General features: G+C 42.5%; 56 protein-coding genes, 1 tRNA gene, 1 pseudogene and 1 riboswitch. Of the genes and pseudogenes, 11 read left to right on the plus strand and 47 right to left on the minus strand.

Features of this window, described 5'->3' with window-relative positions; translation table 11 throughout:
- Both HMPREF1516_RS00715 and HMPREF1516_RS09695 read left to right on the plus strand, forming a co-directional pair.
- Positions 1–800: LPXTG cell wall anchor domain-containing protein (locus HMPREF1516_RS00715; RefSeq protein ID WP_033605584.1), on the plus strand; the 800-nt coding region annotated here is incomplete at its 5' end.
- 606 nt (positions 801–1,406) lie between these two features.
- A pseudogene (locus HMPREF1516_RS09695) lies at positions 1,407–1,955 on the plus strand (site-specific integrase); the annotation flags it as partial.
- A 106-nt stretch (positions 1,956–2,061) separates the two neighbouring features.
- On the opposite strand, the gene rpsI reads toward HMPREF1516_RS09695, so the two are convergent.
- From rpsI to HMPREF1516_RS00765, 9 genes are all read right to left on the minus strand, one after another.
- Positions 2,062–2,454, minus strand: a complete 393-nt coding sequence (gene rpsI / locus HMPREF1516_RS00725) for a 30S ribosomal protein S9 (protein ID WP_033585534.1) — start codon at positions 2,452–2,454, stop codon at positions 2,062–2,064.
- An 18-nt stretch (positions 2,455–2,472) separates the two neighbouring features.
- Entirely contained in the window at positions 2,473–2,919 is a 447-nt protein-coding gene (rplM, locus tag HMPREF1516_RS00730; RefSeq protein WP_001044624.1) for a 50S ribosomal protein L13, read from the minus strand.
- A gap of 210 nt (positions 2,920–3,129) precedes the next feature.
- Positions 3,130–4,329 (minus strand): ABC transporter permease, encoded by a 1,200-nt coding sequence (locus HMPREF1516_RS00735; protein WP_033585533.1) that lies wholly within the window; start codon positions 4,327–4,329, stop codon positions 3,130–3,132.
- Positions 4,326–5,219, minus strand: a complete 894-nt coding sequence (locus tag HMPREF1516_RS00740; protein WP_000895273.1) for an ABC transporter ATP-binding protein — start codon at positions 5,217–5,219, stop codon at positions 4,326–4,328. The genes HMPREF1516_RS00735 and HMPREF1516_RS00740 overlap by 4 nt, the downstream gene beginning before the upstream one ends.
- Before the next feature lie 249 nt (positions 5,220–5,468).
- Positions 5,469–7,874, minus strand: a complete 2,406-nt coding sequence (gene pheT, locus HMPREF1516_RS00745) for a phenylalanine--tRNA ligase subunit beta (RefSeq protein WP_033585531.1) — start codon at positions 7,872–7,874, stop codon at positions 5,469–5,471.
- A gap of 128 nt (positions 7,875–8,002) precedes the next feature.
- Complete coding sequence (pheS, locus tag HMPREF1516_RS00750) at positions 8,003–9,049, minus strand: phenylalanine--tRNA ligase subunit alpha (protein WP_000103747.1); 1,047 nt, start codon at positions 9,047–9,049, stop codon at positions 8,003–8,005.
- A gap of 379 nt (positions 9,050–9,428) precedes the next feature.
- Positions 9,429–10,079: a phosphatase PAP2 family protein gene (locus tag HMPREF1516_RS00755; RefSeq protein WP_002876867.1), complete on the minus strand. Its 651-nt coding sequence runs from the start codon at positions 10,077–10,079 to the stop codon at positions 9,429–9,431.
- On the minus strand, positions 10,069–10,632 hold the full coding sequence (locus tag HMPREF1516_RS00760) for an ECF transporter S component (protein WP_000185817.1): 564 nt from the start codon (positions 10,630–10,632) through the stop codon (positions 10,069–10,071). Before HMPREF1516_RS00760 ends, HMPREF1516_RS00755 begins: the two co-directional genes overlap by 11 nt.
- Positions 10,633–10,785: 153 nt before the next feature.
- Positions 10,786–11,003, minus strand: a riboswitch (FMN riboswitch).
- 40 nt (positions 11,004–11,043) lie between these two features.
- The gene (locus HMPREF1516_RS00765) at positions 11,044–11,547 is read right to left on the minus strand and encodes a tRNA (cytidine(34)-2'-O)-methyltransferase (protein WP_000181354.1); all 504 of its coding nucleotides are present in this window, start codon (positions 11,545–11,547) and stop codon (positions 11,044–11,046) included.
- Between the two features lie 402 nt (positions 11,548–11,949).
- Here HMPREF1516_RS00765 and trkA point away from each other — a divergent pair, with 402 nt between their 5' ends.
- Both trkA and HMPREF1516_RS00775 read left to right on the plus strand, forming a co-directional pair.
- The gene (gene trkA / locus HMPREF1516_RS00770) at positions 11,950–13,299 is read left to right on the plus strand and encodes a Trk system potassium transporter TrkA (RefSeq protein WP_000706803.1); all 1,350 of its coding nucleotides are present in this window, start codon (positions 11,950–11,952) and stop codon (positions 13,297–13,299) included.
- Between the two features lie 3 nt (positions 13,300–13,302).
- Positions 13,303–14,742, plus strand: a complete 1,440-nt coding sequence (locus HMPREF1516_RS00775) for a TrkH family potassium uptake protein (RefSeq protein ID WP_001043439.1) — start codon at positions 13,303–13,305, stop codon at positions 14,740–14,742.
- An 88-nt stretch (positions 14,743–14,830) separates the two neighbouring features.
- On the opposite strand, the gene HMPREF1516_RS00780 is transcribed toward HMPREF1516_RS00775, so the two are convergent.
- The 5 genes from HMPREF1516_RS00780 to HMPREF1516_RS00800 all read right to left on the minus strand — a co-directional run bounded on the left by HMPREF1516_RS00780 (position 14,831) and on the right by HMPREF1516_RS00800 (position 21,312).
- On the minus strand, positions 14,831–15,760 hold the full coding sequence (locus HMPREF1516_RS00780) for an ATP-binding cassette domain-containing protein (protein ID WP_001291314.1): 930 nt from the start codon (positions 15,758–15,760) through the stop codon (positions 14,831–14,833).
- A gap of 10 nt (positions 15,761–15,770) precedes the next feature.
- Positions 15,771–16,838: an ABC transporter ATP-binding protein gene (locus HMPREF1516_RS00785; RefSeq protein WP_000159803.1), complete on the minus strand. Its 1,068-nt coding sequence runs from the start codon at positions 16,836–16,838 to the stop codon at positions 15,771–15,773.
- Positions 16,839–16,846: 8 nt separating this feature from the next.
- Entirely contained in the window at positions 16,847–17,773 is a 927-nt protein-coding gene (gene oppC, locus HMPREF1516_RS00790; RefSeq protein ID WP_000103693.1) for an oligopeptide ABC transporter permease OppC, read from the minus strand.
- Positions 17,773–19,269 carry an ABC transporter permease gene (locus HMPREF1516_RS00795; RefSeq protein WP_000759887.1) on the minus strand — a complete coding sequence of 499 codons (1,497 nt, stop codon included), beginning with the start codon at positions 19,267–19,269 and terminating at the stop codon, positions 17,773–17,775. The genes oppC and HMPREF1516_RS00795 overlap by 1 nt, the downstream gene beginning before the upstream one ends.
- Positions 19,270–19,335: 66 nt before the next feature.
- Positions 19,336–21,312 (minus strand): peptide ABC transporter substrate-binding protein, encoded by a 1,977-nt coding sequence (locus HMPREF1516_RS00800; protein WP_033605585.1) that lies wholly within the window; start codon positions 21,310–21,312, stop codon positions 19,336–19,338.
- A gap of 306 nt (positions 21,313–21,618) precedes the next feature.
- On the opposite strand from HMPREF1516_RS00800, the gene HMPREF1516_RS00805 reads away from it, so the two are divergent.
- Positions 21,619–21,689, plus strand: a tRNA-Cys gene (locus tag HMPREF1516_RS00805).
- Between the two features lie 134 nt (positions 21,690–21,823).
- Here HMPREF1516_RS00805 and HMPREF1516_RS00810 read toward each other — a convergent pair.
- The 11 genes from HMPREF1516_RS00810 to HMPREF1516_RS00855 all read right to left on the minus strand — a co-directional run bounded on the left by HMPREF1516_RS00810 (position 21,824) and on the right by HMPREF1516_RS00855 (position 30,614).
- Complete coding sequence (locus HMPREF1516_RS00810; protein ID WP_000390009.1) at positions 21,824–23,155, minus strand: hemolysin family protein; 1,332 nt, start codon at positions 23,153–23,155, stop codon at positions 21,824–21,826.
- Between the two features lie 135 nt (positions 23,156–23,290).
- Positions 23,291–24,115 carry a DNA/RNA non-specific endonuclease gene (locus HMPREF1516_RS00815; protein WP_033605586.1) on the minus strand — a complete coding sequence of 275 codons (825 nt, stop codon included), beginning with the start codon at positions 24,113–24,115 and terminating at the stop codon, positions 23,291–23,293.
- Between the two features lie 40 nt (positions 24,116–24,155).
- Entirely contained in the window at positions 24,156–24,350 is a 195-nt protein-coding gene (locus tag HMPREF1516_RS00820) for a DNA-directed RNA polymerase subunit beta (protein WP_000739701.1), read from the minus strand.
- Positions 24,337–25,620, minus strand: coding sequence for a UDP-N-acetylglucosamine 1-carboxyvinyltransferase (gene murA / locus HMPREF1516_RS00825; protein ID WP_000411915.1), 1,284 nt, complete (start codon positions 25,618–25,620; stop codon positions 24,337–24,339). Before murA ends, HMPREF1516_RS00820 begins: the two co-directional genes overlap by 14 nt.
- Positions 25,621–25,643: 23 nt before the next feature.
- On the minus strand, positions 25,644–25,874 hold the full coding sequence (locus HMPREF1516_RS09705) for a DUF1146 family protein (protein ID WP_080619411.1): 231 nt from the start codon (positions 25,872–25,874) through the stop codon (positions 25,644–25,646).
- A gap of 55 nt (positions 25,875–25,929) precedes the next feature.
- The gene (locus HMPREF1516_RS00830; RefSeq protein ID WP_033605587.1) at positions 25,930–26,967 is read right to left on the minus strand and encodes a SepM family pheromone-processing serine protease; all 1,038 of its coding nucleotides are present in this window, start codon (positions 26,965–26,967) and stop codon (positions 25,930–25,932) included.
- Entirely contained in the window at positions 26,951–27,439 is a 489-nt protein-coding gene (gene coaD / locus HMPREF1516_RS00835; protein ID WP_033605588.1) for a pantetheine-phosphate adenylyltransferase, read from the minus strand. Before coaD ends, HMPREF1516_RS00830 begins: the two co-directional genes overlap by 17 nt.
- A complete protein-coding gene (gene rsmD, locus HMPREF1516_RS00840; RefSeq protein ID WP_000706949.1) occupies positions 27,429–27,968 on the minus strand; it encodes a 16S rRNA (guanine(966)-N(2))-methyltransferase RsmD in 540 nt (179 codons plus the stop codon). Before rsmD ends, coaD begins: the two co-directional genes overlap by 11 nt.
- 64 nt (positions 27,969–28,032) lie before the next feature.
- Entirely contained in the window at positions 28,033–29,025 is a 993-nt protein-coding gene (gene asnA, locus HMPREF1516_RS00845; protein ID WP_000747987.1) for an aspartate--ammonia ligase, read from the minus strand.
- A 109-nt stretch (positions 29,026–29,134) separates the two neighbouring features.
- Positions 29,135–29,818 (minus strand): Bax inhibitor-1/YccA family protein, encoded by a 684-nt coding sequence (locus tag HMPREF1516_RS00850; protein WP_001076874.1) that lies wholly within the window; start codon positions 29,816–29,818, stop codon positions 29,135–29,137.
- 55 nt (positions 29,819–29,873) lie between these two features.
- Positions 29,874–30,614, minus strand: a complete 741-nt coding sequence (locus HMPREF1516_RS00855) for a TrmH family RNA methyltransferase (RefSeq protein ID WP_033605589.1) — start codon at positions 30,612–30,614, stop codon at positions 29,874–29,876.
- A gap of 33 nt (positions 30,615–30,647) precedes the next feature.
- On the opposite strand from HMPREF1516_RS00855, the gene HMPREF1516_RS00860 reads away from it, so the two are divergent.
- A complete protein-coding gene (locus HMPREF1516_RS00860) occupies positions 30,648–30,926 on the plus strand; it encodes an acylphosphatase (protein ID WP_001174619.1) in 279 nt (92 codons plus the stop codon).
- 77 nt (positions 30,927–31,003) lie between these two features.
- The gene (gene yidC / locus HMPREF1516_RS00865) at positions 31,004–31,933 is read left to right on the plus strand and encodes a membrane protein insertase YidC (RefSeq protein WP_000835958.1); all 930 of its coding nucleotides are present in this window, start codon (positions 31,004–31,006) and stop codon (positions 31,931–31,933) included.
- Positions 31,934–32,003: 70 nt separating this feature from the next.
- Here yidC and pflA read toward each other — a convergent pair whose 3' ends face one another.
- The 13 genes from pflA to HMPREF1516_RS00930 form a co-directional block, all read right to left on the minus strand.
- The gene (gene pflA, locus HMPREF1516_RS00870; protein ID WP_001288284.1) at positions 32,004–32,798 is read right to left on the minus strand and encodes a pyruvate formate-lyase-activating protein; all 795 of its coding nucleotides are present in this window, start codon (positions 32,796–32,798) and stop codon (positions 32,004–32,006) included.
- Positions 32,799–32,919: 121 nt separating this feature from the next.
- Positions 32,920–34,176 (minus strand): diaminopimelate decarboxylase, encoded by a 1,257-nt coding sequence (locus tag HMPREF1516_RS00875; protein WP_033605590.1) that lies wholly within the window; start codon positions 34,174–34,176, stop codon positions 32,920–32,922.
- Between the two features lie 66 nt (positions 34,177–34,242).
- The gene (gene purR / locus HMPREF1516_RS00880) at positions 34,243–35,070 is read right to left on the minus strand and encodes a pur operon repressor (protein ID WP_002874197.1); all 828 of its coding nucleotides are present in this window, start codon (positions 35,068–35,070) and stop codon (positions 34,243–34,245) included.
- Between the two features lie 104 nt (positions 35,071–35,174).
- Positions 35,175–36,116, minus strand: a complete 942-nt coding sequence (locus HMPREF1516_RS00885) for a 3'-5' exoribonuclease YhaM family protein (RefSeq protein ID WP_000703211.1) — start codon at positions 36,114–36,116, stop codon at positions 35,175–35,177.
- Positions 36,106–37,362 (minus strand): DNA recombination protein RmuC, encoded by a 1,257-nt coding sequence (gene rmuC, locus HMPREF1516_RS00890; RefSeq protein ID WP_000450913.1) that lies wholly within the window; start codon positions 37,360–37,362, stop codon positions 36,106–36,108. The genes HMPREF1516_RS00885 and rmuC overlap by 11 nt, the downstream gene beginning before the upstream one ends.
- Position 37,363: 1 nt before the next feature.
- The gene (locus tag HMPREF1516_RS00895; protein ID WP_001001252.1) at positions 37,364–38,026 is read right to left on the minus strand and encodes a thiamine diphosphokinase; all 663 of its coding nucleotides are present in this window, start codon (positions 38,024–38,026) and stop codon (positions 37,364–37,366) included.
- Positions 37,989–38,645, minus strand: coding sequence for a ribulose-phosphate 3-epimerase (gene rpe, locus HMPREF1516_RS00900; protein ID WP_000084996.1), 657 nt, complete (start codon positions 38,643–38,645; stop codon positions 37,989–37,991). Before rpe ends, HMPREF1516_RS00895 begins: the two co-directional genes overlap by 38 nt.
- 10 nt (positions 38,646–38,655) lie before the next feature.
- Positions 38,656–39,534: a ribosome small subunit-dependent GTPase A gene (rsgA, locus tag HMPREF1516_RS00905; protein WP_001161998.1), complete on the minus strand. Its 879-nt coding sequence runs from the start codon at positions 39,532–39,534 to the stop codon at positions 38,656–38,658.
- Between the two features lies 1 nt (position 39,535).
- Positions 39,536–40,408: a 16S rRNA (adenine(1518)-N(6)/adenine(1519)-N(6))-dimethyltransferase RsmA gene (gene rsmA, locus HMPREF1516_RS00910; RefSeq protein WP_001216854.1), complete on the minus strand. Its 873-nt coding sequence runs from the start codon at positions 40,406–40,408 to the stop codon at positions 39,536–39,538.
- Positions 40,409–40,427: 19 nt separating this feature from the next.
- Positions 40,428–41,141: a hypothetical protein gene (locus HMPREF1516_RS00915; protein ID WP_000013638.1), complete on the minus strand. Its 714-nt coding sequence runs from the start codon at positions 41,139–41,141 to the stop codon at positions 40,428–40,430.
- Between the two features lie 191 nt (positions 41,142–41,332).
- On the minus strand, positions 41,333–41,668 hold the full coding sequence (locus HMPREF1516_RS00920) for a hypothetical protein (RefSeq protein ID WP_025169546.1): 336 nt from the start codon (positions 41,666–41,668) through the stop codon (positions 41,333–41,335).
- 93 nt (positions 41,669–41,761) lie between these two features.
- Complete coding sequence (gene rnmV / locus HMPREF1516_RS00925; protein ID WP_033605591.1) at positions 41,762–42,328, minus strand: ribonuclease M5; 567 nt, start codon at positions 42,326–42,328, stop codon at positions 41,762–41,764.
- Positions 42,328–43,101 carry a TatD family hydrolase gene (locus tag HMPREF1516_RS00930; protein ID WP_033605592.1) on the minus strand — a complete coding sequence of 258 codons (774 nt, stop codon included), beginning with the start codon at positions 43,099–43,101 and terminating at the stop codon, positions 42,328–42,330. The genes rnmV and HMPREF1516_RS00930 overlap by 1 nt, the downstream gene beginning before the upstream one ends.
- A 149-nt stretch (positions 43,102–43,250) precedes the next feature.
- On the opposite strand from HMPREF1516_RS00930, the gene HMPREF1516_RS00935 reads away from it, so the two are divergent.
- The gene (locus HMPREF1516_RS00935) at positions 43,251–45,095 is read left to right on the plus strand and encodes an APC family permease (protein WP_033605593.1); all 1,845 of its coding nucleotides are present in this window, start codon (positions 43,251–43,253) and stop codon (positions 45,093–45,095) included.
- 180 nt (positions 45,096–45,275) lie between these two features.
- Here the strand turns inward: HMPREF1516_RS00935 and rpmH are convergent, their stop codons facing one another.
- Both rpmH and HMPREF1516_RS00945 read right to left on the minus strand, forming a co-directional pair.
- Entirely contained in the window at positions 45,276–45,410 is a 135-nt protein-coding gene (rpmH, locus tag HMPREF1516_RS00940; RefSeq protein WP_000831902.1) for a 50S ribosomal protein L34, read from the minus strand.
- 144 nt (positions 45,411–45,554) lie between these two features.
- On the minus strand, positions 45,555–46,769 hold the full coding sequence (locus tag HMPREF1516_RS00945; RefSeq protein WP_033605594.1) for a pyridoxal phosphate-dependent aminotransferase: 1,215 nt from the start codon (positions 46,767–46,769) through the stop codon (positions 45,555–45,557).
- Between the two features lie 244 nt (positions 46,770–47,013).
- Between HMPREF1516_RS00945 and HMPREF1516_RS00950 the strand changes: the two genes are divergently transcribed.
- Positions 47,014–47,466 carry a universal stress protein gene (locus HMPREF1516_RS00950; protein ID WP_000079164.1) on the plus strand — a complete coding sequence of 151 codons (453 nt, stop codon included), beginning with the start codon at positions 47,014–47,016 and terminating at the stop codon, positions 47,464–47,466.
- A gap of 32 nt (positions 47,467–47,498) precedes the next feature.
- On the opposite strand, the gene HMPREF1516_RS00955 is transcribed toward HMPREF1516_RS00950, so the two are convergent.
- Entirely contained in the window at positions 47,499–48,893 is a 1,395-nt protein-coding gene (locus HMPREF1516_RS00955) for a Cof-type HAD-IIB family hydrolase (protein ID WP_033605595.1), read from the minus strand.
- Positions 48,894–48,958: 65 nt separating this feature from the next.
- Here HMPREF1516_RS00955 and HMPREF1516_RS00960 point away from each other — a divergent pair, with 65 nt between their 5' ends.
- On the plus strand, positions 48,959–49,921 hold the full coding sequence (locus HMPREF1516_RS00960; protein WP_007519608.1) for an asparaginase: 963 nt from the start codon (positions 48,959–48,961) through the stop codon (positions 49,919–49,921).
- Between the two features lie 53 nt (positions 49,922–49,974).
- Here HMPREF1516_RS00960 and ccpA read toward each other — a convergent pair whose 3' ends face one another.
- Positions 49,975–50,985, minus strand: a complete 1,011-nt coding sequence (ccpA, locus tag HMPREF1516_RS00965; protein WP_001090635.1) for a catabolite control protein A — start codon at positions 50,983–50,985, stop codon at positions 49,975–49,977.
- A gap of 203 nt (positions 50,986–51,188) precedes the next feature.
- Between ccpA and HMPREF1516_RS00970 the strand changes: the two genes are divergently transcribed.
- Positions 51,189–51,506 (plus strand): DUF960 domain-containing protein, encoded by a 318-nt coding sequence (locus tag HMPREF1516_RS00970; RefSeq protein WP_033605596.1) that lies wholly within the window; start codon positions 51,189–51,191, stop codon positions 51,504–51,506.
- Positions 51,507–51,556: 50 nt separating this feature from the next.
- Here the strand turns inward: HMPREF1516_RS00970 and HMPREF1516_RS00975 are convergent, their stop codons facing one another.
- Genes HMPREF1516_RS00975 through folP form a run of 5 tightly spaced genes read right to left on the minus strand, consistent with a single transcriptional unit; the run spans position 51,557 to position 56,531 of the window.
- Positions 51,557–52,840, minus strand: a complete 1,284-nt coding sequence (locus tag HMPREF1516_RS00975) for a membrane protein (protein WP_033605597.1) — start codon at positions 52,838–52,840, stop codon at positions 51,557–51,559.
- Positions 52,833–53,654: a 2-amino-4-hydroxy-6-hydroxymethyldihydropteridine diphosphokinase gene (folK, locus tag HMPREF1516_RS00980; RefSeq protein WP_007522440.1), complete on the minus strand. Its 822-nt coding sequence runs from the start codon at positions 53,652–53,654 to the stop codon at positions 52,833–52,835. Before folK ends, HMPREF1516_RS00975 begins: the two co-directional genes overlap by 8 nt.
- Positions 53,655–53,695: 41 nt before the next feature.
- The gene (gene folE / locus HMPREF1516_RS00985) at positions 53,696–54,250 is read right to left on the minus strand and encodes a GTP cyclohydrolase I FolE (protein WP_000380916.1); all 555 of its coding nucleotides are present in this window, start codon (positions 54,248–54,250) and stop codon (positions 53,696–53,698) included.
- Positions 54,251–54,253: 3 nt separating this feature from the next.
- Complete coding sequence (locus tag HMPREF1516_RS00990) at positions 54,254–55,555, minus strand: bifunctional folylpolyglutamate synthase/dihydrofolate synthase (RefSeq protein ID WP_033605598.1); 1,302 nt, start codon at positions 55,553–55,555, stop codon at positions 54,254–54,256.
- 1 nt (position 55,556) lies between these two features.
- Entirely contained in the window at positions 55,557–56,531 is a 975-nt protein-coding gene (gene folP, locus HMPREF1516_RS00995; RefSeq protein ID WP_025169548.1) for a dihydropteroate synthase, read from the minus strand.
- Between the last annotated feature and the right edge of the window lie 71 nt (positions 56,532–56,602).

Raw genomic sequence — 56,602 nt, forward strand, 5'->3', positions numbered from 1 at the left:
AAAAGCCTGCTCAACCTGAGAAACCTGCTCAACCTGAGAAACCTGCTCAGCCTGAAAAGCCAGCTCAACCTGAGAATCCAGTTCAACCTGAACAACCTGCTCAACCGGAAATTCCAGCTCAACCGGAAAAGCCGACTCAACCTGAGAATCCAGTTCAACCTGAACAACCTGCTCAACCTGAGAAACCTGACCAGCCTGAAAAGCCAGTTCAGCCTGAGAAACCTGCTCAGCCTGAAAATCCGACTCAACCGGAAACTCCAGCGCAACCTGAGAAACCAATTACTTCTTCAAGTCCTGAGGAAGGAGTTAAAGACCTTGTCTTTACACTTCCAAGCTTGGAAATCGTCAATAAGGTCGTACCGTTTAAGACGATTCGTCGCGAAAACCCACAATTAGACAAAGGAAAAGAGCAAGTTCTATCAGAAGGGAAAGACGGTCTCTTAGTCGAGTATGTTGAAGTGAACGGTAACAATCGCAAGGTTCTCCAAACAGAAGCAACTCCAGCACAAGATCGAGTGATTGAGGTAGGTAGCAAACAAAGCTCAGTTGGAACAGAAGCGCCACCAGTTGTGACTCTTCCTGAGTATATTCTCCCAAGAGAGACTGAAAAACCTGCTCCAGTCGTAACAGATAATTCACCAGCAAAAGATGAAAAAGCTCCTGTTACAACTACAGTCAAAGAAGACAAGGAAAGACAACTTCCAGCAACTGGGGAACAAGAAGCAACTGCCTTCCTCTACTTGGCAGCAATCACTTCTATCTTGTCTCTCCTTATCTTCCAAAAGAATTTCAAAGACTAATAACCCTCTTTGATTGATTCTTTCTAATTATTCAGTTCCCCCGTAGAGAAGACCATCTGGTCTTCTCTTTTTTTCACGATCAACCTTGTGTGAAAAAATCCATAAAGGATCCCAAAATTTAATTGAACTTTTTATAAATTCACAGTACTGAACGCCCATATTTTTCTAGCCTCCTACTTACATAGTTTCCTCTAAAACTTACTCGAGCCATCTCCATTCACAGAATTCACTTTCATCACTTAGCAGGATAAATGCTTCTCAAATCAATTGTTATCCCTTAACGATCTATTATTTCATTTCAGATGACAAGTCTCCATCAATACCCTATATTTTATAGGCTAGAATACTAAAAAAGTTCAAGGGCATACTTTATTATTTATAGAAAAAATTACTTATAAATATTATGTAAATTGATTCTTAATAACGTTTAAAAGCGTCACTGATTTCTCAAGATAAAAAAATAGTCCAGAACAGTTGTTCTGGACTATTTCCTTTCCAATTACTTCCTAAGAACTAACTGAAAATCATCTGGCTCTATAATTTCTGTAGTGGGTAAAACTACTGTAGAAATTATGGAGCCTATTTTGTTGTAGAAAAAAAAGTCATATATTCTATCTCACCTTTTTCTTAGGCGATAGAAAATCAGAATCCTATGCTCTTCAATGGAAACATATCGATTTTTCAAAATCACAGATTCAGCTAATTCAAGCTTTAGATAGATATGGACAAGTAAAATCAACTAAGGGAAATAAGAAGACTATTTTCTCTATTTCTAATGACTTACTTCAACTTCTTACCTCTTGGAAAGAGCAACAAAAATATGAACTAGCAAAGTTTGGCATCATCAGTAATCCAGAACAATTTGTTTTTACATATATCGATACAAAAGGAAACATCAACAAGCCTTTACATGCTGACTATCTAAACAATAAAATGAAAAGCATCAGAAAGCGACATAAAGAGCTGGCACATGCTACACCTCATAAACTGCGACATACAGGAGCAACGCTTGCTAAACAAGCAGGAATGAGCTTAGAAGCTATTTCTGAAGCACTAACACATAGCGATACAGGTACAACTCAGATTTATGTCAATACTTCTAATATAGTTCCTATGGCAGTTGGTGAATTTGCTTTAAAGTCTCTAAAACAATAAGGTAAAAATAAGGTGAACTTTGAGGTAAACTTTTAAAAAAAACACGAAAAAAGCACCCATAAGGTAAACTTTTGAGTGCTTTGAAACGTTGATATAATCGTATTGATTAACGTTTTGAGAATTGTGATGCTTTACGAGCTTTCTTAAGACCTGGTTTCTTACGTTCAACTTTACGTGAGTCACGTGTAAGAAGACCTGCGCGTTTCAATGAATCGCGGAAGTCTGGGTCTACTTGAAGAAGGGCACGAGCGATACCGTGACGGATAGCTCCTGCTTGACCAGCGTATCCACCACCTACAACGTTAACGAAAACGTCGTATGAACCTACAGTTGAAGTAACTACGAATGGTTGGTTGATAACAAGACGAAGGTCAGCGTGTGGGATGTACTCTTCAACATCTTTTTTGTTAACAGTGATTTTACCAGTTCCTGGAACAAGGCGAACGCGTGCAACAGCGTTTTTACGACGTCCAGTACCTGCATATTGTGCTTGTGACATACTTTATTGTTCCTTTCCTTAGATAAGTCCTGAAATATCAAGAACTTCTGGTTGTTGTGCAGCGTGAGTGTGCTCAGCTCCAACGAATACTTTCAATTTCATACCTTGAGCGCGGCCAAGAGTATTGTGTGGAAGCATACCTTTAACTGATTTTTCGATCAAACGTACTGCATTTTTAGAACGAAGTTCACCAGCAGAGATTTGTTTCAATCCACCTGGGTGGTTTGAGTGAGTGTAGTAGATCTTATCAGTTGCTTTTTTACCAGTCAATTTAACTTTTTCAGCATTGATAACGATTACGAAGTCACCTGTATCAGTGTGTGGTGTAAATGTTGGTTTGTTTTTTCCGCGAAGTACGCTAGCAACAACTGCTGAAAGGCGTCCAAGAGGTACATCAGTTGCGTCAACAACGTACCATTTGCGTTCTACTTGGCCTGGTTTAGCCATGAATGTAGTTTTGTTCATGATTTCTCCTATATGAATATCGTTTTTGTTTACAGGGCGGATGTTCCGGTCCGCGGGGTATTTGAAAGGTTCCGGGGCCTTACAAATGGGGTAAACAATACCGTCTACTATCATACCAAATTTCACTACTAAAAGTCAATAGATATGAAAAATATTTTTGCCGATTTCAGTGTTTAACATCTAGAAAAACCTCGCTTTTGCGAGGCTCTCCTATTTGTAAGCTAAGGCACGTTTAAAGGTTTTCCAGATTCCCAAATCATCCGTTTGAAGGACTAGGCTAGCATACATGCGTCCGATAAAGGCTGTTGCAGTGACTGCAAAAACAACCGTTATGGCTAGAGAAATCCAAGCTTCCAGACCACTTGCATACCCATTTATAGCTCTAAATGGCATAAAGAAAGTCGAAATGAAGGGAATGTAGGAACCAATTTTCAAAACCAAATTATCCCCTGCAGCACCTAGAGCGGTCACTCCAACGAATCCTGCGATAATCAAGATCATCAATGGTGACAAGGCTTTCCCTGAATCCTCAGGACGAGAAACCATAGAACCTAGAAAGGCTGCCAAAACAACATACATAAAGAGACTAACCAAGACAAACAATAAGGTATTGAGCGAGAAGGCATCTCCTAGATGATTTAAAATACCAGATTGAGCCAAGATTGGTAGGTCTTTAAAGAGCAGAATCGCAGCCAGACCACCCACGACGTAAATCCCAATATGAGTCAAAATCACAAGAAGCAGAGCCAGCATGCGAGCATAGAAATAATGACTAGCTCGGATACTAGAGAAGACCACTTCCATGATTTTGGTTCCTTTCTCGCTAGCCACTTCCTGAGCAGTAACACTAGCATAGGTAATCAAAATCATATAAAGGAAGAAACCAAGCCCTGCGGCCGCAATGGTTTGGACAATTTTTTTGTTTTCCTTAGATTCATCAATCTTCTCAGTAAAGTCAACGGTTTGACTCAGGCGCTTTTCCTGTTCTTGGGACAAATTAGCCGCCGAGCGATTGAGTTGGTATTGCAGTTCGTTGAGCTTATTTGTTACAGCCAGCTTGATGCCACTTTCAAGAGAAGTTTCACCGTGATAGACGGCCTTGAGGACGCTGTCCTCTTGGTCAATGGTTAGGTAACCCTTGATTTTCTCATCCTTGATAGCAGCCTGGGCACTGGCTTCATCCTTGTAATCAAAGTTGATACCATTGGTACCCTTGAGCCCTTCTTCCACAGATGGCACTGTTGTTACTACTGCTATCTTGCTATTCTTGGCCATAGAAGACCCTTGGAGGTAGCCAATTCCTGCAGATAAGGCTAAAAAGAGGAACGGCGAAATCACCATAAAGAAGAAACTCCACGACTTGACATGTCGAAGATAGGTTTCCTTCATTACAATCCACATATTTCTCATACTTCCACCCCTGATTCTAGTTTAAAGATTTCATCGATTGTTGGAGCTTGTTGGTCAAAGGTCGCGATGTACTGACCTTGAGTCAGGATTGGGAAGAGTTCCCTTCCAGCGCTCTCATCATCTAGGATTAATTTCCAACTACCTTGCTTGGTTAAACTCACCTGTTTGACATGAGGAAGTTTTTCCAATTCTTCCTTGCTTCGTTCACTTGAAACAAAGAGACGCGTTTTCCCGTATTGATTGCGAACATCCTGAACTGGTCCATGCAAGACCACACGCCCATCACGAATCATCAGGATATCATCGCAAAGCTCCTCAACATTGGTCATGACATGGTCAGAAAAGATAATGGTCGCACCGCGCTCTTTCTCTTTCAAGATGACCTGTTTGAGCAACTCGGTGTTGACTGGGTCCAAACCACTAAAAGGTTCATCCAAGATAATCAAATCTGGTTCATGGATTAGGGTGATAATCAGCTGAATTTTCTGCTGATTCCCTTTGGAGAGGCTCTTGATTTTGTCGGTCAATTTGCCCTTCACTTCCAATTTTTCCATCCATTGAGGGAGTTTTTCCTTGACCTCCTTAGCATCCATGCCTTTTAGAGTAGCCAAGTAGCGAACTTGCTCAAGGACTGTCAATTTGGGCATGAGGCTACGTTCCTCAGGCAGATAGCCAATCCGAGCGTAGGTTTCCTGACGAATCTCCTGCCCATCCAGACTGATTTCTCCTTGATACTCCAAAAATTTCAACATACTGTGGAAAATCGTTGTTTTCCCAGCACCATTTTTCCCGACCAGCCCCAGAATCCGTCCTGGACTTGCTTGAAAATCGACACCAAACAAGACTTGCTTGGAACCGAAACTTTTCTCTAGATTTCTTACTTCTAGCATTTTCCACCTCCGAAATATGTTGCACTTATTATACTCCTTTTTGATAGCATTTACAACGTTTTATGTCCATTTTATCGATATTATTTATAGTAAAAATCTACCAAATCCAAGGTTTTTAAGCGCTCCAGTAATAGGTTTAGTATAGCTCATTAAAAATTGGATAGGGTGTCTTTCTCCTCAACTGTTGCTTTTCTCTTTTGAACTGTCCTTTTGAAACTAAAAAACCACCCCGAAGGATGGATTGATGAGTTAACGTACTTCTGCATTGACTTTTTCTTCGAGTGATGCTTGGATTTTTTCCATGTAGCGTGCGACTTCCTCGTCCGTCAAGCTGTCTTCTGGATTTTGGAAGGTCAAGCTATAGGCCATTGACTTCATACCAAGTCCCAATTTTTCGCCTAAGAAGACGTCAAAGAGTTTGATATCTGTCAAACGTTTCACGCCTGCAGCTCGGATAGCATCTACAACTTCTTGGTGAGTGACTTCTGCCTTGAGAAGTAGAGCAATATCACGACTAACCGCTGGGAATTTGGTGATTTCCACAAATGGAGCCGCAGGTTGAAGCGCAGCTTCGATGGCTGAAAGGTTGAGCTCCGCTACATACGTTTCTGGAATATCATAAGTCTTAGCAGTGACCGGATGCACTTGGCCAATGAAACCAAGAACTTGGTCACCGAGTGAAATCACGGCTGTACGTCCTGGGTGTAGACTTGCAATCTCAGCTGTTGCTGTATAAGTCACTTCAAGTCCCAGGCGAGTAAATAATGCTTCAAGGATTCCCTTAGCATAGAAGAAATCAACTGGAACTGCTGCCGTTTGGAAGTCTTTTTCTGCAACCAAGCCTGTCAAGGCAAAGGCAAAGCTGTTGATCTCGTTTGGTAGATCTTCTTTTGGATTACCCGTTTGCTCGAAGACTTTTCCAATCTCATAAAGAGCCAAGTTTTTATTCTTACGTGCTACGTTGTAGGCCACCGTATCAAGGATACCTGAGATCATATTTTGACGGAGGACTGAACGGTCCACTGTCATTGGCCACATGAGTTCTGTAAGGTTACTTGGTTGAGCCGTGAACTCAACTGCTTTTTCAGGCGTTGTTAGAGCGTAGGTAATGATTTCTGTCAAACCTGCTCCTTCAGCGATCGTACGAACTTGGCGACGCAATTTTTGTGTCGCAGTCAATTCACCAGCTGTACCATCGTCTTTTGGAAGACTAGTTGGCAAGCGATCATAACCATAGATACGAGCGATTTCTTCAAAGAGGTCTGCTTCGATAGTGATATCCCAACGACGACGGGGTACGCTGACTGTAAAGCTTTCTGCATTGCCAGAAAGACCAAAGCCAAGACGACGGAAGACATCTTCCACATCAGCATATGAAAGTTCCGTACCAAGAACACGGTTGACATCGGCAAGAGTTGAAGATACTTCTACATCTGAAGTGTCAAGCTCACCCGCTGAAACGATGCCCTTACGCACTGTCGCACCTGCAAGTTCTGCAATCATGCTAGCTGCAGCATCCAAGGCCTCATCGACTGTTGCCACATTAATCCCTTTTTCAAAACGAGAAGATGATTCCGAACGAAGGTTAAGGCGTCCACTAGTCTTACGAATGGATGTGCCATTGAAAACAGCTGCTTCTAACACAACGCGACTAGAATTTTCGGAGATTTCTGTAGCCTCTCCACCCATGACACCTGCAAGGGCTACTGGTTTGTCAGCCACAGTGATGACTAAGTCATTTGTTTCCAAGTCACGTTCTTCACCGTCCAAGGTCACCAATTTTTCACCAGCACGCGCTTCACGCACATGGATGTCATTGCCTTCAAAGGTATCCAAGTCAAAGGCATGCATAGGCTGACCAAAGTAGAGTAGGATATAGTTGGTTACGTCGACCACATTATTGATGGGACGGATACCTTCGTTCATGAGGAGATTTTGCAACCACTGTGGACTTGGTGCGATGGTCACATTGTCCAAGATACGGGCAGCATAGTATGGCGCCTTGTCTGTTTCAATCCCTACAGAAAGAGCATCTGCTGCACTTTCATTTGTTTCTGTTAAACTGAATTCCTTAAAGCTAACTGCCTTGTCATAGATAGCTGCCACTTCGTGCGCTACTCCACGCATAGATAGAGCATCTGCACGGTTTGGCGTGATGGAAAGTTCGATAATTTCATCATCCAAGTCTAGGTAAGAAAAGACTTCGTCCCCAGGAATAGCATCTTGAGGCAAGATTTGGATACCATCTGCGAATTCCTTTGGCACAACTGAGTCCGAAATACCTAATTCACCAAGTGAGCAAATCATTCCGAGAGACTCTAAGCCACGGATTTTCCCTTTTTTGATTTTGTAGTTGTCAGCGATACGAGCTCCTGGAAGAGCCACCATGACCTTGATACCAGCACGCACATTTGGGGCACCACAAACGATCTGACGGGCTTCTTCTTCGCCAACGTTAACCTGACAAACATGAAGATGAGTTTCTGGCACATCTTCGCAAGACAAGACCTCACCGACGACAATTTTTGAGAGACCGGCAGCCGGTGATTCGACACCTTCGACCTCGATCCCTGTAGTTGACATTTTTTCAGCCAACTCTTGTGATGGCACATCAATGTCCACCAATTCTTTTAACCATTTATAAGATACAAGCATAATTCTGATTGTAAGATCTCACCAAGTAAGACCTTTTCAATTCCTTTCTTTTTCTTCGAGTCAGTCCTCACCTTCTCATCGAGAGAAAATGACTAGGACTGTATAGGACTGTGTTTCAGGTTTCAATCTTATTTAAACTGTTCTGAGAAGCGGACATCCCCTTGGTAGAATCCACGAATATCGTTGATTCCGTAGCGGAGCATAGCTACACGCTCTTGACCAAGACCAAAGGCAAAACCAGAGTAAACAGTTGCATCAATACCACTCATCTCAAGGACACGTGGGTGAACCATACCAGCACCCATAATCTCGATCCAACCTGTTTTCTTACATACGTTACAGCCTTCTCCACCACACTTAAAGCAAGAAACATCCACCTCGACAGATGGCTCTGTGAATGGGAAATAGGATGGACGCAGACGAATCTGACGCTCTTCACCAAACATTTTTTGAACGATCAATTGAAGGGTTCCTTGAAGATCTGCCATAGAAATGTTCTTCCCAACAACCAAGCCTTCGATTTGGTGGAACTGGTGACTGTGGGTCGCATCGTCCGTATCACGACGGAATACACGCCCAGGTGAGATCATTTTCAAAGGACCTTTTGAAAAATCATGGGCGTCCATAGCACGCGCCTGAACTGGAGACGTGTGAGTACGGAGTAAGATTTCTTCTGTGATGTAGAAAGTATCCTGCATATCGCGAGCTGGGTGATCTTTTGGAAGGTTCATACGCTCGAAGTTATAGTAGTCTTGCTCCACTTCAAAACCATCCACGACTTGGTAACCCATCCCGATAAAAATATCTTCGATTTCTTCACTGGTTTGTGTAAGAACATGACGGTGACCAACCGCAACAGGACGACCTGGAAGTGTTACATCGATGCTCTCACTAGCAAGTTGAGCTGCGACTTTCTTTTCTTCCAAGAGTTTCGCTGTTTCCTCAAAGGCTGCTGTCAAGACATCACGAGCTTCATTAACGTGTTTCCCGATGACAGGGCGCATTTCAGCCGATACATCCTTCATCCCTTTAAGGATTTCAGTAAGCGACCCTTTTTTACCAAGGACAGAGACACGTAATTCTTGCATCTCTTTTTCATTTTCAGCAGTAATCTGCTTCAAGCTAGCCAGCGTTTCTTCGCGAAGCGCTTTTAATTGTTCTTCAATAGTTGACATAATTCCTCCATCAGTCGCTCGTAGATAAAAAGAAAACCACATGCCAAAAACTCCACTCGGAGCGTTGACACGCGGTACCATCCGTTTCATCTGACAAGTCAGACCTTCATTTCTAAATCCATGCGCAAGTGAATTCACTCAGCTTTCATATAGAGAGCTTGCAGTCCTGGCTCTCCTCCCTGATATACTTCCCTTGAGTTACTAGTCTTGCGGATTTCTATTCGATTACTACATAGTTTATCAAATTTTTAGTTAAAAAACAAGTTAGACCAGACTAATTTCAATATAAAAAGGAACAAGACGCAATGCACTATCTATTTGTAGGGCCTGTTTCATCTGCTTTCCTTTTCATTTCTTTCTCCTCAAGGGAATTCGATACTCACTTCTGCTTGCCTTTAAATCGCCATTGGAAGCGAAGCTTGTCATAGAAAGGAAATTCGATAAACAAGACTCCCAAGCCCACACAGAGACTGGCAAGAACATCTGATGGGTAGTGAACTCCCAGATAGACCCGAGATAGCAGCACACTGACTAGGTAGAGGCCAAGGACGATTTGCACGATTTTTCTCCAGACTGGATTTTTAATTCGCTGACTAAGGATAACAATCAAAGTCCCTACCATCAGCGTCACTGCCAGAGAATGCCCACTTGGGAAGGAAAATCCCTTCTCCTCGACTAGATGTAAGATAGCTGGTCGTGGGCGCTGGTAGATATTTTTAAAGGACACGATTAAAAGACCAGCTATTGCTAGATTTCCCGCCATGAAGAAGCTTTCTATCTTCCACTGCTTACGATAAAAGATAAAGGCTGCGATGGCAACCCAGGTGATAATCACCGGGATATCAATCAAATGCGTAAGGGCACGGAACAGAACTGTCAAATAATTTGGCAAGTCTCCACGAAGGGCAGTCTGAATCGGTTGATCAAAACCGACCAACGTTTCAGGATAGAATTTAACCATATAGCCAAGAAGGACGAAAAGTAAAAGGGCAAAACTGCCCTTCATTAAAAATGTTTGTTTATCTCTCATAATATTTTAAGGTTGGTTTTAAGAGGACATACAGCAACCAGAATGAAACGGCAAAGATTACACCCTCAATCAAGTTAAAAGGTAAAACCATGGTCATTAGGTAGTTGGAAAGTCCCAAAATTTTTCCAATATCAAAGTTGGCAAACTGCGCGTACAAAGGAACCGCATAAACATAGTTGAGAACCAACATAGCAGCAGTCAATCCAATAGTTCCCGCTAGAGATGCTAGTAGGAAACGAAGAGTGCTACGTTCCTTTTTCCAAATCAAACCAAAGGCGATAACAAAAACTCCCAAGGCTACGATATTCATTGGCAAACCAATGTAGGTATTCACGCCCTGGCTATTCAGAAGCAACTTCAAGAGTGAGCGAAGCAAGAGGATTCCTAGTGCAGCTGGCAAATCCATCACCACCAAGCCCACAAGGACTGGCAAGATACTAAACTCGATCTTGAGGAAGGCCGCCGCTGGCAAGAGCGGAAAGTCAAAGTACATCAGCACAAATGAAATGGCTGATAAAATCGCAATGGTCGAAAGTCGACGTGTGTTTGTCATAACAGGTTCCTCCAATTTTCTATAAAATCAGAAGAAGTTGGAAAGGATCCCTCTATCTATTCTCACTTTTTATATCCCAAAAGCTCCCTCTCACTCTTTTGAGCAAGCGGTTGCAATTCATCTATAAACTCATCAGAACAGACAAAGCTATTCTTTCGTCTTCTCCCATCCAGACTATACTGTCGGTTGTGGAATCGCACCACATCAGCTTGCGCTCGCGGACTTCTTTAACTAAGATATTTTGGATTAATCTAGGCGTCGCAGTCGAAGATAATACTTGAGTATATCGAGACAAGACAACGAAGAGTAAGCCAAAATAGCTAGTTAAGGTCACCGCCGGTCGGGAATCTCACCCAGCCCTGAAGACCCTTTAATCATAACAAAAAACGCTTGCAAGTGCAAGCATTTTGATTATTTCAATTTATCTGCTTCATAGGTGTGAACAAGATCAAGACCTGCAAAATTCTGCTGGCGAAGAGCCTCATATACAATCATGCAGACGGTATTCGAAACATTGAGACTGCGGACGTGTTCATCGTTCATAGGAATACGGAGTGCTTTCTCAGGATGTTCTCGCATAAAGTCCTCAGGCAAGCCCTTGTCTTCACGTCCAAAGAGAAAATAATGGTCCTCGTCAGTCGATAAATCTACCTCAGAATACACCTTCTCAGCAAATTTCGAAATCAGATAGAGTTTTCCCTTCATCTGAGACATGAAATCTTCCAAGCTGTCATAAAAATAAATATCTAACTTATCCCAATAATCTAATCCAGCTCGCTTCATCTTGCGATCATCAATAGGAAATCCCATCGGTTTGATGATGTGAAGGGGAGAATTGGTCGCAGCGCAAGTACGCGCAATGTTACCTGTATTTTGTGGAATCTGAGGTTCAAATAATACAATGTGATTTGTCATGACTTGCTTCCTTTCACCATTGCAAAAAAATAGCCACACTGCCCGGAGTCAAGCTCAGCAAACAGCGTGGTTAAGGCATCGTTAACTTACCTCACAACAGGTTTGAAGTAAATCAGCGAAGCTACTTTCTTAGTATAACACTTTCAGAATCATTGTCAATAGAAACGACTTGATTTTTTTACTTTTTTTGATAATATTTCCATACTTAGTCATTCTTTTTCTGAGAAAGGATATTAAATGAGCGAAATCACTTCATATAATAGACATTTCTATGAAAGGTGAGCAATTTTATCTTTGAAAACTTACAAAAAGTCTTTTCTTATCCTCTAAAATGGCTTGGTAAGTGCATTTTTTGCGAAAAAAGGGTATGATAGTTACATCATGAAAAAGTAGGGTTTTTATATGAAAATTGTCCTTGTTGGTGGAGGGAAAGTCGGTTTCGCCCTCTGTCGTTCACTGGTTGCAGAAAAACACGACGTTGTCCTCATCGAACAAGATGAGGCTGTTCTCGATCATATTGTCAGTCGCTTTGATATCATGGGACTCCTTGGAAATGGAGCAGACTTTGCTATCTTAGAGCAAGCCGGCGTTCAAGAGTGTGATATCTTTATTGCTCTAACGGAACACGATGAAGTGAATATGATTTCAGCAGTACTTGCTAAAAAAATGGGCGCTAAAGAAACCATCGTTCGAGTGCGAAATCCTGAATACTCCAATGCCTATTTCAAAGAGAAAAATATTCTTGGATTCTCACTTATCGTTAACCCAGAACTCCTAGCCGCCCGTGCTATCTCAAATATCATTGATTTCCCGAATGCACTCTCAGTTGAGCGGTTCTCAGGGGGACGGGTCAACCTGATGGAGTTTGTTGTCAAAGATTCCAGTGGTCTCTGTCAAATGCCAATCTCAGATTTTCGTAAAAAATTTGGCAATATCATTGTCTGCGCTATGGAACGAGACCATCAACTTATGATTCCGAGCGGTGATATCACCATTCAGGACAGAGATAGGATTTTTGTTACTGGGAATCGTGTGGATATGATGCTCTTCCATAACTATTTCAAATCACGTGCAGTGAAAAGCTTGCTCATCGTTGGTGCTGGAAAAATTGCTTATTACCTACTTGGCATTTTAAAAGATAGCCGTATTGACACTAAAGTTATCGAGATTAATCCTGAGAGAGCTCGTCTCTTCAGTGAAAAATTTCCAAATCTCTATATCGTACAGGGAGATGGAACTGCCAAAGATATCTTGCTTGAGGAAAGTGCTCCCAACTATGATGCAGTTGCAACTTTGACTGGGGTTGATGAGGAAAACATCATTACCTCTATGTTCTTAGACCGTGTTGGTGTCCATAAGAATATCACCAAGGTGAATCGAACTAGCCTTTTAGAGATTATCCATGCACCTGATTTTTCAAGTATCATCACACCCAAAAGCATTGCAGTGGATACCATTATGCACTTTATCCGTGGTCGAGTAAACGCCCAATACTCAGACCTTCAAGCCATGCACCATCTAGCAAACGGTCAAATTGAAACTCTTCAATTCCAAATCAAGGAAGCTAATAAAATGACTGCCAAACCTCTTTCACAGTTGAAATTGAAAAAAGGGGTTCTCATCGCAGCCATTATCCGAAAAGGAAAAACAATCTTCCCTACTGGAGAGGATAGACTTGAGGTAGGAGATCAGTTACTCGTGACGACTTTACTACCAAATATCACCAAGATTTATGATCTGATTGAGAGGTAAAAGATGAATAAAAGTATGATTCGTTACCTCCTCTCAAAACTTCTCTTGATTGAGGCGGTTCTCCTCCTAGTACCCGTTAGCGTAGCAACCTATTATCAAGAATCTAGCCAAGTATTTACAGCTCTCTTTACAACAATTGGAATTTTAATACTTCTTGGTAGCTTGGGAATTTTACGGAAACCCAAAAATCAGCGAATTTATACTAAGGAGGGAGTCTTAATCGTCGCCCTCTGTTGGATTCTATGGTCTTTCTTTGGAGCACTTCCCTTTGTCTTTTCAGGACAAATCCCAAGCGTCATCGATGCCTTCTTTGAAATCAGTTCTGGTTTTACAACTACAGGAGCGACCATTCTGACAGATGTCTCAGTTCTCAGCCGTTCCCTCCTCTTCTGGCGAAGTTTTACTCACTTGATTGGAGGGATGGGGGTACTCGTCTTCGCGCTTGCCATTATGGACAATGCCAAGAATAGTCACTTAGAGGTGATGAAGGCTGAGGTCCCTGGGCCTGTCTTCGGTAAGGTTGTATCCAAACTGAAAAATACCGCCCAGATTCTCTATCTGCTTTATTTAGGGCTCTTCTCACTTTTTGTAGTCATCTACTATCTAGCTGGTATGCCCCTATTTGATAGCTTTGTCATCGCTATGGGAACGGCAGGAACCGGAGGCTTCACCGTCTATAACGACGGAATTGCCCACTACGGCAGCTCACTCATCACCTATCTCGTCAGTATCGGGGTTCTGGTTTTTGGGGTTAACTTCAATCTCTACTATTACCTTATGCTCCGTCGGGTTAAGGCTTTCTTTGGAGATGAAGAACTTCGCACGTATGTAATCATTGTCCTAGTTTCTACCGGCTTGATTACGCTCAATACGCTCCATCTCTACCAAGGTGTCTCTAAGAGCTTTGAAATGGCCCTCTTTCAGGTTTCCAATATCATCACAACAACTGGTTTTGGTTATGGAGATATCACCAACTGGCCCCTCTTCTCCCAATTTATCCTCCTCTTCCTCATGGGAATCGGTGGATCTGCTGGATCAACCGCAGGTGGACTCAAAGTTATCAGAGGGCTCATCCTTTCAAAAATTGCAAAAAATCAGATCTTGTCCATCTTATCTCCTCATCGCGTATTGACTCTACATGTCAATAAAACTGTGATTGATAAGGATACCCAGCACAAGGTCCTAAAATATTTTGTCATTTATGTGATGATTTTACTGTCACTTATCTTCATTGTCAGTCTAGATAACAATGATTTTCTAGTTGTTACCAGTGCTGTCTTCAGTTGTTTCAATAACATCGGACCTATTCTAGGTACAACTTCTAGTTTTGCTATCTTTAGTCCCATCTCTAAAATACTTCTCTCATTTGCAATGATTGCAGGTCGCTTAGAGATTTATCCCATTTTGCTTCTCTTTATGAAACGTACCTGGTCCAAACGCTAATTATAATACAACTCCCCCTTTACTAGCTAGTAAAGGGGGAGTTTTTCTATTAAAAATGAGAAGACCTTTCGGTCCTCTCCTAATCTGTTTATTTTTTAAGTGCTTCTTTGTAGCGAGCAACTTCCGCTTGATTAGCCCAAACATAGTGACCTGGACGAATTTCCACCATAGATGGTTTGTCTGTCTCATAGTCATGTTGGCTAGGGTCATAGACTTTCAAGACCTTCTTACGTTCCAAGATTGGATCTGGAATCGGTACAGCAGATAGAAGCGCTTGAGTGTACGGATGAACCGGATTGTTAAACAACTCCTCTGTCTCCGCTACTTCAACGATAACACCCTTATAGATAACTGCGATACGATCTGAGATAAAGCGAACAACTGACAAGTCATGCGCGATAAAGAGATAGGTCAAGCCCAATTCTTTTTGAAACTTCTTGAGCAAGTTCAAGACTTGCGCACGAACAGACACGTCCAAGGCTGAAATTGGCTCATCCGCAATAACGAAATCAGGTTCCATCACAAGAGCACGGGCAATCCCAATACGTTGACGTTGACCACCAGAAAACTCGTGTGGGTAACGGGTCAAGTGCTCTTTCAAAAGACCAACTTCATGAATCATCTTTTGAACTTTTTCTTTTCGCTCTTCTTCATCTTTGAACAAGTGGTAGTTGTAAAGACCTTCAGAGATGATATAGTCAACTGTCGCACGTTCATTTAAGCTGGCTGCAGGGTCTTGGAAAATCATCTGGATACGGCGGATCAACTCTGAAGATTCCTTATGAGATTTTTTCCCATTGATCTTATGACCGTCAAAGATGATTTCACCTTTACTAGTATTATTCAAACCAATAATGGCACGACCAATCGTCGTTTTCCCACTACCAGATTCACCAACGAGAGAGAAAGTTTCTCCCTTGTTGATAAAGAAGTTAGCGTTTTTAACGGCAACAAACTTCTTACTTCCTTCACCGAAGGAAATTTCTAAATCTTTAATTTCTACTAATTTTTCAGACATTTCCTTCCTCCTAGTCTTCTAGATGAGCAAAGCCCATTTTATCACGAATTTTATCATGTAAATCTGCGATGATTTCTGGTTTTTCAACCTTAGGAGCATTCTCATGAAGCAACCAAGTCTTAGCCCAGTGAGTATCAGTGACTGAAAACTGAGGTGCTTTCTGTTCAAAGTCAATTTGCATCGCATAATCTGAACGAAGGGCAAAGGCATCACCTTTCAACTCCGTATAAAGAGACGGCGGTGTTCCTGGGATAGAGTACAATTCCCCTTTATCATCAGCGAGCTGTGGCAAGCTAGACAAGAGACTCCAAGTATATGGATGACGTGGGTCGTAGAAGACTTCCTCAACAGTACCATATTCTACAATTTCACCAGCATACATAACCGCTACCTTGTCCGCAATACTTGCTACCACACCAAGGTCATGGGTGATAAAGATAATGGTGAAGTGGTACTCATTTTGCAAAGTTTTAAGCAAATCAATGATTTGCGCTTGAATGGTTACGTCAAGGGCCGTTGTTGGCTCATCACAGATCAAGATATCTGGACGACACGCAAGGGCAATGGCAATAACGATACGTTGGCGCATCCCTCCAGAATATTGGAAAGGATACTCGTCAAAACGTTTTTCAGCGTCTGGAATTCCGACCTTGTTCATATAGTCGATTGCCATTTCTTTGGCTTCCTTAGCTGTTTTCCCTTGGTGTTTAACGATAACTTCTGTGATTTGGCTACCGATTGTATTGATTGGGTCCAAACTTGTCATTGGGTCTTGGAAGATGGTCGCAATTTTAGCACCACGGATTTTCTCCCATTCTTTGTTCGAAGTCAAGGCTGTCAAGTCTTGTCCACGATAGTCGATGCTTCCTTGGGCAATGCGTCCATTATCTTCTAACATCCCTGTAAAGGTTTTTGTTAATACAGATTTACCAGAACCAGACTCACCTACCAAGGCAAGAACTTCTCCTTCAATCAGTTCTAGAGAAACGCCTCTGATAGCTGTTAGAACTTTGTCACGAACGTCAAATTCCACGACGATATCGCGAGCAGTCAAAATTACATTACTTTCTTTTGTCATGTCTACTCCTATCTATGTGTACGTGGATCACTAGCATCCGCTAAGTTCTGACCAACAACGAATAGAGATAGGGATACCAAAATCAAGGTTGTCAATGGAATCCAGAACAAGTACGCGTTGGTCGTAACGTTTTGTGAGTAATCTGAGATCAAACGTCCCAAACTTGGCACTGTTACAGGCAATCCCAATCCAAAGAAAGAAAGGAATGCCTCATAAGAGATAAAGCTTGGCAACATCAAGGTCATCGTAGAAACAATAACAGATACCAATTGTGGCATGATATTTTTAACGATGATTTTAAAGGTTGGTGTTCCAAGTGTTTGAGAAGCAAGGTTGTATTCCAAGTCACGGTAACGCATGATTTGAATACGAATTGAATAAGCAATACCGATCCAAGTCGTCACACTCATAGCGAAGATCAAATTCCAGAAACCAGCACCAATTGAGTAAGTCAAGACGATAACAATCAAGAGAGATGGAATGTTTGAAATAATGTTATAAACTTCCATCATGACGCGGTCAACAGATTTGGAAATCCCCCAAATTCCACCAACAATAACCCCAATTACAAGGTTAATAAAAGTGGCAATTACAGAGATAAGAATTGAATTACGCGCACCAAACCAAACCCCGTCAAACAAGGATTTACCATTACTATCTGTACCAAACCAATGTTCAGCATTGGGCTTGATAAAACGAGCACTAAAGTCATTGACCTTACTTACATCGTTGAAGTCAAAATCTGAGAACATTGGGTAAATAAAGCTCATCAAGATAATGGCAACCAAAATTCCTAGCATAATGACTGTTGATTTTTTCTTTAAAAACTGTCTAAATACAGAGCCCCAGTAAGAGTAGGCAGGAGCATCAATCGTTTCAGAGGCAAAATCATCACGTTTTACGAACTGAAATTTTTCTTTATCAATTGTTGACATTATTTGCCTCCTTTCTCTGTCAATTTAATACGTGGGTCAAGCATAGTCATCCAGATATCTCCTACAAAGAGTGAGAAGATAGAAATACATGTAAAGATGAAGACGAGACCAACTACCATTGAGTTATTTGATGCCTTAACAGAGTCAATCAACATTTTACCCATACCTGGGAAGGCGAAGACTGTTTCTGTCAATGTTGCACCACCAATAACCCCGATTACGGCACCTGGAATACCTGAAACCAAAGGAACCATGGCATTTTTAAAGACGTGTTTATTTGAGATTTCTTTTTCAGATAAACCTTTTGCACGAGCAAAACGGACAAAGTCCTGAGATTGCAAGTCAATCATGTAACGACGAATCCAGATTGCTGTACTTGGTGCTCCCAGCAAACCTAGAATGACTGCTGGCAAGACATAGGAACGCCAATCTCCAGCACCTAGGATAGGGAATGAGTCTGGAAGACCAATAGATGAGCCAATCAAACGCACGATATAAACCAAGGCAATCGTTGGAAGGGCAAGCAAGAAGGTTAGAACACCTGTTGAGAAGCTATCAATCCAAGTATTCTTGTGGCGAGCCATAGCAGATCCAAGAGGAATCGCAATAGCATAAGAAATAATCAAACCAATCAAACCAGCAACAGCTGAACTTGCAATCATAGATGGATATTGGTAGTTACTTTCTGTAGCTGTATATGGATCGTCTTTACCATAGTTAGCTATTTCACGCGCATCTGCTTGACTTGGAGATTTGTAGGTACGAGAGTAAATATCTACAGACGAAGTCTTTTTACCAGTAGGGAATTGAACTTCTGATGTCTTAGTTTGTCCTTGACCTTGTGTGATAACTTGAAGCACTGGCGTGTTCGCATAAGTTGGGTAAGAGTCACCCAAGTTAATGTTCACAAAGTTTTGGTGTACAAACGGGAATTGATTGTTGAAATACAAAAGGTATTTATGTTTGGTACCTGAACCAACCAATGACCAACCGATAGCAGGGTCATTTTCAAAACGAAGATAACGTTCCAAGTTTGGATTTTCAGGGTCTTGAATCTTGTTTGTATGATCAATATCAAGTAAGTTTGCATAGAATTTGAAAACACGTTCAAAAATTGGAATTTCACGCGTAGCATAGAACTGACCACTCTCTGAAAAGACACCTAACGTCCAACCATTACCGAGTTGGTTGATGTATTTTTCGTAGATTGCCTTATTGGTGTCATTGGCATCTACTGTTACAGATGAGTCCATTGTGCTAGCTTTTTCTTGCAACTCCTTGGTATCGTAATACTCAATATAGCCCATACGTTCATAAACGGTATTCTCATAATTATCCCGCTTATCTGGAGTCGTTGCAATCTTGTTGTAGTTGGTATCCTGCTTGAAAATCAGTTTTCGAGGAACCATCGTATAGATAATCGTGTAGGTCAAGGTTGTCACCAAGAAAATAGACAACAATGAGCGCAAGACACGCATAAAAATATATTTTTTCATATCGTTTCCTTTTAAAATCCCAAAAGAACCTTCTCCTCATGGAGAGAAAGTTCTCTTGAGAGTTATTTATTTAACGTGATTCGTCAATTCTTTTTGAACTTTTTCGTTTGATTCTTTTTTCTCTTTGAGCCATTTCTCACGAGCTTGTTCGTAATCAGCTTTCGTTACAACCTTGTCTTGCAACTGAATATACTTGAAGTATACATCTGAGCTCTTATCTCCAGACTGGCTGTATGATGCAGAGAATGGTACAACACGAGAAATGAATGGTGCAGCACCACTTGATGACATAGCTGGCAAGAAGAGTGAGCTATCTGTCAACCAAGCTTGAGCAGCCGCGTATTTTTCATAACGAACATTCAAATCGCTTGTTTCTTTAGCAGCTTCATCAACTAGCTTATCGTATTCTTTCAAACCAACTTGAGCAGTCGCAGCGTTATCTGCACCTTCGTAACCCATATATGTTTTTGTTTGTTCAGCATTCGTTGTTTTTAAGATATCAAGGTAAGTTGATGGATCTTCGTAGTCTGGGTTCCACCCAACTGCTCCTGAGAGATCCCAATCTTCTGCCGCAGCGCTTGCAGCATAGTAAGTGATATTGTTCAACTCATCTTTAGAAACTTGTTGGATATCAATGATTACATTGCCTTCGCCAAGTACTGTTTCAACTGATTGTTTGAAAGATTGGATACGTGCGATATAGTTTTTAGATGTTTGGTCTACTGGAATATCCAAGTGGATAGGGAATTTCACACCTTCTGCTTCCAATGCAGTTTTAGCTTTGGTAAATTCGGCTTTGGCTTTATCGGCGTTGAAGAGTCCATCTTGACCATCCGCAAAGTTTACATTCTTCCACTCATCACCATAAGTAGCCATCTTTTCAGTTACCAAGTCACCGAAAGTTTTTTCACCTGCAGAGACAAAACCTGGTTTCACAAAGAGGTTACGAACTGCAAGAGGAGCACCTTCTTTACCATTGATTTGTGCTGAGTAAGAAGTACGGTCAAAGGCAAAGTTCAAAGCCTGACGGAAATCCTTGTTAAGAAGAGCTTTCTTAGTAGAAGTCTTCTCTTCATCAGTTGTCTTAGAAGTGTATTTGTAACCTTGACGGTCAATATTCACACCCAAACCAGCAATCCCTGGTCCTGATGGAGTGTAGAAGATGTTATCCTTATAGCTTTCTGCTACCTTAGAATAGTTTGAACTTGTTGGGAAAAGGCGAGCATAGCTGTATGCTCCACTTGTAAAGTTACGTTCAATGGACTCTTGGTCTGACCCATCATAGAAAGCAAGGGTAACTTTATCAAGGTGAACATTATCCTTATCCCAGTACTGCTCATTCTTAGCAAATTCGATAGAAGATTTAGTAGTCAAACCTTTTAGCAAGAACGGACCATTATAAAGCAAGGACGTAGGATCTGTTGCTTTGGCAAAATCTGATCCTTTTGATTTTTCAAAATCTTCGTTCAATGGCCAGAAGATTGAATAAGCCATCTTAGAGTTCCAATATGGTTCTGGTTGGTTCAAGGTATACTCAAGAGTATAATCATCAACTGCCTTCACACCTACCGTAGAAAAGTCTTTTGAATTTCCAGACAAATAATCAGACAATCCTTTAACAGAAATTTCTGCTAGATATAGAGCTTCGGATTTCTTATCTGCTGCGTGTTTCAAACCATTTACGAAATCTTTAGCTGTTACTTCAGCGTACTCTTCTCCATCAGATGTCATCCATTTAACACCTTTACGGATTTTGTAAGTATAAGTCAAACCATCTTTTGAGACTGACCAGTCTTCTGCAACTGCGGGAGTCAAATTCCCATATTTGTCATTTGTGAAGAGACCATCAATACCGTTTGAAGTGGCAATCTTAGTACTTTGTTTACCTGAAATGAGGTAATCCAACGTTTCTGGGTCAGCTGAATAGATATAACCATAATTTTTTGGCGCCGTTGAATCAGATGATTTAGAACTGCAGGCAGCTAGTACGCCAGTCGCTAATAAGGCAACCCCTGCTACAACCAATACTCTGCTTTTTTTCATGTATATAACTCCTCTTGAAAAATTTAGGCTTATTGGAAATTATAACATATATCTTCTAAAAAGTAAACGAATTTTCAGAATATTTAGGCGTATATCTACAAAAAACTTCTCTTTGTCAGAATTTCCTCATTCTTTATTTGTATTTATAGGAAAAGAAAATTAATTTGTCTAGCTCTGTAAGCTTCATTTTTACAAGTTGCTTTTCCCTTTTTTCTTCACATGACATGATCTATCTTCTTAAATTGGATTTTAGAATAAGAAACTATTGACGGGAAATGATTTTCAAGGTATAATAATAAACGTTGAGGCGGTATAGCCAAGTGGTAAGGCACGGCTCTGCAAAAGCTTGATCGTCGGTTCAAATCCGTCTACCGCCTTTCAGTACCTGAATTAACAGGAATTATCCGAATAAAAAAGCCCGTAAAATCGGGCTTTTTTGTTATTCCAAATAGATAGGGATAACTGTATCTACCATATAGATTTACAAAAAGCAGCGACTCAAGTCACTGCTTTATTCTGTTTCTTCTTCAGTCTCTATTTCAGTGATTTGGACTTTTACCTTGGTAACACGTCCGTTTTTCACCTTGTCATTGGTTAGGATGATTTGTTTGTTTTGGCTGACCAATTCATAACTGAGTTTTTCAGTCGTTGGAATCATTCCCACACCCGTCAAATAATAACCGGCGATGGTATCAACATCATCACTTTCCAGTTCCACATCAAAGTAGTCATTAAAATCATTAAGATTCATGGTACCTTGAACGATATAGGTATCTTCTCCTATTTGATGGACTTCAATTTCAGCCTTGTCAGTCTCATCATCAATCTCACCAACAATTTCTTCTAAGAGGTCCTCCAGAGTTACCAAACCAGCCATTCCACCATATTCATCTAGTAAGATGGCCATTTGATTTTGGGTATTTCGAAGTTCTTTAAGAAGATCGTCCACAAAGATAGTCTCAGGAACAAACAGTGGCGTTTGGAGAATTCGTTTCCAGACAATATTGTCAAAGCCATCCACAAAAGCGGCATTCAACAAGCGCTTGGTGTGGATCAAACCAATAACATTATCCTTATCCCCATCATAAACAGGGATACGTGAGAAATTTTGCTTTAAAATACTCTCGATAATCGTTTGACTGTCATCCTGAATATCCACCATAAAGGCATCTGTTCGAGGCACCATTACCTCACGAGCCATTAGTTCATCTAAAGAAAAGACTCCCTGTAGCATTTCAATCTCATCTGCATCCAGCGTTTCTTCACTATTGGTAAGCATATACTCAATTTCATCACGTGTCATCTTTTCATCAGCATCATCAAAGGTCATTGGCGTCACACGGCTCAATAGATTCGTTGAGGCTGACAAAAGCCAAACAAAGGGACTGACAATTTTCCCCAAACCAATAATGACTGGTGCTGTTCGGATAGCCAAGGTATCTTTCAGATTTAGAGCAATTCTCTTGGGATAGAGTTCCCCAAAAACAATGGAAATATAGGTCAAAAACGCTAAAGATAGAAAACTTGCAATAGCGGAAGCTGTTTCACTGTTCCCTATCCAAGATGCAATTTCGCGTCCTAGAGTCTCCGCTAAACTGGCCCCAGACAAAATGGTAATTAACGTGATACCAACTTGAATCGTTGATAAAAAGTGGTTAGGATTTTCAAGTACCTTTAATAAACGGATGTAACGTTTGTCTCCCTCTTCTGCCTTTTGTTCTACTCGGGAACGGTTTAGTGACACCATTGCCATCTCAGTGGCTGAGAAAAAAGCATTTAACAAGGTCAAGATAAATAATAATACAAACTGTAGCAACAAATGCTGACTGCTCGGGTCTTCCATAGTCCTTCTCCTAAAATAGTATCTTGTGTTCCATTATATCATAAAATCGATCAGGATTCACATTATTTTTCATTTAAAGAACAACTCCCCTGCCTCTAGAAGACAAAGGAGCTGTTTTTATTATATCTATTGTTTCTAATCTGTCACTGTTACTTGACCCGTTTGGTAATCAAGCTGGATTCCCTTTTGAACATTGGGGATTAGGACATTGAATTCCAATTCGCCATCTGAAGACTTGGCTTCGATTTGTGAAGCCGATGGAACTAGGTCCTCATTTGTCGCATAGTGGAGCGTCACCCGATAACGGATCCTCTTGTTTTGGTCCAAGGCTTTTCTGACCAAACTCTCATAGTAGTTCTGACCTGTCGAATCTTCAGCCTGTGCTTGGTTTGCCCAAGCTGTCTGGACTGCAATGTTCTTGGGATTGCTAGTAGAGGCATCAAAACCATCCAGACCTCCTATCAAGGCATAGCCCAGCAGGTGTCCTCTATCAACTGCATGTGTATAGGCTCCCTTTAGATTCTTGACCTGATGCCATCCTGGTGGCGTCCAAGAGGTTGAGCCATTTCCAGTCTCTTCACGATTCTTATACTGCCGAGTCGCTTTGGATAAGATGGCATTGGCAACAGTTGGAACTGTTTCTTTTCCCACTGTCTTTGTTTTATTATCCGCATAGGGTTTGCTGGAAACCTTGGCATCTAGATTGGTTTTATTGCCATTGACAATGAAGGCCCCTGCTCCATTCCACTCAAGATCACCTTTTATTTGGTTTTTGATTGACTCGGTTAAGACACTTTCTGCCAACTCCTGACTAGGAGCTTCTGAAGCTTGTTTTTTCTGACTAACCTTTGTTCTAGGGGAGTTTGGCGCTGTCTGCATCTGCTTGATGTAGTAGCTTCCAGCAGCCAATAGTAAGAATAGAAGTAATCCTATCAGAGCTTGTCTTGTTTTTTTGTCCATTTTTCTCCTTATTTCTTTAGAAAAAGACTGGTCTCCCAGTCTAATTTCCTGTAAATTTGCTAATCAATTCCTGCCACTTTGCTGGAGACAAGATAGCCCATGGATCCTGTCCCTTTCCTAGGATGCCATAGCCTACCATCAAGCCGATTCCTAAAGCCAGAAAGCCTAGCAATAGTACGATAAAAATCAACAGTAAACGACGGAGTACATAGCGTAAGTTTTTATTCTTCTTCATCATTTGCCTCGATTCGCTGAATCTTCGCTCCTAGCTGAGCCAACTTCTCATGGAAGCGGTAGTAACCTCTATCAAGGTGGACTAATTTACCGACAACTGTTTCTCCTTGCGCCACCAAACCTGTCAAAATTAAAGCCGCACTAGCGCGAAGGTCCGTTGATAGAACTTCTGCCCCTTGCAAAGCCTGTCCCCCAACAATACGAGCTGTATCACGGATAATCTCTGAATGCAAGCCCATACGGCGCATTTCTTCCAAGTGTTGGAAGCGATTTTCAAACACCGTTTCCACCATGGTGGATTCCCCTTTTGCGACTGTCATCAGAGCTGTAAATTGTGCCTGCATATCTGTTGGAAATCCTGGGTGTGGTAAGGTTTTTACATGAACGGCCTTGAGATTTTCAAGTTGAGAACGAACACGGATACCTTCTGACTCCTCTGTCACTTCAACGCCCATTTCAAGTAGTTTTGAAATCAAGGGGCGATTATGTTCCCAAACTGCATCACGAACGAGGACATCGCCACCTGTCATAGCTGCAGCCACCATAAAGGTTCCAGCTTCAATACGGTCCTGTACTACAGTATGAGTCGTACCATGGAGGTCCTCGACACCAGTCACTGTGATTGTTTCAGTACCAGCTCCCTTGACCTTGGCTCCCATTTCATTAAGGAAGATAGCGAGATCAACAATTTCTGGCTCACGCGCAGCATTTTCAATCACTGTCACACCATCAGCTAGAGTTGCTGCCATCATCAAGTTTTGTGTTGCGCCGACACTAGGGAAGTCCATGTAGATATGAGCGCCATGCAAGTGGTCTGCCTTGGCTTCGATGTAGCCAGCTGTCTGAGTGATTTTAGCCCCCATAGCTTCCAAACCTTTGAGGTGGAGGTCGATGGGACGACTTCCAATAGTACAACCACCTGGCATGGATACCTTGGCATGACCTACACGAGCAAGGATTGGTCCCAAAACAACGATGGATGCACGCATCTTGCTGACATACTTGTATGGAGCTTCCTCCGTGATATCACCAGTCGCATCAACCTCGACAACATGAGCTTCCTCATCAAAGTCCACCTTGGCATTCAGACCACGAACTACTTGATTCATGGTGAACACATCTGACAAGATTGGGACATTTTGTAAGACTGTCTTACCCTTGCTTGCTAGAATAGTCGCTGCCAACAAGGGCAAGACTGCGTTCTTTGCCCCCTCGATGGTCACACTCCCAACCAGACGATTATCTCCGCCTTGAACCACAATTTTTTCCATAGTTGTTTCCTTTACTTTTGATTTTATAATAGTCCTCTAAGTGCTTCTTGCCACAGTTGGTACAAACTGATAAAGAATGAACTCAAGATATAGCCCATCACAATACTAAAGAAGCCGACCAACAAACGAACCTTTTTTGTGTTAGTAGCGTTCACTTTTAAAACCTTTTCCCATCTAACAAGATCCTTCAAAAGGTAAAAACTCAAATAAATAAAGAGTATATGACTACTTAGAGTGAATAATAATTGAACCATTTGACTATTATACCATCTTATCCGCTTGCGCGCTAGTTTTCAATTTTTCTACGAATTAGGGATTGTTTTTAAGGTAATCAATCGCATCCTGCAAGGTCTTAACGGGAACGATTTTCATCTCTGTTTTGATCGTTTTAGCAGCTTCTAGGGCTGTTTCATAGTTGCTTTTCGCATTGGGATCTGCTTTTTTTGCTTCCTCGGTGACTGGATTGTCAGGGGCAAAAAAGATGTTGGCTCCCTGACGAGAGGCTGCAACTACTTTTTTGTCAATTCCACCGATGTCGCCAACATTTCCATCGCGATCAATGGTTCCCGTTCCCGCAACGACGCGACCATTACGAAGTCCTGGATCTGCTATCTGGGTGTAAATAGCTAGACTAAACATGAGGCCTGCACTTGGCCCGCCGATACCAGCTGTTGAAAAGCGAATGGGAATGTCACTGGTCACTTCCGTACGGTCAATCAAACCAATCCCAATCCCGTTTTTCCCGTTTTCGAGAGTGATAATTTTACCTTCAGCAGACTTGACTTTTCCGTCTTCTTCATAGGTTACCTTGACCGTGTCCCCTAATTGTTGAGAGTTGACATAGTCGACCAAGTCTTTTGAACTGTCAAATGTTTTGTCATTAACAGCCGTCACGGTATCTGCAATGTTCAAAATGCCCTTAAAAGTTGAATTGTCCGTCACGGTCAAGACATAGACTCCCAGATACTTGAGTTCGATATCCTTGCCAGCCGTCTTCAATCCTTGATACTTGGCCATGTTTTGAGAAGTTTGCATGTAGAACTGATTGATTCGCATAAACTCTGCATCCGTAGAGCCACCCGTAGTCTCCTTGGCACTTCTAATATCCGTGAAAGGTGTTAACCAAGCATAAACAAGATGCGACAGGGTTGCGTGTCGAATCCCAACTGTCACAAACTGGTAAGCTCCTGCTTCCGTATCCTCTGTTTCATTGACTTTTAAAACTTGACGAATATCTTCCGCTCCACCTGGAACTTCTATGTAGTAGGGTAAAGGTACTACAAAAGCTAAAAAAGTCACTACTAGTGCTAGGATGACATATAAGGGCCATCTAGTTTTTTTCTTCATGTTCTAATTCCTCCACAACACTGTTTGGGACATATTGCTGAATCTCCTGACCAAACTTCAGAAGTTCTCTCACGGCTGAAGAGCTAATATAAAGATGCTCTGGGCGACTATATAGGTAAATGGTTTCGATTTCTGGAACCAGTTGATGATTATAGTAGTCAAAGCTAGACTCGTATTGCAAGTCTGTGGCATTCCGCAAGCCACGAACAAGGGTCTTAGCACCCAGTCTTCTTGCAACATCGACGACTAGCTGGTCATGAGAAGCTAGGACCTCTACATTATCTAAATGCGCCACAGCTTTTTCGACTGCCCGTTTGCGATTTTCAACAGGGAGAAAGCCTTGTTTGTGGGGATTGTAGAACACCCCGACATAAAGCTTATCAAAGAGTTTGCTGGCACGTTCAATGATATCCAGATGTCCATTTGTCATTGGATCAAATGAACCGGTAAATAATCCAATTTTATCTGACATAGACAGTCACCTTACTAATCCCATATATTTTTTCCTTCCATATGCCGAGGCAGGCAATTTCTTCTGGAAGTTCTACAGACTTATCGGTTTCGCAGACAACCATGATTTCTTCGGAAAATAGGTTTCTTTCTGCCATTTTTTCGATATCTGCAACGATTTGTTCCTTGGCATAGGGAGGGTCTAAAAAGACCAGGTCAAAGGGACCTGTCACCTGCTCCAAGGCCCGTTCAGCCTCCATCTTTAAGAGCTGAAATTTGGAAACTTCCTTGGTCATTTGGATATTTGCAGCGACGATAGCTTGTGCCCTTCTATCCCGTTCCACTAAGACAGCATGGGACATTCCTCTTGACACAGCTTCAATAGACAGACCACCACTGCCAGCATAGAGATCCAAGACACGACCGCCCTCAAAATAGGGACCTATCATGTTAAAGATAGCTCCACGCACCTTATCCGATGTCGGCCTCGTCGTCTTTCCTTCTAGCGTCTTGAGAGGACGCCCTCCGTAGATTCCTGATACGATTTTCATACCGTTTATTATACCAAATTATAGGCAAAAAGAGAAAGAAAACCGAACCTTGCGGTTCGATTCTCTACAAAATATTTTCGTACGTATCGCGAACTTCTTGAGGCCAAACACTGGTCTGAACCTCTCCGATGTGTTTCTTACGAAGAAGGAACATAGCCATCCGAGACTGTCCGATACCTCCACCAATTGTCAACGGGAAAAGACCGTTAAGCAGGGCTTTATGCCATTCCAGCTCGAGACGATCTTCGTCTCCTGTAAGAGCCACTTGGCGACGAAGGGTATCCTCATCTACCCGAATCCCCATAGAGGAAAGTTCAAAGGCACAACCAAGAGATTCGTTCCAAACTAGAATATCGCCATTCAACCCTTTGTAGCCATTTTCAGACTCTGTTGTCCAGTCATCGTAGTCAGGTGCACGGCCATCATGAGGCTTGCCATCGGGCAACTCGCCACCAATACCAATCAAGAAGACTGCACCGAACTCTTTACAGATCGCATTTTCACGCTCTTTCGGTGTTAGGTCTGGATAGCGTTCCACCAACTCTTCTGTATGGATAAAGGTGATTTGTTTTGGCAAGATGGATTCGATATCATAGCGCGCTTCTACGGCTAGCTCTGTCAGACGAATAGCCTTGTAAATCTTCTCAACGGTTTCTTTGAGATAAGCAATATTACGTTGACCGTTTGGAATCACTTTTTCCCAGTCCCACTGGTCTACATATACAGAGTGAGTCGCATCAAGCGAATCTTCGTCTGGACGAAGGGCCTTCATGTGGACGAAAAGACCTTCACCCTCACCAAAACCAAAACGAGCCAAGGTGTGGCGTTTCCATTTGGCTAGTGAGTGGACGACTTCATAAGTTTCATCTGGAATCTGCAAGACCTTTACGGATACTGGATGTTCGACACCGGACAGGTTATCCTGCATCCCATCACCAACCTTGCTCAAGATGGGACCTTGAACTTCAACAACTTCTAACTTATCTTTCAAATACTGGGTAAAGGTGTTTTTGACAAAGGAAATCTCTTCTTGCTGATGAATAAAACTTTTCTTCATAAACGGCTCCTCAAAAATTAGTTAAAAGCATTATACACCTATTTCCAAGAAAAGAAAAGAGTAAACGAGAAAAAGTCAGTGCTCTTTCGAACACTGACTCTGTCATTCATTAATCGTTTCGACCAAAGATTCGTAAGATGCTAAGGAAGAGGTTGATAAAGTCTAGGTAGATGCTGAGTGCCATTGAGATGACCCAACCTGTCGCTACTTGTCCTCGTGATTGCTCATAAACATAGCGAATCTTTTGGTTGTCCCAAGCAATCAAACCTGAGAAAACCAAGACCATAGCAATACTAATCATGTAGTCAAAGAAGCTATTGGCTAAAAATAGATTCACAACCATGGCAATGATGAGGCCGACAAGTGTTGCCATCAAAGCTCGTCCCATTCCACCCAAATCTTTCTTGGTGAAAATTCCGATTACCGCCATGATAAAGAAGAGAAGGGCACTAGATACAAAGGCTGATAAGACGGTCCCAGGTGTATAGAAGGCTACGACAAAACTAAGCGTAAATCCATTTAAAACAGAATAAACTAAAAATACTGGGAGAGCTGCTGGGCTGTTCTTCGCAGCCATGCTACTTGCAACAAAGACTAGAGCAAGTTCTGCAAAAGTTGCAACCATCAACCAGAGACGGCCATGCATTAAAAAGTAGACCAATTGGGACTGAAAGACTGTCAACATCAAAGCTGACACGAGAGCTGATAGGCCAATCCCAAGTCCCACAAAGGCATAAACCTTAGCGTAAAATTGATTGAGACCTGAACGTTCTTGAATAATCGTTTGATTCATTCTGATTCTCCTTTTCTCTATAAATATGTCTTGATTATAACAAAGATTTTATAAATCAGCTAAAATAAAACATCAATATACCTGCGGCAACTGCCACGTTGAGACTTTCTGCTCGACCTTTCATGCCAATATGAACCAGCTGTTCAGCACTCTCAACCATGACAGAACTAATCCCCTGTCCTTCATTTCCCATAACTAAAGCAAAGTTTTCTAGGGGAGAAAGATCACGATAATCCTTGGAATCTCTCGATAAAGTCGTTGCCAGAATGGGCAAGTTACTCTTCTTTGCCCCTTCTACAAAAGCGGCAACTGGCATACGATAGATGGGCAAGTGAAAATGACTTCCTTGCATGGAACGCAGGGTCTTGAGACTGTAGATATCTGCTGACTTATCTGAAACAATAACCCCTGTAAAACCTGCAGCATCCGCAGTTCGAATCATGGTGCCAACATTACCAGGATCTTGGACTTCCTCTAAAAATAGAAACTTACCCTGACGAAAATCAGGCAGTCCTATTTCCTCTTTTTGAATCACTGCAACAATCCCTTGAGGAGTTTGCGTATCTGCCAAATCCAGCAAAATCTCCTCTGAAACCCAGATAGTTTGAGGAAAAGCGACTAGCTGATCTCGGTAACTTTCTAAGGCAAAAATCTTCTCAATCGTTACTCCTGCTTGAACAGCTTCTTCAAACAAGTGCCAGCCCTCAATCAAATAGGCAGACTTTCGATATTTTTTTTGATGCAATTTCTTGGCATTTTTTACCACAGAATTGGCTTTTGAGGTTATAATAGTCATAGAAATATTATAACACAATCAAAGGGGTTTGGTATGCAAAAGGTTAGAATGATTGCCCAAGGTAGGGTGCAGGGTGTTGGTTTTCGCTGGGGTGTTTATACTTTAGCGCTTGAAATCGGTGGCATCACCGGTCGTGTCTGGAATAACGACGATGGCACAGTGGAAATTCTTGCTCAGGCAGACTCCTCTGCCACTATGGCAAAATTTATCCAAGAAATCCGAAAAGGTCCGACACCTTTTTCAAAAGTCACCTATCTAGATGTACAAATGAGCAACTTTTCATCCTATCCAGACTTCAAAGTCGCAAATTAGGTCTCCAGAACTATTGTATATTTTACAAAAAAACAGTAGAATAGAAAGGTATAATTTTTAAAGAAGGAATGAAAACATTGAAATCTATTAAACGTTTTGCCCTCTCTGCTATGGGAGTGGCTATGCTACTCGTCTTGACAGGCTGTGTCCAAGTAGACAAAGCAACAGGACAACCTACTGGTTTTATCTGGAACACTATCGGATCGCCTATGGCAGAGGCTATCAAGTACTTCGCTACTGATAAAGGTCTAGGCTTTGGTGTGGCTATCATTATCGTAACCATTATCGTGCGCTTGATTATCTTGCCACTTGGTATCTACCAATCATGGAAGGCAACGCTTCACTCTGAAAAGATGAATGCCCTCAAACATGTCCTTGAACCACATCAAACACGCCTTAAAGAGGCAACAACTCAGGAAGAAAAACTAGAAGCACAACAGGCTCTCTTTGCTGCACAAAAAGAAAACGGCATCAGCATGTTCGGTGGTGTAGGATGCTTCCCTATCCTCATTCAAATGCCTTTCTTCTCTGCTATCTACTTTGCAGCCCAATATACTGATGGAGTATCTAGCTCTACCTTCTTGGGTATCAATCTCGGTTCCCCAAGTATGATCCTTGTCGCCTTCGCTGGTATCCTCTACTATCTCCAATCACTCCTTTCACTTCACGGAGTAGAAGACGAGATGCAAAGAGATCAACTCAAGAAAATGATTTACATGAGCCCACTCATGATTGTCGTCTTCTCCCTCTTTGCCCCAGCCAGTGTGACACTTTACTGGGTTGTCGGTGGTTTCATGATGATTCTCCAACAGTTCATCGTTAACTATGTTGTTCGTCCAAAACTTCGTCAAAAAGTACGTGAAGAATTTGCCAAAAACCCACCAAAAGCAAGTTCATTTTCAACTGGAGGCGGGCGCAAAGATGTCACTCCTGACCAAGCAACTGCTATCATAACCAATAAGAAACATAAAAAACGCAATTCTGGAAAACAACGTTCTAGAAAATAAGAAAAAGGCTTAGCTGAGAGGCTAAGTCTTTTTGTATCACAAAAGCCCGATGTCTCCATCAGGCTTCTTTTTATCCATGAACACGTTTCATGTAATCTTGGTAACTTTCTGTGTCCATGAGTTTTTTGGCATTCTTGACACGGTCTGCTGTTGGTGGTTTTACCCCTTCAAGTGAGTATGGAATTCCAAGTTCACGCCACTTGAATTCTCCCATAGTGTGATAAGGTAGGATTTCAAACTTGTCAACGTTTTTGAGGGTTTTGACAAATTTCCCAAGTTCAATCAAGTCCTCATCTCTGTCTGTCAAGCCTGGAACCAGCACATGGCGAATCCAAACAGGTTTCCCAATATCTGATAGATATTTTGCACAAGCCAAGATGTTTTTATTGGTTTGACTGGTAACGATCCTGTGTTGTTCATCGTTGATTTCCTTGATATCCAAGAGAACCAAATCTGTCACTGCCATGAGTTTATTAAACTTTTCGAGATAACGTGGTTTATTACGGAACGGAAGGGCACAAGTATCCAAGGTACAGTGGATTCCTTTTTCCTTGGCCTTGGTAAAAAGGGCAATCAAGAAATCAATCTGTAAGAGGGCTTCTCCTCCACTGACAGTGATTCCTCCCTTGTCTCCCCAGAAACCACGGTAGCGAAGGGCTTCTGACAAAACATCGTCTACTGTCCGTCTTCGTGATTTATTGGTCTCCATAGCCCATGTATCGGGGTTATGGCAGTACTGGCAACGCATCTGACAGCCCTGTAAAAAGACAATAAACCGAATCCCAGGGCCATCTACCGCCCCAAAACTCTCTGTCGAATGCACCATTCCTGTCACTTGTCCATAGTCAATTGTTTCTTCAGACATATCGTCACCTTCCTTGAAACCGTTTTATAGTTTTATTATATCACGAGTAAGGTGAAAAACAAGGTTTTTTTGTCTATTTTTTAGAAAGCAATCTGTTTTTCACTTTCATTTTCAATTTCTTTTACTGATCCGATTCAAAATCAAAACCATACAAGGTTGCGAAATAGTCCTCAGGGCGCTCTGCACGGCGGATTTGGCGAGCTTTTCCTTCTTCGGTATAAAGGATTTCTGCCGAGCGTAATTTTGCATTGTACTGGTAACCCATGGAGAATCCATGTGCACCTGTATCATGAATCACTAGCAAATCACCGATTTCTGTATGAGGTAGCTCGCGATTCACTGCAAATTTATCATTGTTTTCACAGAGTGAACCAACCACATCTACCACCTCAATAGGTCCATCTGGATGGGTCAGATTGGTGATATGGTGGTAGGCTCCATACATGGCTGGGCGCATGAGGTTGACTGCTGATGCATCCACACCCAGATAGGTACGATAGGTTTTTTTCTTATGAGTGACTCTTGTGACGAGAGCTCCGTGAGGGGCTAACATAAAGCGGCCTAATTCTGTGAAAATCTTAACCTGACCAAGTCCTGCAGGTGTAAGAACTTCCTCATAAACCTTACGCACCCCTTCACCAATCACAGCGATATCATTTGGCTCCTGCTCAGGACGATAGTTGACACCAATACCGCCGGAAAGATTGATAAAGTCTAGCGAAATACCCAACTTTTCCTTGATCTCAACAGCCAATTCAAAAAGCTGACGCGCCAACTCTGGGTAGTAGAGATGGGTCACGGTATTGGATGCTAGGAAGGAGTGAATCCCAAAAGTCTTGGCTCCTTTTTCCTTCAAAATCGCAAAGGCTTCAAAAAGCTGGTCCTTGGTCATCCCAAACTTGGCTTCTCCAGGATTGTCCATAATATCTGTTCCCAGTTCAAAAACACCGCCAGGATTGTAACGACAAGAGATGATTTCTGGAATGCCTGCTGCACGCTCTAGATGTTCAATATCTTCAAAAGCATCCAAGTTAATGGTCGCACCCAATTCACGCGCATAAGCGTACTCTTGGTCTGGCGTATTGTTTGATGAGAACATGATCTCAGAACCGGGGAAATCCAGTTTATGGCTCATCAAAAGTTCCACATAACTAGAACAGTCCACACCACAACCTTCCTCTTGGAGGATTTTCAAGATGGCTGGGGTTGGAGTGGCCTTGACGGCAAAATATTCTTTGAATCCCTTATTCCAAGAAAAGGCCTGGTTGACTGCTCTTGCTTTTTCACGAATCCCCTTCTCATCATACAAGTGAAAGGGAGTCGGGAACTCTGCAACGATTGTTTCTAAATCTTCACGGCTGATAAATGGTGTTTTCATAAGCATCCTTCTATTCTGTTTGCAAAGAAAGGCTGGGACAATCGTTCCAACCTTTAGTTCTATCTCTTATTTGTCTTCGTCAAAGATATTTCCAATCTCAACATCGATGGATTGGTTCTTAACATCAATATTGGTTACTTTCAAGAGTGACTTGTAATCGAACTGCTTTTCACGTTCTTCTTGGGCATTGTCTGCAAAGACTGCGACACCAGCTAGTTCAGAATCGAATTCACGCAAGAGACTAATCATCCCGTTGACAGTTCCGCCGCCTTTCAAGAAGTCATCCACAATCAAGACACGACTGCCTGCCTTGAGACTGCGTTTTGAAAGGAACATTTTCTCAATGCGGTCACCACTGGAACCTGAAACATAGTTGACGCTGACCGTTGAACCTTCGGTAATTTTCAAGTCACGACGCACAATGACAAATGGAACGTTGAGGACATTGGCAACTGCATTTGCGAGTGGCACACCTTTTGTTGCTACTGTCATAACGGCATCGATTTTTTGGTCCATAAAACTCTTGGCAATGATGCGCCCAATATTTTTCAAAATAGCAGGTGTGCTGAGCAAATCAGACAGGTAGATGTAGCCACCTGGCAAGATACGGTCACTTTCTGAAAGTTTATCACGCAAGTCTGCGATCATTTCTTTGGCTTCATGACTCGAGATTGATGGTGTAAAGATAACGCCACCACCTGCTCCAGTTACAGTCTGAATATGGCCGATTTCGATTTCCTCAAAGGCACGCTTGATAATCACGATGTCCTCTGAAATCGATGATTTAGCAGATTCGTACTTTTCTGCAAAGGTATTGAGACTTGTTAGTTTGTATGGATTATTAATCAAATAGTTGGAAATGACAACCATCCGATCACTTCTTCTTAATTTCATTTTTATTTACCATTCCATTTAATTTTGATATTTTATCCATTATACCATATTCACATAAAAAAACGAACATTATTGCGTAAAAAATGCTCGTTTTTCTTAAATCATTAATCTAAATCTGGTTTATAGAAGGAACGATTGTCCATAGCGAAGATTTTATTGGTCATCTCTCCTTTATCCACCAAAGCTAAAGCTGTTGACATCATCATCATGCTGGCATCTAGATTATCAATCATATGAATAATCTCTGCCTCCATAATGCGTGGACGGACTGGACTTCCATACTCCAGCAAGCCATGGTGGCTGAGGATGACATGGCGCAGTAACACCACTTCTTCTCTAGTATCATCGATGCCCAGTTCCATGACTGTCTTGGTAATTTCACTATCGACGAGAGCGATATGTCCAAGTAGATTGCCTCGCACTGTGTACTCCGTCTGGTCTGGTCCACTGAGTTCTAAAACCTTGGCCAAGTCGTGCAGCATAATCCCCGCATAGAGGAGGCTCTTGTTGAGCTGAGGATAGATCTCACTAATGGCATCTGCCAAGCGCACCATGGTTGCTGTATGATAGGCTAAACCTGTTTCAAAGGCGTGGTGGTTGGTCTTGGCAGCTGGATAGGAGTAGAATTCCTTATCATACTTGGTGTAGAGACTGCGAACGATACGCTGCCAGACAGGATTTTCAATCTTGAAAATCATTTGCGACATGTAGTCACGGATTTCCTTGACATCGACTGGTGACTTGACCTTGAAGTCAGCTGGATCATTGGGTTCCCCAGGCTGAGGCAAGCGGAGAGTAATTTGATTGACTTGAGGAGTGTTGTTATAAACTTCTCGACGTCCCTGCATGTGGACGACTTTCCCTGCAGTAAAGGCCTCAACGTTATGAGGTTGGGCATCCCAGAGCTTCCCTTCAATCTCGCCGCTATCGTCTTGGAAGGTAAAGGCTAGGTAGTTTTTCCCAGCACGCGTCTGTCTTAGGTCAGCTGATTTGATCAGGTAAAAACCTTCAAACAGCTCATCTTTTTTCATGTGACTAATCTTCATATTCTTCCTCATTTTCTTGGAAATGGAGTAGATCAAGCGCAGGCTCACCTTCTGATAACTCAATGTGACGGAGCGTCCGCTCAATAGCTGTGGTACGACGGTTTAATAATTCATCAATATTGCCAGAGGCATGTTGGAGATGCTTTTGTGCCTTGACTAGAATGCCTCCGAACTTGCCAAACTCGGTCTTGACGCTGGCAAGAGTCTTGCTGATATGGTCGGCACTCTTTTGGATATTGAGAGTCTTGAAGCCAACTGATAGGGAATTAAGCAGGGCTGATAGGGTACTTGGACCTGCGACAATAATCTGCTCTTCCCGTCTCAAATCATCAAAGAAGACCGGATTGCGGACGATTTCTGAGTAGAGACCCTCCGTCGGAACAAACAAGACTCCAAAATTGGTCGTCCGAGGCGGCGCTATATACTTGCTCTTGATATCCTTGGCGAAACGCTTAACGCTAGCTAGGAGTGACTTGCGACAACGTTCGATTTCGTCCTTATCGCCTGCTTCATAGGCTTCTTCTAAGCGGTAATAATCCGCCAGTGGAAACTTGGAATCAATTGGTAGATAGACGTATTCCTGGTCGCCTTGCCCAGGCAACTTGATGGCGTATTCCACTCGTTCACTGGAGTTTTCAACCGTTGCATATTCTCGTTCGTACTGGGTAGGCGTCATGATGTCTTCGATGATTTGCCCCAGTTGCAATTCACCCAGAATGCCTCGCGTTTTGGTTCCAGAGAGAACCTTATTAAGGGCACCGACATCGCGGGCAACTGTCTGCATCTCTCCCAAACCTCGATTGACCGACTCCAGTTGCTTGGAAACTGTCTCGAAGGAGGCTTGTAAACGTGTCTGCAAAGTCTTTTCTAGTTTTTCCTCGACTGTTTGGCGCATTTGTTCTAGGCGTTGCTCATTTGATTCCTGCAAAGCTTGGAGACGTTGGTCGGTCTTGTCTCTAGTTTGCAAAAGATTATCTGTCATTTCTTGACGGACTTGAGTCAGGCCTTGGTGCAACTCCATTCGCACTTCCTGCAAACGATCGCTGACAGCCACTTCCAAGTCTTTTTGATCTAGCTGACTGGCTTGCCTAGCTTGTTCAAAGCGATAATCCAGTTGATCTGAAAGATTGTCTGCTTGATCCTCCAAGCTCTTACTTAGATGTTTTTCCTGTTTATCCTGTCTCTGCCAAATCAGAAAGAGACCAGCTAGATTGGCAATTAATAATAGTAATAATACAGTCTCCATCCTACCTCCTGTCCTTGCTATGCAGCACGACGACATAGCCTTCTGGGCAAGTTACCGAAACTTCCCTATCTATATATTCGTTAGAAGCGTACACTTTTTTAAAGAAAAAATTCTCCTCTGTCAATTCGTACTTGGCTCCGAGAATGGTCAACTGACTATCCCGAACCGGCATAAAGGCTAGATAATCGTAGTCTGAACGGGGTTGAAGCTGACTGGTTCCTTCTGGACAATAGGCAATCACATTTTGCCCATCCTCAATCGCTATCTGGCGCATATAGGGTGCCAACTTGGGATTGCTAGGCAGAAAGACATTAGCCAGCATATGGTCAATCCGACCACCCAAAGCCCCAAAAATGGTCACTTGGGCTTGAGGATTTTTTTCAAAAATCGTTAAAAGTGCTAGTTCCAGATCCGTATCATCCTTTTCTGGCTGGGCTTGAACGAAATGTTGGGCACGTTTTTGAATCAACTGACGTTCAACTGCAGTGACAGAATCAAAATCTCCAACTGCTAGAGTAAGAGGCAGATCTTCTTCCAAGACCCAGAGTGAGCCTCGATCCACACCAACAAAGCTATCAAAATTCGTCCGATAATGACCGCGATCTCCGCCTGCAAAAACGGCAACCCTAGTCCAATTGTTTTCTGAGAGTTTGCACTCGTTCATTGACATCTCCCTTAAAGACATAGGATCCTGCTACAAAAACGGTCGCTCCAGCTTCTTTGGCTTGAGCAATGGTCTGGTCATCAATACCGCCATCGACTTCAATCTCAAAACTCAAACCTTTTTCCTCACGAAGGGCAACCAACTCACGAACCTTGTCCATGGTTTCAGGCAGAAAGGCTTGTCCTCCAAATCCAGGATTCACTGTCATGACCAAGACTTGGTCAACTAGGTGAAGGACATGCTTAATCGCCTCCACAGGCGTACCAGGATTGATAACAACCGAAGGTTTGACACCAAGAGAGCGAATCTTTTGAAGTGCTCCATGAATATGAGGTGTTGTTTCCACATGGATGCTGATGATATCCGCTCCCGCACGCGCAAAGTCTTCTAAATGGTGTTCTGGATTTGCTACCATCAAGTGGCAGTCAAAGACCATCTTGCTATGAGGACGAAGAGCTTCCACCACACCTGCACCAAAACTGATTTGTGGCACAAAGTGACCATCCATGATATCGATATGGGCATACTCTGCCCCAGTTGCTTCTAGGCGTTTGATTTCACGTTCAAAGTTGGCATAATCTGCTGCCAGAATTGACGGAGCAATCTTGTATTGAGACATAGGTTTCTCCTTATTTTGGAATTTTTTTGCTGACTTTTTTATAGGTTTCTCTGCGATTTTCAATTTCACTGAGAAATTGCAGGTAATTGTCAAAACGGAAGGATGCAATGATACCCTCTTCTACAGCTGGCTTAACCGCACAGGACGGCTCATGGGTATGGGTACAAGTACGGAACTTGCAGTCTCGACTGACACTGGCAATCTCTGGAAAGGCTTGATTGAGATCTTCAGCCGTTGACACTTCATAATCCAGTGATGAAAAGCCTGGTGTGTCCGCGATTTTACCTCCATTGAGGTTGTAAAAACTAACAGCTCGAGTGGTATGACGACCGCGACCCAAACTGTCTGAGATTTCTCCTGTTTCAAGATTGAGGTCTGGTGCGATTTTATTGAGGAGTGTTGATTTTCCCACACCTGTCTGCCCCATAAAGACCGTCACTTTTCCTGTCAACAAGGGCAAAAGTTCTTCTTTACTAGTCACAAAGTCGTAACCAATGGCACCATAGGTCTGCTGGTAAAAATCGAGTTCTCCTCTATCTTCCAGCAAGTCCATTTTAGAAATATAGACGATAGGATGGATGCCCTTGTGCTCTAAAAGAACCAAGAAACGATCCAGCAAATTACTGTTGAAGTACGGTTCCTTAACGGACATGATTACCACAGCTTGATCGATATTGACAATAGGCGGACGAACCAGACTGTTTTTCCGTTCGTGTATCTTGAGGATATAGCCCTCTGAATTTTCCTCGGCAGAAAAATCTACCCAGTCCCCGACGTAGGGTGTATGGCCTTTTTTACGGAAATTCCCACGCGCACGTGTCTGATAAACCTGACCATCACTCTCCACATAGTAGAAGCCCGCCAAGGCTTTAATGATTTGTCCCTGCATCTTAGAGTCCTTGTCCTTTAAGCGCATCTGAAAGGCTAGCAAATTCTGCCAAGCTGAGAGCTTCACCACGCACAGATGGAGACAAGCCTGCCTGATCCAAAGCCTTGGTCAGTTTGTCCTTGATTTCTTCGGTCTTCCCAAAATAACCTGTCAGGTTATTCCACAAGGTCTTACGGCGATGGGTAAAACTAGCCTTGGAAACCTTAAAGAAGAAATTCTCGTCTTCCACTGCTACGGCTGGCTCTGGACGACGCACCATTTTCAAGATGGCCGAATCCACATTTGGCGCTGGCACAAAGACCGTACGAGGCACGATGAAGGCAACCTTTGCTGTCATATAATACTGAACAGCAATCGACAAACTACCGTAAGCTTTGGTATTGGGCTGTGCTGAGATGCGATCCGCCACTTCTTTTTGCATCATAACGACAAACTCACTAAAAGGAATGCCACTCTCGATTAAATGCATGAGAATAGGCGTTGTGATATAGTAGGGCAAATTGGCAACTACCTTAATCGGCAATTCAGGATTTTTGAAATTCTTGATATGCTGCGCCAAGTCAACTTTGAGAATGTCCTCGTTGACTACTGTTACATTGTCAAAATCATGTAAAGTATCTGCTAAAATTGGCACCAAACGGTGGTCGATCTCAAATGCCATGACTTGAGCTGCACGCTCAGCCAAAAATTCTGTCAAGGCACCAATCCCTGGCCCGATTTCGATAACGTTAACCTGATCATCAATTTCAGCTGTATCCACGATTTTTTGAAGGATATTGGTATCCGTCAGGAAATTTTGCCCGAAGGACTTTTTAAAAGTAAAACCGTGACGCTCCAGCACTGCCTTGGTCACGCTATAATCTGCAATTCTCATTTATTCTCTTTTCTATTTATTAGCTAAAAATAATATATAAAACCCACATAATTACTAGTGCCAACAAAATCCAAAACACTAAAAGAACACGAGACTTGTTCCCTTTTGAATCAGCTCCAGTCGTATCTAGCACTTTCTTATCTTCTTGGGGGTTCATTTTCTTCAGTTCATCCTGATAGGCAACCGAATCTAGAATATTGTCTTCTGGTAATAATTCTGAAGCATAATAATCAGGAAAACCCATAGCAAGACCAATTAAGTTCTTTTCTGTCACAGAAAAATCTAAATCTTTGGGTTGATTTTCCCGAATAGCTCGTATATTTTTTAACAGTTTATCAGAAACAACAGACACTTGGTCCATAAAAACAACATCTAAAAGATCAAATCCGAGCACATCCCCGTCTTTGACATTTGCAAGAATATAACGGACAAAGTCATCATATAGTTGCACGGATTGCGGGGCATTCTCTTCTAAAAAAGATCGGTTTTTGAGGGCATTCCGCTGGAATTTTTCAATAGAAAGTAAGATATCTACATTCTGCTCTTGGTAAAACTTTTCTGCTTCCTCTTCATCTTCTTCCAGTTTTTCTGCTGTTTCCCAGAGAGCAATAGGAGCTTTTAAATCTTCTTCATCCCAAAACAATTGCCAAAAATAGGGTATTGTGTAAATTCCCTCTGTTAGAATACGGGCTTCATCTCCGTTTTTTAAGTAAATATAACTTCTATTTGCCATATCATTTCCTTTCACAATCTTTGAAAAAGGTTAGTGGTTCAAGTAGGATGTAGATAAAACTATAAAGTTTCCAATTTTTCATGCCCAATCGAAAACCTAGACTTCATTTAAAAAGATATTTCATAAAAGCACCAAGGGACGATAACAATACATGACCAGTTCAACCTCGGTCAGGACATCATCTGCAATTCTCATTTATTCTCTTTTCTAATATAGTATGCTTCCGGGGTATAATGATAGAGCAAAACAAATAAGGGGGTCTCCGTAATTCCTTCCAACATCTCTTTTAATACTCCATCTGAATGGATAATCTCTCCTGTTTTAGTGAAATAAACACCTTGTTCACCATTCCGATTACGGAGTTCCCAGGCCACATTATTTCCTTGAACAGACGGCAAATAACCTTTCTTTTCTAGAAAGTCAAAAAATTCTTTCACCGTCATATCTTCAGGAATCTCAAATTCTGTCTCATGGGGCAGTACATCATCCCCCATACACACAGACTCTCTGTCAACTTGTATTTTCATTTCGATCTGTCCTTATAAGTTTCTATTTGAACGCTATCAAAATAAATCTAAGTACCTCTATTGTAACACATTCCCTTTGTATTTTTGGGCTATCTAGCTATGATCATAACTTTCCATAGCTTCTTCCACTTCTGCCAAGGTCACTCCAAACAACTCTAAGCGCTTGAGCAACTGCTTGCCGTTGGAATAGCCGATGCGAAGCTGTTCCCCCAGATACTCTCGGCGCTTACGACTATCTGCTCCCGCTAGGAAACCTAGGCGAATCAAGTCACCACGACTAATGTCAAACTCGTTCTCGTTTTCAAATTGCTCTGTCACCTGAGCAAGCGCTGTTTTTAGATCTTCATAGCTGGCGTGTTCGATTCCCAGTGAACGTCCCTTAGTCTTGGATTTGGGAACCGCTTCATCTCGCTTGAGAAAGGCATGCTGCACTGTCGGAATGGCCGTCATAATCATGCGACGAATGCGCTCACCGTTAAAATCTGGATCTGTAAAGACAATCACTCCATGCAGTTCATGCAGGCGCTGAATGCGTTCTATATCCTGGTCATTTATTGCGGAACCTCGTGTCTCATAGGTTTCCACGTCAAAGTAGCGTTTGAGATTAGCCGTATCATCGCGACCTTCGACCACGATGACTTGGGAAATTTTTTCTTTCATCACTTGCTGTCCAATCCAAAGATACGCTCTGCATTTGCAGTTGTTACTGTGGCTAACTCCTCAGTCGTCATCCCACGCAAATCCGCGATAAAATCTACCACATAGCGTGTGTAGGCTGTTTTGTTTTCACGGCCACGTTTAGGCACAGGAGCCAGGTAAGGTGCATCCGTTTCTACCAAAATCTTGTCCAAAGGAAGTTCCCTAGCAGCCTCTTGGATATCCGTCGCTTTCTTAAAGGTCACCACACCTGAGAAAGAAATGGTCATGCCAAGCTCGACAAACTTCTCCGCCCACTCCAAAGAGCCTGAGAATGAATGCATAATCCCACCACGAGGACCAACGCCCTCGCTCCTGATAATCTCATAAGTATCTTCTAGTGCATCACGGGTATGGACCACAAAGGGCAAGTTCAAATCCTTAGACAGCTGAATCTGACGACGAAAAACCTGTTCCTGCACTTCCTTAGGTGCTGTCATCCAATGGTAGTCCAGACCAATCTCACCTAAAGCGACAACCTTGGGATGTTTTAGCTTTTTAAGCAAGTTAGCTTCGACCTCGTCTGTGTATGTCCCTGCTTCCGTCGGATGCCAGCCAACAGTTGCGTAGAGTTGCTCATACTCATCTGCTAACTCTAGGGCTCGTTCAATGGTTGGTTTATCAAAACCAACAATATTCATCTGTGTCACACCCATCTCAGCAGCCAGGGCGAGTTCTTCTGCCTCGCGTCCTGCAAATTCTTCTACATTTAAATGTGTATGCGTATCAAAAATCATTTCTCTTAACCTCATTCTTCCATCTATTATACCAAAAATAGCATCCCTCGGCTTGGAAAAATATCCAAAAACCAGTCATTCTCCCTTGACTGCCCTTTTTCAAAGCAGTATAATAACACTTATTGAAATTTTCATCAAAGGAAAAGAAAATGTTTAGAAAATTAAAATATACCTTTATCGGTCGACCACTCAAGTCTCTCACAGACGGCGAAGGGGGATTACTTGGAAAAATGCAGGCACTTGCAATGTTATCCAGTGATGCCCTGTCTTCTATTGCCTATGGACCTGAACAAGTCATTCTCGTTTTAGTTAGTCTCTCTCCTCTCGCTATTTGGTGGAGCCTCCCTATCGGTATTTTTGTCCTCTTACTCCTCGCTAGCTTGACCATTTCCTATCGTCAAATTATTCACGCCTATCCTCAAGGTGGTGGGGCTTATATGGTCACTCGGGAAAATCTCTCCCCTGAACTAGGCTTGATTGCAGGAGGTAGCCTCCTTGTTGACTATATGCTGACAGTAGCCGTATCCGTTGCTTCTGGAGCTGATGCTATTACAGCAGCCATACCTGCCCTCCATCCCTACAATCTTCATATCTCTATTTTCCTAGTCTGCCTGCTCATGCTCTTGAATTTAAGAGGATTGAAAGAATCTGCCAGCTCTCTGATGATTCCCGTCTACCTCTTTATCTTCAGTACCGTCTTTCTCTTACTTTATGGGTTCTTTCAACTATTTACAGGTTCCCTAAACTATCAGGCAACTTCAACCATTGGACAAACCGTTCCAAGCCTTTCCATCGTTCTCCTATTGAGAGCCTTTACCAGCGGCTCTGCCTCTCTGACAGGGGTTGAAGCTATTTCAAATGCGGTACCATTTTTTAAAACTCCGAAAGAAAAGAATGCTGCTCAGACTTTGACCATCATGTCGCTGATTTTAGGATTTCTTTTTGCAGGCATTACCTTCCTAAACTACTGGATGGGTATCACGCCTCAACACGGAGAAACCATCCTCTCGCAAATGGCCAAGGGCATTCTTGGTGATTCATTCTTTGGTCATGCTAGCTACTATCTCTTCCAGTTTTCGACAGCCTTAATTCTAGCTGTAGCTGCAAATACTGGCTTTTCAGCCTTCCCTATGCTGTCCTACAATATGGCCAAAAACAAATACATGCCCCATCTCTTTATGGAAAAAGGGGATCGCCTTGGCTACTCCAACGGTATCTTAACTCTGGCTTTTGGAGCTATGATCCTTCTTCTTATTTTTAATGGGAATACTGAACGTTTGATTCCTCTTTATACTATCGGGGTCTTCGTTCCCTTTGCCCTTTCTCAGACTGGGATGATTCGCCATTGGAAAAAGGAAAAAGGAGCAAACTTCTTAAAATCTGCCTTTGCTAATATCCTTGGGGCCATCATTTGTTATACTATTGTCCTCATTTTACTCCTCTTCAGGCTGGGAGATATCTGGCCATTCTTCCCAATTATCCTAGTTTTAACCTTCCTCTTTTTGTCCATTCACAACCATTACCAAAAAGTGGCTAAACAACTACGACTCTACGAAGGAATTGAAAAGCGCACTTATGACGGTAACCTTGTCCTTGTCCTAGTAGGAAATGTTACTCGAGTAAGTGTCGGAGCCATTAACTACGCTCAAAGTATCGGTGATGAAGTGTTGGCCATGCACATTTCTACTAAAGAAACGGCCGAAAAAGACCAAGAAATCCTCCAGGAATTTGCCGATTACTTCCCAAATATCACTCTGAAGAATATCAATACCAGCTACCGCGACATCATCACCCCTAGCGTTAAGTATGTCAAACGAATCGCCCAAGAAGCTAAGCAAAAAAACTATACCGTTACAGTCCTTGTCCCACAGTTTATCCCTAACAAGCCTTGGCAAAATATCCTGCACAATCAAATGAGCCTCAAACTAAAATACGCTCTCAGATGGCACGAAGACGTCGTTGTCGCTAGCTACTCTTATCACTTAAAAGAATAAACAAAAACTCAAAATCAGTAACTTATATCTGGTTTTGAGTTTTTTGTATGTGACCTTTTAAATGAGCCCCCATGATTTTCATCTGAAATGACCGATTTCGTGGACAATGCACCCTTTAAGATAAAAACAAAAGCCAGTAGACTCGAGTTCCTACTGACTTCTTTGCTGAATTTGTTTGGATTATGCAGCCAAAACTTTGCGTCCTTTACGACGACGAGCTGCCAATACGCGACGACCGTTTTTAGTTGACATACGGTTACGGAATCCGTGTTTGCGCGCACGACGAATTTTACTTGGTTGATAAGTACGTTTCACGATGAATACCTCCTCATAGATTTTGTATTCGTTTAGCCGGCTATAAAGTGATCAGTTACTAAACATACTTTACTATTCTATCTGATTCTGATACTTTTGTCAATAGCTCTAGGCAAATGTTTCCAGCTTTTTCTCATGTAAGCCCTATCTACGATACTGTTTCAAGAAACGAGTCATCTTTTCTTGGATTTGTGCTAATTCATCCACACGAGGAAGATAAACAATACGGAAATGGTCTGGTTCTTGCCAGTTAAAACCGCGACCATGAACCAAGAGAACCTTCTCTTGCTTCAAGAAATTGAGGACAAACTGTTCATCATCATCAATGCGATACATATTGCGGTCGATTTTAGGGAAGATATAAAGACCCGCCTTCGGCTTGACCGCAGACAAACCTGGAATATCTTGAATAGCATTGTAAATGAAATTTCTTTGCTCGTAGATCCGTCCACCAGGAAGGAGCAATTCATCCACTGACTGGTGCCCACCCAGTGATGTTTGTACGACTTGCTGGGCCAAAACATTAGAGCAAAGACGCATATTGGATAGCATATTGAGACCTTCAATATAGCCCTTGACATGTGTCTTAGGTCCAGATAAGACCATCCATCCTATACGGAAACCAGCGATACGGTGAGATTTTGAAAGACCATTCATGCTGACACAGAAAACATCTGGTGCCAAGCTCGCTACAGGCGTATGCACATGCCCATCCATCACCATGCGGTCATAAATCTCATCTGCAAAGATGATCAAATCGTTTTGACGAGCAATCTCAATAATCTCCAACAAGAGTTCCTTAGGATAAAGGGCTCCAGTTGGGTTGTTCGGATTAATAAGAACGATTGCCTTGGTATTGGAAGTAATTTTTGACTTAATATCGTCAATATCAGGGTACCATTCTGCAGCTTCATCACAGATATAGTGGACGGCATTTCCCCCAGCTAGGCTGACAGCCGCTGTCCAGAGAGGATAGTCTGGCATAGGTACCAAGACCTCATCTCCATTGTCCAAAAGCCCCTGCATGGACATGACAATCAGCTCACTGACACCATTTCCAAGGTAAATATCATCAATATCCACATTTGGGAATTTCTTCAGTTGGCAATACTGCATGATAGCCTTACGGGCTGAGAAAATCCCTTTAGAATCAGAGTAACCTTCGCTATCACGCGCATTCATAATCAAATCATGAATGACCTCATCTGGCGCTGTAAAGCCAAATTCTGCTGGATTCCCTGTATTCAGACGTAAAATCTTTTCTCCATTTGCTCGCATACGCATGGCTTCTTCTAAAACAGGACCACGGATATCATAAGCAACATGCTCTAGCTTGCTAGATTTGTTAAATTCTTTCATCTTTTTTCCTCAATTCGTCAGGATAGTAACATTATACCACTAGAAAGTCGCTGCGACAAGCTTCCATAAACAAGGAAGTAAAAGAAAAAATGGACAATGGGAATTCTCACCAATTCTCTTTTCTTTTATTTCTATATACGCACTAAGTCTATGACCAACAATATGGTTTAAAATATGATTTTTACTTTACTTCTTTAGTGAAAAGGGTTACAATAAAAGTAAGAAAATTTCAGGAGGTTTCATTATGGCACAACGTTACCAAAATGTTATGGTCGCAATTGATGGTTCTAAAGAAGCGGACTTGGCTTTCGTCAAAGGTGTTTACACTGCTCTACGCAATGAATCCAAGCTCACCATTGTCCATGTTATTGACACACGCGCTCTTCAAAGCGTATCTACCTTTGATGCTGAAGTTTACGAAGAACTCCAAGCCGACGCTGAAAGTATGATGAAAGAGTATGAAAAGCGTGCAAAAGATGCTGGTTTAACGGATATCCACATCGTCATCGAAATGGGAAATCCCAAAACTCTCCTCGCTCGGACGATTCCGGACGCAGAAAATGTTGACTTGATTTTAGTTGGTGCTACAGGTCTCAATGCCTTTGAACGCCTCTTAGTCGGTTCTTCATCTGAATATATTCTCCGCCATGCAAAAGTCGATTTGCTGGTCGTAAGAGAAAGTGAAAAAACATTATAATTATTAAAAAAGGAGCCTAGAGCTCCTTTTTGTTACTTATTATTTCTATTTCTTTCTTTATGTCGCTCATAAGCCTTAAGCTGACGTTGTAGCTCCTGTTTAATGGCAGGTTCTGGAGCATATTTTTCTTCCCAGTCATCCGGTTTTAAAATCTTGTGCGTAACTGGGTCAAAATGAGCTTTTCCATCAGGGAAGACCTTCCCCATATTTGCTTCATGGACAATATCAAAAATGCGTTCTGGATCCACTCCCATCAAAACAAAACTGCCGTACGTGAAATACAGTGTGTCGATCAAAGCATCCACTTGACCGACCAGATTTTGCTTAGCAGGTGTCTTTTTCGCCACTTTCTCTGCCGCCTTATCAAGTGCCTCATGCATGCTTGCAAGGGAGTCTTGAAATTCTTCCTCTGAAGAACTTGCAGCGCGGACAAACTCTACTAATTCTTCAATTTTAAAGTCTGCGCGGTGGGTTGCACCTTCGGCATCCCATGCCTGTGGCTCTTCCTGAGTTCGTTCATCCATCATGTGGTGGAAGGTCTTGACTTTATTAAAGTGGTAGTCCCGACTGACAAACACTTTTTCTGAAGCTAAAACGCCAAAGTGCTCAAGCGCCTTGTGGATGCCATCTTGTTGATTGCTTGCTGTAATGTGTTTAGCAACCTCTTTGGCACTGCTACTGCCATTTCCCATAGCAACCGACATACCAACACCCGCCAACATTTCCAGGTCGTTATCTGAATCACCAAAGGCCATGACTTGATTGAGATCAAAACCATATTCTTTCCCGACTCGGCGAATGCCTTCTAGTTTAGAATTTCCTTGGTTAATGATATCTGCTGCAAAAGGATTGCTTCGAGTTAATTTCAAATCTTCAAAATCACTTGCAGCTTTCTCAGATTCCTCTGGCGTCATCAGCATCAAAACTTGGTAAATGGGCTGATTAATCAAGTTAAGCAGGTCGTCTTCCTTTTGAGGAACTGCCTTGCTGACCATTCGATTAAAGGATCGGCTAACAGTTCTTGTCAGAACAGTCGGAATAAAACGACTAACCAGTTGAGAAAAGGAGCCGAGACCAAATGACATAATTTTCGAACCAACAACGGCATGCTCGGTTCCAAGAGCGATTTCTTTACGCTCCTTTTTAGCATAAGCAATCAGTTGACGCAGGCTTGACTTAGCAATCGGACTTGCAAAGAGTACCTTTTCTTTATTAAAAATGTATTGGCCATTGTAGGTCACCGCAAAATCCAAGTCCAAGTCTTCCATCAATTCCTTGACAAAAAACGGCCCTCGTCCTGTCGCCACTCCAACAAGCACTCCTTGCTCTTTGACAATCTTAATCGCGTCCTTAGTGGATTTCAAAACACTCTTGCGATCGTTGACTAGCGTTCCATCGATATCAAAAAAAACAGCTTTGACTTCCATCCTATCCCATTCTCCCCTTTTGTGTTACAATGATTATACCACATTTCAGAAAGAGTGACTAAATCATGCCTAAGAAAATCCTTGTTTTACATACAGGTGGGACTATTTCCATGCAAGCAGACGCCACTGGAGCCGTTGTAACTAGTCAGGACAATCCCATGAACCATGTTTCCAATCCACTTGAAGGGATTGAGGTTCATGCCCTAGACTTTTTTAATCTTCCAAGCCCTCATATCAAACCCAAGCATATGCTTGCACTCTATCATAAAATCAAAGAGGAAGCTGATAACTACGATGGAGTTGTCATCACACATGGTACAGATACCTTAGAAGAAACAGCTTACTTCCTTGATACCATGAAAATCCCGCCCATCCCCATCGTTCTAACAGGGGCCATGCGTAGTTCAAACGAACTTGGTAGCGACGGTGTATATAACTATCTGAGCGCTCTGAGAGTTGCCAGTGATGATAAAGCAGCCGACAAGGGTGTGCTGGTCGTCATGAACGACGAGATCCATGCAGCCAAGTATGTTACCAAAACTCATACGACCAACGTCAGCACCTTTCAAACCCCAACACATGGACCACTTGGCCTTATCATGAAGCAAGAAATCCTCTACTTCAAAACAGCTGAACCTCGTGTCCGGTTTGATCTCGAGCATATTCAAGGTCTAGTTCCCATCATCTCAGCCTATGCAGGTATGACAGACGAGCTGATCGATATGTTGGACTTGGAACAGCTGGATGGCTTAGTCATTCAGGCCTTTGGAGCAGGCAATGTTCCCAAAGAAACAGCTCAAAAGTTGGAAAATCTCCTGCAAAAAGGAATCCCAGTCGCCTTGGTCTCACGTTGTTTTAATGGTATTGCTGAACCTGTCTACGCCTACCAGGGTGGAGGGGTGCAGTTGCAACGAGCGGGTGTTTTCTTTGTCAAAGAACTCAACGCTCAAAAAGCTCGCCTCAAATTATTAATTGCCCTTAATGCTGGACTAAAAGGACAAGCCTTAAAAGACTATATGGAAGGCTAATCCTCTTCTCTAGAACACAAAATCAGGAAATCTTCGCGATTCCCTGATGTTTTCTATTTACGTTTTCGTGTAGAGCGGCGTTCTGTCAAACCATGAGGCAAGAGAACTTCACGTTCTTCCAACTCTTCCTTGTGCATAATCTTCGTCAACATACGCATGCTGATAGCACCTAAGTCATAAAGAGGTTGGGCAATAGTCGTCAAGTTTGGACGAGTGAATCGTGCAATCTGAGAGTCATCTGTCGTGATGATTTCAAACTCTTCTGGTACAGACACACCGTGGTCAGCCAAACCATTTAGGACACCTGCTGCCAATTCATCGCCTGTTACAACTGCGGCTGTAGCTTGTGATGAAATCAAGCGTTCTGCCAAGGCATAGCCATCGTCATAGCTGTATTTTGATTCAAAGACCAAACCCTCGCTATAAGAATGTCCAGCTTTTTTCAAGGCTTCCTTGTAACCGATCAAACGAACCTTGCCATTGATATCATCGACAAGTGGTCCACTCACAAAAGCAATTTTCTCATTTTCTTTGAGAAGATAGCTCACAGCATCAATCGTTGCTTGTTTGTAGTCGATATTTACACTTGGAAGTTGATGTTCTACATCCACAGTACCAGCAAGAACAACCGGTGTCCGTGAACGAGAAAACTCTGAACGAATCTTTTCAGTCAAGTGATAGCCCATAAAGATAATCCCATCGACTTGTTTTGAAAAGAGAGTGTTAACCACTGAAACTTCCTTTTCATCATCCTCATCACTATTTGCTAGGACAATGTTATACTTGTACATTTCAGCAATGTCGTCAATCCCCTTAGCAAGCGTTGAGAAATAACCATTGGTAATGTTAGGAATCACAACTCCGACTGTCGTTGTTTTCTTGCTAGCCAAACCACGTGCTACCGCATTTGGGCGATAGTCCAAGCGATCAATCACTTCTAGGACTTTTTTTCGAGTGTTCTCTTTAACATTCTTGTTGCCATTAACGACACGGCTAACCGTTGCCATTGAAACTCCTGCTTCACGGGCAACGTCATAAATCGTTACTGTATCATCTGTGTTCATTCCGTTTCCTTTCTATAATGAAAATTTCGCTTTCACGCATCTACTTACTCCATTTTATCACTTATTGTAAACACTTTCAAGTATTTTTAGGAGAAACTTTGAAAAAATTTCACAGTTTATTCCCATTTTGAAAAAGCAAGTAGGATTTCTTGATTTTTAAGACATTTTGCTGTATGATAAGGAAAATAAAGAGGGAGGAAAACATGGCTTTTACAAATACTCAGAGACGTTCTGCTAGTTTTGGTGTTGTGACCAGCCTGCCTGACGATGTCATTGACTCTTTATGGTATATTATCGATCATTTCCTGAAAAACGTCTTTGAATTAGAAGAAGAACTTGAGTTTCAACTGCTCAACAATAAGGGGACCATCACCTTCTATTTTTCTAGTCAGCACCTTCCGACTAGTATTGATTTTGATTTCAATCATCCTTTCGACCCGCTTTATCCTCCTAGGGTCCTTGTTTTAGACCTAGACGGCAGAGAAACCATCCTCCTTCCAGAAGAAAATGACCTATTTTAAAAACTCTAGCTTCTCAGCGCAAACTGCTGAGGAACTAGAGTTTTCTTTTTCTAATAAATGGATCGACTAACAACTAGACCGTTTGGTTTTGTATACTCTAAGTCAAGGTAATCCTGATAAGTCCCTGGCACAATGAAACCTTGGGGACTCAATATATCAGTCCCAGCTTTTCCCACGATAGAGTCTGCCAGCAAAACACAATTGGTACTGAGAACAAAGTAGGTCTTAAACTCGGATGAGCTGAATTTATAGAGGGTCGCATCCGCTTCCTCTTTCAGTTGGTAGGAGTAGGTATGCTTGACCTCGCCCTCTCTTCTTTTCATCAACTGCGAGCTTGGTTCCCAAGGAATTAACAGATCTTCTATCTCTGCTAAACGCGCTTGGATGGCTGCTTTCTGTTGGTCCGTCAAACTCAGACCATAAGCAAACAAGGTCTTCTGACTTTCCCTCTTACAAAGCTCGATGTATTTTTCCCGATTGGCCTTAAACAAAACACCGTCTCCAACCATACCAAATAAACGCTCCGAGTGGGGATCATAGGAACCATAGGAAATAACCTTCCCTTGATAACAAATATCTACATGTCCCATAGCAAGAAAGAAAGAGGTTTCTGAGGTATGGACAAAAATTTCCAGATCAACCGTCTGATCGTTTTTTCTTTCCAAATGAACTTCCCCTTCTTGGCTTTCATGATTTGCCAGCCACTCATTTAGTTTTCGCAAGGTACTGATAGGGATCAGAGCCGTCACAAAGATCGGCAGGGTCATTCGCATATGCCGCTTCAGCTTGGGATTGTTTTCTATCTTTTCAAAAAAGAAACCGTCCCGAAGGCTACTAGCCCCTAGCATGAGCAAGTAAAACCCAAGCAAGAGCAATTCAAAATTCGCTGCATCGTGAAAAGGAGAGATGCTATAAAGACCGAATCCTATCATCCATACAGCATCGACGAGATGATGGAGCCGAGGATGAATGGCATTTTTTCGATAGAGAGACCAGGTCACAAGACTAATGCCGCCCGTAAACAGCTGGTAGCTCGCAATGACAAAGACTAGGAGATAGAGGGCAAGGTCTTGCAAAATGATAGAGTCAAACACGAGAGCCGCAACCACCAGCTTGGCCAAGGTTACAAAGATGTTTTCCCGACGTTTTTTATCCTGAAACCAGCGAGTCAACAAGTGCCAAACTGCTGACAAGGAAAAGTAGCCCATCAGCAACTGGTACCCCACCCGCGGAATAACTTGTCCAAAACAAATCAGGAGAAGCCCTAAAACAATAGCAAGCAGTCCCTCCCCAATGCTCTTCCACTTGCTATAGGTATCAGAAAGTTTAGGCATTTCCTTGCTCCAACTGGTCAACTAAGTATCGAATTGGTTGTTTTAAGATTGGATGGATAAAATGGGGAGCTATTTCTTGCAGAGAGTCAAGGACAAAGAGACGTTCTGCTACATAAGGGTGAGGTAAGATGAGGTCGTCTGTATAAATGACCTGGTCCTCCACAAAGAGCAAGTCCAAATCAATCAAACGAGGGCCCCAATGCACTTCTCGAACCCGTCCCATCTCTGACTCAATGCTTAATAGGGTCTCTAACAAGACTGGTGCTGGTAGCCAGGTTTCTACTTCAATCACCTGATTAGCAAAACTATCTTGCTCCACACCGCCCCAAGGTTCCGTCGTCAAAACACTGGATTCTTTGAGAATATGGATGCCGCGAGCTCGCAGTTTGTCAATAGCTTGTTCCAAGTTTGCTTGCTTATCGCCCATATTGCTTCCTAGGCCGATAAAGGCCCGTTGCTTGCGACGGTGGATGGTTACTGAGCAGGTATCAAGTGGTAAGTGGACTGGAGCCCAAGGTTTTTTGAGTTCCAGCTTAATTTCTTGAACAAGAGGATAAGCCTCAAAGGTACGCTCTACTAGTTTGTAGGCTACCGTTTCAATCAAATCCTCAGCGCTTTCCTGAAACCAAGTCGTCCACTGTTGGCAAAGTTCTCCATAGTGGACAGAAGAAGCCAAATCTAACTCAGTCGCCGCCTTGGTCATATCATAGGATAAGCTTGCGGAAATAACAAACTTTTGTCCCAATTCCTTCTCACTAGGAAAAAGACCATGATAGGCAAAAATTTCCAAATCTTTAATCTGCAGTTGATCCATAACTAGTCCTTTCTAGAAAAATCCGCACGCAGCGGATTCTTTTATAGTCCCATAAGACGATAAGCCTGATCTCGGAGATCCTTATCTGTTTCAAATAGGCCACGGGCTACGGTCGTCAAAGTTGCAGTGCCTGGTTTTCTGACACCACGCATGCTCATACACATATGCTCGGCCTCAATGACAACAAAGGCTCCCTTAGCCCCTAGATAGTCCATCAAGGCATCAGCTACTTCAATATTCAACCGTTCTTGAATCTGTGGTTTTTTAGAATAAACTTCAACTGTACGGGCTAGCTTGGACAAACCTGCCACACGTCCATCTGGAATATAGGCAATGTGCGCTCTCCCATAGAAGGGCAAGAAGTGGTGTTCACACATGGTGTGGAAAAAGATATCCTTCTCCACCACCATATTATCGTCGATAATCTCAAAGGATTTTGACAAATGTTCCTCCGCAGTTTGGCCAAGACCTGAAAAAATTTCTTGGTACATACGAGCTACACGAGCAGGCGTTTCCTGCAAGCCCTCACGATTAGCGTCCTCTCCTACAGCCTCGATAATCATTTTTACAGCTGCTTCAATTTTTTGTGTATCCATTCTCTAGTTATTCCTCTCCATTAGGTAGGCTCTCACTTGGCTCAAGAAATACAAGGAACCCGTGACAATCCTAACTGTTTTTTTCTCTTCATTTTTATCTGTCAATTTCTGCTCTAGAACATCCTGCCAACTTTGGTAATTAAGATTTCTAGACTTGGCTGTCTCTTTCAGCACGCTTTCATCCGTCGCCCGACTATCGTCAAAATGGGTTAAAGTCAATTGACTATCTGGCATCGTCTCTAGTAAATCCAGCATATCATTCAAGGCCTTGGTTTTAATACACGTAAAGAGGATTTCCTTATGATAATCCGCAAAGCGTTCTTGCAAGGTTGCCAATAAAGCCTTGATAGCATGGGGATTGTGGGCTCCATCCAAAAGCAACAAGGGGTCACTAGACACGACCTCCAAACGCCCCGGCCAACTGGTTTCCTCAAGAGCTTGAGCAACCAAGGCATTACTTGCAAATTCTCGCCCAGTCTCCTGGCAATAAGTGTCTAGGAGGGCAAGCGCCATCCCCGCATTCTCGATCTGATGTAAACCAATCAGACCTGTTTGAAAGCAACCTTGTCTGACAGAACTAGTATAGTCAAAGATTTCGCCTGTCACCACACTTTCTTGATGACTGACTTGATAATCACTCCCATAGACAAGTCTCGGTGCATGTTTAACTTCTGCCATATGGTCGATAACAGCCAAGGCTTCTGGAGCAATGCGACCTGTCACCAAAGGAATACCTTGTTTGATAATACCAGCTTTCTGCTCTGCTATGGCTTCCAAGGTGTCACCAAGTAGGGCTACATGATCCAGTCCAATGGTTGTGATGCCTGTTAAAATGGGCTGGCAAACATTGGTACTATCCAGAAGGCCACCCATGCCGACTTCCATGATAGCCACATCTACTAGCTCTGAGGCAAAGTAATCATAAGCTAAAGCTGTGATAATCTCAAACTCAGTTGTTCCCTGCAAATTGTCAGCCGATTCTCCCTCAAGCAAAGACTGATAGTCTGCCATGAGGGCTTCTAGCCTAGCCTCGGGAATGGATTCCCCATTAATGCTAATCTGATCCGTATAATGAATGAGATAGGGCGAGCTGAACACCCCAACTCTCAGTCCTAGCTTTTCCAGCATCTTTTTCAAAAAAGCAATGGTAGACCCCTTGCCGTTGGTCCCTCCGATATGGATGACCTTGAGTTTGAGATGGGGATTGCCTCGCAGAGCTAGGAGTTCTACCATGCGTTCCAAGCCAAAATGCGGTTGGTCCGTCCGGTAGTGGGCAATCCATTGATTGTTTTGAATTTCGTTCATCTTATTTATATTGTTTTAAATCTAGATTTTCTGCATCATCTGCCAATCGAATAGCTGACGCAATTTCAACCGCCATCCTGTGACTGGCTACATCGTGCACGCGCACTACTTCTACACCTTGTCTTGCAGCGATACTGGTTACATGTGCCGAAGCTATGTCCCGATTTCGGAAACCTTCTTCAGTTTCCGGATTGACTTCAAAGCCATTTTCTTCCAGGATATTAATGACAAACCGCTTACGCGAAACTCCAAGAAAGATCGGATATCCTTGCTGGTGTAATTTATCAAGGTCCCGTAGAAGGAGTAGATTTTCCTTCTTGGTGAGACCAAAGCCAATCCCTGGATCCAGCAAAATGTTTTCTCTTGCAATTCCAGCTTCCTCCGCTCTCGCTAGAGCGCGGTCGAAGAAAGCTGTCATCAACTCTTCTACTGGTAGTTGTTCAAAGTCAGCCAATTCTTCCTTGGTAAAAGGCTCTCCAAAGCCAAAATGAGGGAATATAAGCGAACTAGGGTGCTGAGGGCGTGCCATAACCGGATTAAACATGATGACTACTTGAGCTTCTGCTTTCGCAACCACCTCCGCCATCTTCTCATCACCCATGAGACCTGTAATATCATTGACTATATTGGCACCAGCCTTTAGAGCTTCTTCTGCTACCTGACTTTTCCAAGTATCGATGGAAATGAGAACATCACTTTTCTCACGGATAGCTTTAATCACTGGAACAACACGCTGGATTTCCTCTTCTATCTCAACATAGCTACTGCCCGGCCGAGTCGATTCTCCACCGATATCTAGCATGCTCGCTCCTTCTGCTATCAATTTACGGGCTTGCTGAAGAGCCTGGTCAAGAGCAAAAAATTGACCACCATCCGAAAAGGAGTCTGGGGTTACATTGATAATGCCGCAAATGGCTGTTTTTACGTGGTTGACTTTATTGGACATAACGGTTACTCCCTTAAGGTTCTTTACCATATTATCTCTCTATTTTACCATAAAAAGAAAAAGATGGACACGCTAGTATTCATCTTTTCCAAGTAGGTCAA

Origin of the sequence: Streptococcus sp. CM6 (genome assembly GCF_000526095.1) — a bacterium.
GTDB classification, from domain to species: domain Bacteria; phylum Bacillota; class Bacilli; order Lactobacillales; family Streptococcaceae; genus Streptococcus; species Streptococcus oralis_BW.

Excerpts from the sequence above, each read along its gene's own strand:
- rsmD (WP_000706949.1), bottom strand. The coding sequence starts at position 27,968 with ATGAAAATCGTATCAGGAATCTACGGAGGGCGTCCTCTCAAGACGCTA.
- HMPREF1516_RS00915 (WP_000013638.1), bottom strand. The coding sequence starts at position 41,141 with ATGGCAAATAGAAGTTATATTTACTTAAAAAACGGAGATGAAGCCCGT.
- HMPREF1516_RS00895 (WP_001001252.1), bottom strand. The coding sequence starts at position 38,026 with ATGAACGAGTGCAAACTCTCAGAAAACAATTGGACTAGGGTTGCCGTT.
- HMPREF1516_RS00800 (WP_033605585.1), bottom strand. The coding sequence starts at position 21,312 with ATGAAAAAAAGCAGAGTATTGGTTGTAGCAGGGGTTGCCTTATTAGCG.
- HMPREF1516_RS00955 (WP_033605595.1), bottom strand. The coding sequence starts at position 48,893 with ATGGAAGTCAAAGCTGTTTTTTTTGATATCGATGGAACGCTAGTCAAC.
- folK (WP_007522440.1), bottom strand. The coding sequence starts at position 53,654 with ATGGATCAACTGCAGATTAAAGATTTGGAAATTTTTGCCTATCATGGT.
- HMPREF1516_RS00935 (WP_033605593.1), top strand. The coding sequence starts at position 43,251 with ATGTTTAGAAAATTAAAATATACCTTTATCGGTCGACCACTCAAGTCT.
- rmuC (WP_000450913.1), bottom strand. The coding sequence starts at position 37,362 with ATGGAGACTGTATTATTACTATTATTAATTGCCAATCTAGCTGGTCTC.
- coaD (WP_033605588.1), bottom strand. The coding sequence starts at position 27,439 with ATGTCAGATAAAATTGGATTATTTACCGGTTCATTTGATCCAATGACA.
- rpe (WP_000084996.1), bottom strand. The coding sequence starts at position 38,645 with ATGTCTCAATACAAGATTGCTCCGTCAATTCTGGCAGCAGATTATGCC.
- HMPREF1516_RS00850 (WP_001076874.1), bottom strand. The coding sequence starts at position 29,818 with ATGAATCAAACGATTATTCAAGAACGTTCAGGTCTCAATCAATTTTAC.
- HMPREF1516_RS00815 (WP_033605586.1), bottom strand. The coding sequence starts at position 24,115 with ATGGACAAAAAAACAAGACAAGCTCTGATAGGATTACTTCTATTCTTA.
- HMPREF1516_RS00775 (WP_001043439.1), top strand. The coding sequence starts at position 13,303 with ATGAATAAAAGTATGATTCGTTACCTCCTCTCAAAACTTCTCTTGATT.
- HMPREF1516_RS00860 (WP_001174619.1), top strand. The coding sequence starts at position 30,648 with ATGCAAAAGGTTAGAATGATTGCCCAAGGTAGGGTGCAGGGTGTTGGT.
- purR (WP_002874197.1), bottom strand. The coding sequence starts at position 35,070 with ATGAAATTAAGAAGAAGTGATCGGATGGTTGTCATTTCCAACTATTTG.
- trkA (WP_000706803.1), top strand. The coding sequence starts at position 11,950 with ATGAAAATTGTCCTTGTTGGTGGAGGGAAAGTCGGTTTCGCCCTCTGT.
- HMPREF1516_RS00885 (WP_000703211.1), bottom strand. The coding sequence starts at position 36,116 with ATGAAGATTAGTCACATGAAAAAAGATGAGCTGTTTGAAGGTTTTTAC.
- HMPREF1516_RS00740 (WP_000895273.1), bottom strand. The coding sequence starts at position 5,219 with ATGCTAGAAGTAAGAAATCTAGAGAAAAGTTTCGGTTCCAAGCAAGTC.
- HMPREF1516_RS00760 (WP_000185817.1), bottom strand. The coding sequence starts at position 10,632 with ATGACAAACACACGTCGACTTTCGACCATTGCGATTTTATCAGCCATT.
- HMPREF1516_RS00810 (WP_000390009.1), bottom strand. The coding sequence starts at position 23,155 with ATGGAAGACCCGAGCAGTCAGCATTTGTTGCTACAGTTTGTATTATTA.
- HMPREF1516_RS00970 (WP_033605596.1), top strand. The coding sequence starts at position 51,189 with ATGGCTTTTACAAATACTCAGAGACGTTCTGCTAGTTTTGGTGTTGTG.
- HMPREF1516_RS00785 (WP_000159803.1), bottom strand. The coding sequence starts at position 16,838 with ATGACAAAAGAAAGTAATGTAATTTTGACTGCTCGCGATATCGTCGTG.
- HMPREF1516_RS00920 (WP_025169546.1), bottom strand. The coding sequence starts at position 41,668 with ATGAAAATACAAGTTGACAGAGAGTCTGTGTGTATGGGGGATGATGTA.
- HMPREF1516_RS00930 (WP_033605592.1), bottom strand. The coding sequence starts at position 43,101 with ATGATTTTTGATACGCATACACATTTAAATGTAGAAGAATTTGCAGGA.
- HMPREF1516_RS00780 (WP_001291314.1), bottom strand. The coding sequence starts at position 15,760 with ATGTCTGAAAAATTAGTAGAAATTAAAGATTTAGAAATTTCCTTCGGT.
- HMPREF1516_RS00765 (WP_000181354.1), bottom strand. The coding sequence starts at position 11,547 with ATGACAAATCACATTGTATTATTTGAACCTCAGATTCCACAAAATACA.
- folE (WP_000380916.1), bottom strand. The coding sequence starts at position 54,250 with ATGGATACACAAAAAATTGAAGCAGCTGTAAAAATGATTATCGAGGCT.
- oppC (WP_000103693.1), bottom strand. The coding sequence starts at position 17,773 with ATGTCAACAATTGATAAAGAAAAATTTCAGTTCGTAAAACGTGATGAT.
- HMPREF1516_RS09705 (WP_080619411.1), bottom strand. The coding sequence starts at position 25,874 with ATGGTTCAATTATTATTCACTCTAAGTAGTCATATACTCTTTATTTAT.
- rsmA (WP_001216854.1), bottom strand. The coding sequence starts at position 40,408 with ATGAGAATTGCAGATTATAGCGTGACCAAGGCAGTGCTGGAGCGTCAC.
- pheT (WP_033585531.1), bottom strand. The coding sequence starts at position 7,874 with ATGCTTGTATCTTATAAATGGTTAAAAGAATTGGTGGACATTGATGTG.
- HMPREF1516_RS00945 (WP_033605594.1), bottom strand. The coding sequence starts at position 46,769 with ATGAAAGAATTTAACAAATCTAGCAAGCTAGAGCATGTTGCTTATGAT.
- rpsI (WP_033585534.1), bottom strand. The coding sequence starts at position 2,454 with ATGTCACAAGCACAATATGCAGGTACTGGACGTCGTAAAAACGCTGTT.
- HMPREF1516_RS00735 (WP_033585533.1), bottom strand. The coding sequence starts at position 4,329 with ATGAGAAATATGTGGATTGTAATGAAGGAAACCTATCTTCGACATGTC.
- rnmV (WP_033605591.1), bottom strand. The coding sequence starts at position 42,328 with ATGAAAGAAAAAATTTCCCAAGTCATCGTGGTCGAAGGTCGCGATGAT.
- murA (WP_000411915.1), bottom strand. The coding sequence starts at position 25,620 with ATGGAAAAAATTGTGGTTCAAGGCGGAGATAATCGTCTGGTTGGGAGT.
- pheS (WP_000103747.1), bottom strand. The coding sequence starts at position 9,049 with ATGTCAACTATTGAAGAACAATTAAAAGCGCTTCGCGAAGAAACGCTG.
- HMPREF1516_RS00820 (WP_000739701.1), bottom strand. The coding sequence starts at position 24,350 with ATGAAGAAGAATAAAAACTTACGCTATGTACTCCGTCGTTTACTGTTG.
- folP (WP_025169548.1), bottom strand. The coding sequence starts at position 56,531 with ATGGTAAAGAACCTTAAGGGAGTAACCGTTATGTCCAATAAAGTCAAC.
- ccpA (WP_001090635.1), bottom strand. The coding sequence starts at position 50,985 with ATGAACACAGATGATACAGTAACGATTTATGACGTTGCCCGTGAAGCA.
- HMPREF1516_RS00975 (WP_033605597.1), bottom strand. The coding sequence starts at position 52,840 with ATGCCTAAACTTTCTGATACCTATAGCAAGTGGAAGAGCATTGGGGAG.
- HMPREF1516_RS00960 (WP_007519608.1), top strand. The coding sequence starts at position 48,959 with ATGCCTAAGAAAATCCTTGTTTTACATACAGGTGGGACTATTTCCATG.
- rsgA (WP_001161998.1), bottom strand. The coding sequence starts at position 39,534 with ATGCAGGGACAAATCATTAAAGCCTTGGCGGGCTTCTACTATGTGGAG.
- HMPREF1516_RS00795 (WP_000759887.1), bottom strand. The coding sequence starts at position 19,269 with ATGAAAAAATATATTTTTATGCGTGTCTTGCGCTCATTGTTGTCTATT.
- rplM (WP_001044624.1), bottom strand. The coding sequence starts at position 2,919 with ATGAACAAAACTACATTCATGGCTAAACCAGGCCAAGTAGAACGCAAA.
- asnA (WP_000747987.1), bottom strand. The coding sequence starts at position 29,025 with ATGAAGAAAAGTTTTATTCATCAGCAAGAAGAGATTTCCTTTGTCAAA.
- HMPREF1516_RS00830 (WP_033605587.1), bottom strand. The coding sequence starts at position 26,967 with ATGAAGAAAAAAACTAGATGGCCCTTATATGTCATCCTAGCACTAGTA.
- HMPREF1516_RS00990 (WP_033605598.1), bottom strand. The coding sequence starts at position 55,555 with ATGAACGAAATTCAAAACAATCAATGGATTGCCCACTACCGGACGGAC.
- HMPREF1516_RS00855 (WP_033605589.1), bottom strand. The coding sequence starts at position 30,614 with ATGACTATTATAACCTCAAAAGCCAATTCTGTGGTAAAAAATGCCAAG.
- HMPREF1516_RS00875 (WP_033605590.1), bottom strand. The coding sequence starts at position 34,176 with ATGAAAACACCATTTATCAGCCGTGAAGATTTAGAAACAATCGTTGCA.
- pflA (WP_001288284.1), bottom strand. The coding sequence starts at position 32,798 with ATGTCTGAAGAAACAATTGACTATGGACAAGTGACAGGAATGGTGCAT.
- HMPREF1516_RS00950 (WP_000079164.1), top strand. The coding sequence starts at position 47,014 with ATGGCACAACGTTACCAAAATGTTATGGTCGCAATTGATGGTTCTAAA.
- HMPREF1516_RS00755 (WP_002876867.1), bottom strand. The coding sequence starts at position 10,079 with ATGAGAGATAAACAAACATTTTTAATGAAGGGCAGTTTTGCCCTTTTA.